The following is a 54668-nucleotide window of genomic DNA, read 5'->3' as shown; positions in this document are numbered from 1 at the left end:
CGATCTCGTCGGCGAGTGCGGCGGGGATGACGATGACGCCGTCGCAATCGCCGACCAGCACGTCGCCCGGGAAGACCGGCGCGTCGCCGCAGGCGATCGGCTCGTTGATGCCGATCGCCTGGTTCAGCGTCAGGTTGGTGGGCGCCGAGGGGCGCGTGTGGAAGGCGGGGATGCCGAGGGCGGCGATCTCCGCGCTGTCGCGGAAGCCGCCATCGGTCACCACGCCGGCGACGCCGCGCATCTTGAGGCGCCCGACAAGGATCGCGCCGGCGGACGCCGCGCGGGCGTCCTTGCGGCTGTCGAAGACCAGCACGGCGCCGGCCGGGCATTCCTCGACCGCCACGCGCTGCGGATGCGCGGGGTCACGGAAGACGGCGAGGGTGTTCAGGTCCTCCCGCGCCGGGATGTAGCGGACCGTGTAGGCCTCGCCGACCATGCTCTCGGTCGGCCTGTGCAGGGGCAGGGCGCCCTGGATCATCTGGCCGCGCAGGCCGCGCTTGTAGAGCGCGGTGGCAAGGGTGGCGGTGCTGACCCGGATCAGCTTGGCGCGGGTTTCGGCGGAAAGGGTCATGTCAGTAGATCACCGGCTCGGGGACGGGCGCGCCGAAATCGGTGCGCAGGAAGTCGAAGTCGCAGCCCTGGTCGGCCTGCTCAATATGCTTGGTGAAGGCCCAGCCATAGCCGCGCTCGAAGCGCGGCGGCGGCGGCACCCATTCGGCGCGACGGCGGGCCAGCTCCTCGTCCTGGACCTCCATGCGGATCGAGCGCGCATCGACATCGAGGGTGACGATGTCGCCGGTCCGCAGCAGGGCCAGCGGCCCGCCGATGTAGCTCTCGGGCGCCACGTGCAGCACGCAGGCGCCGTAGGAGGTGCCGGACATCCGCGCATCCGAGAGCCGCAGCATGTCGCGCAGGCCCATCTTCAGCAGCTTCTTCGGCATTGGCAGCATGCCCCATTCCGGCATGCCCGGGCCGCCCTGCGGCCCCGCGTTGCGCAGCACCAGCACGCTGTCCGGGGTGAAGTCGTAGCTCTCGTCGTCCACCGCCTTCTTCATCGAGGGATAGTCATCGAAGACCACGGCCGGGCCGCTGTGCTTCAGGAATTTCTGGTCCATCGCCGCCGGCTTGATGACGCAGCCACCGGGCGCCAGGTTGCCCTTCAGCACCGCCAGCGACCCCTCGCCGTAGATCGGGTTCGCCGTGCTGCGGATGACGTCGTCGTTGTAGACGCGGGCGCCCTCGATGTTCTCGCCGAGCGTCTTGCCGGTGACGGTGACGCAATCGAGATGCAGGTGCTCGGTGATGTTGCCCATCAGTGCGCGGATGCCGCCGGCGTAGAAGAAGTCCTCCATCAGGTACTTGTCGCCCGACGGGCGGACGTTGCCGATGACGGGGACGCGGCGGCTGTAGCGCTCGAAATCCTCGAGCCCGATATCCTGCCCGGCGCGGCGCGCCATGGCGATCAGGTGGATGATGGCGTTGGTCGAGCAGCCCATCGCCATGGCGACGGCGATGGCATTCTCGAAGGCCGGGCGGGTCTGGATCCGCTGCGGCGTCAGGTCCTCCCACACCATCTCGACGATCCGGCGGCCGCTTTCCGAGCAGAGCCGGATATGCCCGGCATCGGCGGCGGGGACCGAGGAGCCGCCGGGCAGCACCATGCCCACGGCCTCGGCGATCGCCGTCATCGTGCTGGCGGTGCCCATGGTCATGCAGGTGCCGTGGCTGCGGGCGATGCCGGCTTCCACACCCAGCCAGTCCTGCTGCGTGATCTTGCCCGCGCGCAGCTCGTCCCAGTACTTCCAGCTATCCGAGCCGGAGCCCAGCGTCTTGCCGCCCCAATTGCCGCGCAGCATCGGCCCGGCGGGCACGAAGATCGCCGGGATGTTCATGCTGGTCGCGCCGAGCAGCAGGCCCGGCGTCGTCTTGTCGCAGCCGCCCATCAGCACCGCGCCGTCGACGGGGTGGGAGCGCAGCAGCTCCTCCGTCTCCATCGCCAGCATGTTGCGGTACATCATCGTGGTCGGCTTGACGAAGCTCTCGCTGACCGAGATCGCCGGCAGCTCGACCGGGAAGCCGCCGGCCATCAGGATGCCGCGCTTCACATCCTCGGCCCGCTGGCGCAGGTGGGTGTGGCAGGGGTTCAGGTCGGACCAGGTATTGACGATGGCGATGACCGGCTTGCCGGTCCATTCCTCCGGCGAATAGCCCATCTGCATGGCGCGGCTGCGATGGCCGAAGCTGCGCAGGTCGGCCGGGCCGAACCAGCGGGCGGAGCGCAGGTCCGCGGCCTGCTTGCGGGGCGGCATCTGGGTCATGGACGATCCCTCTTGTGATTACAGCGTGACGGGGGTGAGCGCCGGCCTTCCGGCCAGCACCGCGGCGATGTTGTCAAGGGCCAGCATGCCCATCGCGTTCCGCGTCTCGACGGTGGCGCTGGCGACATGCGGGGTGAGGAAGACGTTGGGCAGCGCCGCCAGACGCGGGTCGCCGCCGGGCTCCTTCCGGTAGACGTCGAGGCCGGCGGCGAAGAGGTGCCCGGATTGAAGCGCCTCGACCAGCGCATCCTCCTCCACCAGGCTGCCGCGGGCGGTGTTGACGAAGATGGCTCCCGGCTTCATGCGGGCAAAAGCGGCGCGGTCCATCATGCCCTCGGCGCCGGCGGCGCCGGGCAGGTGCAGCGAGACGATGTCGCAGCGCGGCAGCAGCGCCCCGAGGCTGCCGGCATATTCCGCTCCCGCTTCCAGCGCCGGCGGCAGCCGCGTGCGGTTGTGGTAGAGCACGCGCATGTCGAAGCCGCGGGCACGCTGCGCCACGGCGCGGCCGATCCGGCCCATGCCGACGATCCCGAGCGTCCGTCCGCTCGGGCGCAGGCCCAGCAGGTCCGGCATGCCGTAGCGCTCGGTCCAGCCCGCCCGCATGATCCGGTCGTATTCGGAGGCGCGGCGGCAGGCGCCGAGGATCAGCAGCATCGCCAGGTCGGCCGTGCAGTCGGTCAGCACGTCGGGCGTATTGGTCACCACCAGCCCATGCGCCACCGCCGCGGCGACATCCATGTGGTCGGTGCCGGCGGAAGGATTGGCGATGATCCGCAGTCCCGGCGGCAGCCCCGGCAGCTCGGCGGCGCCGAGCCTGACCTTCGGCCCGGTCAGGATGCCCTGCGCGCCATGCTCCCGCGCCGCGGCGACCGCTTCGGCGGTGTTCATGTCATGCCCGGCCAGCAACGTGTCGAAGTCGCGGGCGGCGCGGGCGGCGACGGCATCCGGCACGCGGCGCGCCACCAGGATGCGGGGCTTCGCGGCCATGGGCTCAGTCCAGGCGGATATGGGCGCGGCGGGCGACCTCGCCCCAGCGGGCGCTCTCGGCCGCGACGAAGGCGCCGAACTCCGCCTGGGTATTGCCCACGGGGGTGATGCCGAGCTCCTGGAAGCGCTGCGCCACCATCGGCGACTTCAGCGCCGCCACGGCTTCGTCGTGCAGCCGGGCGACGATCGCCGGCGGCACCTTGGCCGGGGCGAAGAAGCCGTGCCAGGACAGGCTCTCGAAGCCCGGGACGCTGTCCGCCACGGCCGGGATCTCGGGCGCCGCCGGGCTGCGCTGCAGGCTGCCGACGCCGAGGATGCGCAGCTTGCCGTCGCGGGCGAAGGGCAGGACCGAGGACAGGTTGTCGAAGGTCATCGGCAGCTCGCCGGTCAGCATCGCCGTGGTGATCTGGCCGCTGCCGCGATAGGGCACGTGCTCGATCACCGTGCCGGTCAGCTGCATGAAGAGTGTGCCCGCCAGGTGGGTGGAGGTGCCGACGCCCGAGGTGCCGAAGGGCGTGTCGCCCGGCTTCTTCTTGAGGAAGGCCACCAGGCCGGGGATGTCCTTCGCCGGGAAGTCGTTCGACACCGCCAGCGCATTCGGCTGCGAGGCCAGTTGCGTCACCGGGGCGAAGTCGCGCGCCACGTCGTAGGGCATCTTCGGGTAGATCGCCGGGTTGATGGCGTGGCTGCTGATCGTGCCGAGGCAGAAGGTGTGGCCGTCCGGCGTCGCCCGCGCGCAGGCCTCCGAGCCGATATTGCCGCCGGCGCCGGCGCGGTTCTCGACCACGATCGGCTGGCCGATCGACTTGCTCATCTCCGTGCTGACGAGCCGGGCGATGGTGTCGGAGACGCCGGCCGAGAAGGGGACGATCAGCCGGATCGGCTGGTTCGGCCAGGGCGCCTGGGCCATGGCGGGCAGCGCGGCGAGGGACAGCAGGGCGGCAGCGGCGAAGCGACGCGTCACGCGGGACATTCCTGGTTTCCTCCTGCCGCCGGCGGGCGGCGCTGTTTGGTTCTGCGATCCCATATATCAGATGCGGGAGGCTTGCCAAGATATTGGCTTAGCCCCACCCCGCCTGTTACCGATGGGGCCCATGCCGCCGCCCGATTCCGTTCTCGACCCTGCCGATCCTGCCGGCCTCGCCGCCCTGGCGCCGCTCGGGCCGCGCCGGTCGGCCGCCGAGATCGCCTATGGCCAGCTGCGGCAGGCGGTCATCACCCTGGCCTTGCCGCCCGGCACCATCCTGTCCCGCGCCGAGCTCGCGGCCCGGCTCGGAGTCAGCCAGACCCCGGTGCGGGAAGCGCTGATCCGGCTGCAGGAGGAAGGACTGATCGACGTCGTCCCGCATTCGGCGACGCGGGTGGCGCGGATCGACCTGGCCAGCGCGCGGGAGGCGAGCTTCCTCCGCCTCTCAATCGAGGTGGAGATCGTCCGCCGCCTGGCGGCGGCCCCGACCCCGGCCCTGGCGGCGGGGCTGCGCGGCGAGATCGCCCGCATGGCCGAGCTGCATGCCCAGGGCGACCAGGAGGGGCTGGCGACGGCGGACGAGGCCTTCCACAGCCTGCTCCACGCGGCGGCCGGCGTGCCCGGCCTGCGCGAGCTGATCCGCAGCCGCAGCGGCCATCTCGACCGGCTCCGGCGGATGCACCTGCCGGCCCCTGGCAAGGCCGAGCGGATCATCGCCGAGCACGGGGCGGTGGCCGAGGCGATCATCGCCCGCGCGCCGGAGGCGGCGGAGCGGGAGCTGCGGCTGCACCTCTCGCATACCTTCGCCGAGCTCGACCGCATCCGCGCGGTGCATCCTTCGTTCTTCTGACCTCACGCTTCCGGCATCACCGCCGCGTCATTGCCGGCCCGCGCCGCCTTGCCCCGCTTCCGGCCCGGCCGCTAGAACCTTGCATGATGCCGACACGTCCTGTCCGAGTCGCCCCGTCGCTGCTCGCCGCCGATTTCTCCCGGCTGGGTGAGGAGACACGCGCCGTCGCCGCCGCCGGCGCCGATTGGCTGCATCTCGACATCATGGACGGGCATTTCGTGCCGAACATCAGCTTCGGCCCGGTGATCGTGAAGGCGCTGCGCAGGCACGCCACGATCCCCTTCGACGTCCACCTGATGATCGCCCCGGCCGACCCCTACCTGCAGGCCTTCGCCGAGGCCGGCGCCGACCTGATCAGCGTGCATCCCGAAGCCGGGCCGCACCTGCACCGCACGCTGCAGACCATCCGGTCCCTGGGAAAGAAGTCCGGCGTGGTGCTGAACCCGGCGACGCCGGTGGCCTCGATCGAGAACGTGCTCGAGCTCTGCGACCTGATCCTGGTCATGTCGGTCAATCCGGGCTTCGGTGGGCAGTCCTTCCTCGAAGGCCAGCTCGGCAAGATCGCCGTCCTGCGGCGGATGATCGACGCGCATGCCGCCCAGGGCGGGCAGGAGATCGCGCTGCAGGTCGATGGGGGCGTGACCGCCAGGACCGCGCCGCGCTGCATCGAGGCCGGAGCCGACGTGCTGGTCGCCGGCACCGCGGTCTTCGGCGCGCCGGATTACGCGCAGGCGATTGCCGCCATCAAGGGAACGGCCTGATGCGGCCGGCGGGTCTGGCCGATGCGTGAGCTGATCCGCGGCACCCGCCGCTTCATCGCCGGCCTCAAGCCGGTGAAGGTGCCGGATGCGCCGGCCCGCTCCTTCCGCGACCTCTGGCCCGGCGATGCCGGCCGCGGCGCCCGCCTGCTGCGCGCCGAGTTCGAGGTGCTGGGCACCACCCGCCGGCTGGAGCCGGGCGGCGAGGGCTGGGAGGAGACCGCCGGCCCGGTTACCTGGCGCGCTGCGGCGCATGGCTTCGCCTGGCTGCGCGACCTCCGCGCGCTGGGCACCGACACCGCCCGCATGCGCGCCCGCGACCTGGCCGAGGACTGGTTGGCGCGCGGCGCCGCCGAGACCCTGGCCCAGGCGCCCGAGGTCGCCGCCGCGCGCGTTTCCGCCTGGCTCGGCCACTGGGACTTCCTGGCGGCCACCGCCGAGGACGGGTTCCGCAAGAAGCTGCTGGTCCGGCTCGCCCAGGATGCCCGCGGCGTGGTCGGCACCCTGCCGGCCGAAGCCATGCACCGCGGCGCGCTGGTGACGCTGAAGGGTGCCATCGCCGCCGCCGTGGCGCTGGAGGAGGAGGCCTGGATGACCCGGGCGCTCCGCTTCCTGCCGGGCGAACTCGAGCGCCAGTTCCACCCCGATGGCGGACATGTCGAACGCTCCCCTCAGCAGCTCCTGCTGGCGCTGCAGGACCTGATCGAGATCCGCAACCTGCTGCACGGCGCCGGGCTGAACCCGCCGCCGCTGCTGGCCACCGTGATGGAGCGCGCCGGCCAGGCGCTGCGGCTGTTCCGCCACGGCGATGGCGGCCTCGCCCAGTTCAACGGGACGCGGGAGGACGGGGCGGGCCTCGTCGACCTGGTGCTGACCCAAAGCCAGGCGCGCGGCCGCGCCCCGCTGCTGCTGGAAGAGAGCGGGTTCCACCGCCTGCAGGCCGGCCGCACGCTTATCATCGCCGATGCCGGCGCGCCGCCGCCGCTGCGGGCGCGGGACAGCACCACGGGCCTGCCGCGCGGCGCCGACCGCTTCGCCCATGCCGGGACGCTGAGCTTCGAGATGTCGGTCGGGCGCGACCGGCTGATCGTGAACTGCGGCGCGGCGCCGGCGGCCGAGGCCGACTGGCGCGACGCGCTGCGCGCCACCGCGGCGCATTCGACCCTGGTGCTGGCCGATACCAACAGCTCCGAGCTGAAGGAGGAGGGCCTCGGCCGCCGCCCCGAGCGGGTCGAGGGCGACCGGCAGGAGGCCGACGGGGCGCAATGGCTGGATGCGGTGCATGACGGCTGGCGCAAGCCCTTCGGCGCGCAGCACCGCCGGCGGCTCTACATCGACCGCAACGGCGACGACCTGCGCGGCGAGGACCTCATCGAGATGGCCGAGACCGGCGCCCCGGTGCCGGGCTTCCTGTTGCGCTTCCACCTGCACCCCGCGGTGCTGGCGACGCCGCAGATCGACGAGCAGGCGGTGCTGCTGAAGCTGCCATCCAACCAGTTCTGGCGGCTGCGCGCGAAGGGCGCCAAGGTCGCGGTTGAGGAGAGCCTCTACCTCGGCGGCGGCGAGCCGCGCCGGACCAGCCAGATCGTGCTGATCGCCGAGCCGGGCGCCAACACCGTGCAATGGGCGATCGGCCGGGTGCAGGCGGGCGGCGAGGTGGCGGAGGGATGATCCGATCCGATGGCCGGAGCGCCGCCAGGCGCGCAGGGCTGAAGCGGATCGGCCTTTCGGGTCCGATGACCGGAGCGCCGCCAGGCGCACGGGGCTGAAGCGGATCGGCTTCCCGGGTCCGATGGCCGGAGCGGTGCCGGCCCGGCCGCTTCGCCTCGCTACAAGCCCAGCAGGTCCAGCGTCCGGCCCACCACCTTCTGCTCGGTGTAGTGCTCCAGCGCCCGCTGCCGGCCGGCTTCGCCCATCCGGGCGCGGCGGCCCGGGTCGCCGGCCAGGTCCTGCAGTGCCGCGGCCAGCGGGTCCACCGTCGCGGGCGGCACCAGCAGGCCGGTCTCGCCGTCCAGCACCATCTCGCGCGGGCCGCGGATATCGGTCGCCACCACCGGCAGGCCGCAGAGCATGGCCTCGATCACCGACATCGGCAGGCCCTCGAAATGCGAGGGCAGGGCGAAGACATCCGCCGCCGCCAGCAGCCGCGGCACGTCGGTGCGGTAGCCGAGGCGGCGCAACCGGGGACCGAGCGCGGCGGCCGCGGCGGCAAACAGCGGCTCCATGTCCTCGCCGTGGTCGCTCGGCAGCCGGTCGCCGACGACCCAGAGCACGCAAGGCGGCGGCAGCGCCCGCACCGCCGCCAGCAATTCCGGATAGCCCTTGTGCCGCACCAGGCGGGAGACGGCGATGATGACGCAGTCGCCCTGGCGGGCGCCGAGCTCGGCCCGCACCGCCGCGCGGGCGGCCGGGTCGGGGTGGAAGATCGCGGGGTCGCGGCCATTGCCGACCGCCACCGGCCGGGGATGGATGCCGAGGCGCCGGGCATCCCCGGCTTCCTCCGCGCTGACGGTCAGGTAGGTGTCGGTGATCCGCCCGGCGCCGAATTCCAGGCCGAAGGACAGCGCGCGGCGCCACCAGGGACCCGGCTGGTTGAACAGGAAGCCGTGGCAGGTATAGGCGATGCGCGGCCGGCCGCGCTGGCGCGCCACCCGGGCCGCCAGCCGCGCCAGCACGCCGCTGATCGGCATGTGGCCCTGCACCAGGTCGAAGTCTTCGGCGCGGAAGATGCGGAGCAGGGCGCGGAAGGCGCGGTACTGCGCGACCGGGTTGAGCGACCGCGCCATCGGCACCGGGATGATGCGGAAGCCCTCGGCGCGCGGCAGGTCGAGCAGCGGGCCCTCGGCGCAGAGCCCCACGACCTCATGCCCACGCTCCCGCGCGCCGCGCATCAGCGGCAGCAGGAAGTGGCGCAGGGCGAAATCGACGTTGATGACCTGGGCGACCTTCACCCACCCTGGATAGGGTGCGACCCTTGCCGTTTCGCTTCACCACTCGTTCAGATGCGAGCAGTATTGTCACATACTCGTGATTTCGGGGAAGGCAGCCAACCGCGCAACATCCCCAGCCCGAGCTGCGCGGTGATGCCGCCGTCGAGCACCAGGCGCAGCGCCCGCGGCATGCCGGGAAAGTTCTGCCGGAAGTAGCGCCGGAAGCCGCGCGCTTTGTGCCGTTCCACCACCGACCTCGACGACCCGCTGGTGCCGCCGAGATGCCGCACCACCTCCTTCGGGTCGAACAGGATCTCCCCGCCGCCGCGCCGGAAGCGCAGGCGGAAGTCGAGATCCTCGACGTGCAGGAAATAGCCCTCGTCGAAGCCGCCGGCGCGCCAGTATTCCTCCCGCCGCAGGAACATGCAGGCGCCGCTGATGGCGGGGACCGGGCCGATCCCCGCCGGCAGCGGGTTCGGTGCAGGTTCAGCCGCAGCCCGGGGAGGAGCCGGTGCAGCCGCAGCCCCTCGACCAGCGCGGAGACCGGGGTCAGCAGCCGGCGCCGGCTGCCGGCCTGGTCCTGGCCCTCGCCGTCCAGGATGCGCGGGCCGATCATCCAGCGCGGCGGCAGCCCCGCGGCGTGCCGCAGCAGGGCCGGGACCGCGTCCGGCGGCAGCGCCCCGTCCGGGTTCAGCAGCAGCAGGGTGTCCCCCCGCGCCGCCCAGGCGGCGAGCAGCGAGAGCGTCCCGGGCGGGTTGCCGTTGTCGATCAGCAGCAGCTCCACCGGCCGGTCCTGTGCCAGGACGGAGCCGATCGCGGCGGGCAGCGAGGGGCCGGTGTGGAAGCTGACGATGACCACGGAGGTCAGCGCGGCGGCCGTGCGGGTGGGCGGCGATGCGGCCAGGAACTCGGCCTGGGCGGGCGGGGTCATGGCGCGCCCCCGGTCCCGCCGGGCGACAGCGGGGCGAGGGCGAGCCAGAGCGCCATGGCCAGGTCCTGCGCCCGGCTCTGCCGGTGGAGCCCGGCCTGGCGGGCGAGCAGCATCCGGCCGAGCGGGCCGCGCCCCCGCATGCCGCGCAGCAGGGCGAGCACCCGCCGCGCCTCCGCCGTCAGCCGCGGCTCGACCGCCGCCAGGCAATCGAGATGCGCCGCGACCATCGCGGTGAACCCGCGCGGCCCGCGGCGGAGCGCGCGACGCAGCCGGTCCGGCAGCGGCGGGTCGGCGCCGATCGTGCTGCCGCCGTGCTGGCGGTAGAGCAGGGCGGGCTCGGGGTCGAACAGCACCCGGCCGTTGCGCAGCATGGCGGGGGGGGGGGGCGAGGCGTGGCGCCACCGCCCGGCCCGCCGCCGGGAGCGGCGGCGGAGGCGATCCTCCCCGGCGTCGCGGCGCGGCAGCAGGCGCTCGAGGCGGCAGGCTGGATGGTGCGCGGCCAGTCCACCTTCGTGCAGCAATTCCACCCGGCCTTCCGGGCACCCTATCGCGGCGACAACAGCCTCGGCGCCGGCGACCAGGGGCGGAACACCCTTTCGCTCGACGTCATCCTCGGCCGCCGGCTCTGGGAGGGGGCGGAGGCGATCATCGACCCGCAGGTCTCCGGCTGGCCGGCAATATCGGCGGCCTGTCGCCAAGCCATCGCCGCTTTCTCGAGGCCGGCGGCATCGGCTTCATCACCGGCGACGGGCGGCTGCGCTACCGGGCCGAGCTGGCGGCGGAGGCCTATTACCGCTGGCGTGCGGCGCCGGGGACCGATGTGACGGCCGACCTGCAGGTCTTCGGCAACCCGGCCTACAACGCCGATCGCGGCCCGGTCGCGGTGCTCGGGCTGCGGCTGCGGACCGCCTTCTGAACCGCCGCCGGCCGCCCGGCGTTGCGGCGCCAACCACCGAGGCTGTCCCGATGCCCGACACCGCCCATTTCGCCCCGCCGGGCCCGCTCGGCTTCGGCGGCGCGCCGCTCGGCAACATGTTCACCGCGATCGACGAGCCGACCGCGGAGGCCGCCCTGCAGGCCGCCTGGGACAGCGGCATCCGCTACTACGACACCGCGCCGCATTACGGCGCCGGCCTGTCGGAGCACCGCTTCGGCCATGCGCTGCGCCGGCGGCCGCGCGACGAGTTCGTGCTCTCGACCAAGGTCGGCCGGCTGCAGGTCCCCGACCGGAATGCCCCGCGCACGGTGCAGGTCTTCGTCGACGCGCTGCCCTTCCGCCCGGTCTACGACTACTCCGCCGACGGCACCCGGCGCTCGATCGAGGACAGCCTGCAGCGGCTCGGCCTTTCGCACATCGACATCGCCTATATCCATGACATCGCCGAGGACACCCACGGCCCGGCCTGGGAAGGCCTGTTCGACCAGGCGATGGACGGCGCCGCGCAGGCGCTGACCCGGCTGCGGGAGGAGGGGGTGATCAAGGCCTGGGGCCTCGGCGTCAACCTCACCGAGCCCTGCCTGCGGGCGCTGGACCGGGCCGACCCGGACGTCTTCCTGCTGGCCGGCCGCTACAGCCTGATCGACCATGCGGCGCTGGAGGCGCTGTTCCCGGCCTGCGCCGCGCGGGGCGTGCATGTGGTGGTGGGCGGGCCCTTCAATTCCGGCCTGCTCGCCGGTGGCAAGACCTTCAACTACGCCGTGGCGGCGCCGGCCGAGGTCATGGCGCGCGACCGGGTGGCGGCGGTCTGCGGCCGGCACGGGGTCGATATCCGCGCCGCGGCGCTGCAATTCTGCGCCGCGCACCCGGTGGTGGCCTCGGTCATTCCCGGCGCCAAGGGCGCGGCACGGGTGCGGCAGAATGCCGAACTGATGCGGGCGCCGATCCCGGCCGACTTCTGGCAGGCGCTGAAGGCGGAGGGCCTGCTGCCGGAGGATGCCCCCACCCCCTGACGCGGCCAGGCGGAGGTTGCCCCCAGGGTCGGGCGGGGGGTATGCCGCGCCCCAATCCGGAGTCTTCCCCCATGTCTGATCCCGTCCCTGTCCGCCGCGCCCTGCTCTCCGTCTCCGACAAGACCGGCCTGGTGGAATTCGCCCGCTTCCTGGCGGGGCAGGGCGCGGAGATCCTTTCGACCGGCGGCACCGCGAAGACGCTGCGCGAGGCCGGCATCGCGGTGAAGGATGTCTCCGAGCACACCGGCTTCCCGGAGATCCTCGACGGGCGGGTGAAGACCCTGGTGCCGCAGGTGCATGGCGGGCTGCTGGGCCGGCGCGACCTGGCCGACCACCGGGCGCAGATGGCCGAGCACGGCATCGCCCCGATCGACCTTGTGGCGGTCAACCTTTATCCCTTCGAGGCAACGGTGGCGCAGGGCGCCGCCTTTGACGACTGCATCGAGAACATCGACATCGGCGGCCCGGCGATGATCCGCAGCGCCGCCAAGAACCACGCCCATGTGGCGGTGCTGACCGAACCCGCGCAATTCGCCCTGGTGCAGGCGGAGATCGCCGCCGAGGGCGGCACCACGCTGGCGACGCGGAAGGCGCTGGCCGCCGCGGCCTATGCCCGCACCGCGGCCTACGACGCCGCCATCGGCGGCTGGTTCGCGCAGCAGCTCGGCGAGGCCTTTCCGCCGCGCCTGGCCTTTGCCGGCATCCTGAAGCAGACGCTGCGCTACGGCGAGAACCCGCACCAGCAGGCCGGCTTCTACCTGGACGGCACGAACCGCGCCGGCATCGCCACCGCGACCCAGGTGCAGGGCAAGGAGCTATCCTACAACAACCTGAACGACACCGACGCGGCCTATGAATGCGTGGCCGAATTCGACCGGCCGGCCATCGTCATCGTCAAGCACGCCAATCCCTGCGGCGTCGCGGTGGACGAGAGCCTGGCCGCGGCCTGGGACCGCGCGCTGCTCTGCGACCCGGTCTCGGCCTTCGGCGGCATCGTCGCCGCCAACCGGACCCTTGACGCCGCCGCGGCGGAGAGGATCGCCGCGATCTTCACCGAGGTGGTGGTGGCGCCCGACGCGGACGAGGGCGCCCGCGCGGTCTTCGCCCGCAAGAAGAACCTCCGCCTGCTGCTGACCGGCGCCGTGCCGGACCCGGCGGCGCCGGGCCTGACCTTCAAGTCGGTCGCCGGCGGCTTCCTGGCGCAGTCGCGCGATGCCGGCCGGGTCACGGCGGAGGGGCTGAAAGTGGTGACGCAGCGCGCGCCGACGGCGCAGGAGCTGGAGGACCTGCTCTTCGCCTTCCGCGTCTGCAAGCACGTCAAGTCGAACGCCATCATCTATGCCAAGGGGCTGGCCACCGTCGGCATCGGCGCGGGGCAGATGAACCGCGTCGAATCCTCCCGCATCGCCGCCTGGAAGTCGGAGGCCGCGGCCAAGGCGGCCGGCCTGGCCGAGCCGCTGGCCCGCGGCAGCGTCGTCGCCTCCGACGCCTTCTTCCCCTTCGCCGACGGGCTGGAGACGGCGGCCGCCGCCGGCGTCACCGCGGTGATCCAGCCCGGCGGGTCGATCCGCGATGCCGAGGTGATCGCCGCGGCCGATGCGGCCGGCCTTGCCATGGTCTTTACCGGCATGCGGCATTTCCGGCATTGAGCCGGGCCGCCGTGGCGTCGCGCTTGCATGCCTGCCGGGCAGGAGGGCTCCCCGCATGGAACGCCTGATCGACGGCTACCGCCGTTTCCGTACCGACACCTGGCCGCGCGAGAAGGCGCGGTTCGAGGCCCTGGCGGCCCAGGGCCAGAGCCCGCGGACCATGGTCATCGCCTGCTCCGACAGCCGCGTCGATCCGCAGATGATCTTCTCGGCCGGGCCAGGCGAGCTCTTCGTCGTCCGCAACGTCGCCAACCTGGTGCCGCCCTACATGCCGGATGCCGCCTTTCACGGCACCAGCGCGGCGGTGGAGTTCGGCGTGAAGGCACTGGGGGTCCGGAACCTGGTGGTGATGGGCCATGCGCTCTGCGGCGGCGTGCAGGCGGTGCTGCGCGGCGCCCCGGCGGCGGTCGGGGATTTCGTCCCGGGCTGGATCAGCATCGCCGCCCGGGCGCGCGAGGTCGCGCTGCGCTGCGACACCCCCGAGGCGCAGCAGGAAGCCGCCGAGCACGAAGCGGTGCGAATCTCGCTGGCCAACCTGATGACCTTTCCCTTCGTCGCCGAGGCGGTCGCGGCGGGGAGGCTGGCGCTGCGCGGCGCGCATTTCGGGGTGGCGACCGGGCGGCTGGTGCTGCTGCAGGCGGATGGAAGCTTCGCGCCGGCCTGAGGCGCCGAGGAGGATCGGAAGGGAAAAGCATTCCCTCCCCAAACTCCTCCCTTCCTTTTTGTGGGTCGGGTGCCGCCGCGTGGCGCGTGCCGACTTCCAGGAATGGATGAGGGGGTCCGGGGGAGAATACCGTCTCCCCCGGCCTTCGGCCGAACACTCAGGCCAGCGCAATGCACTCGATCTCGATGTCGAATTCCAGCGGCCAGGACCCGACCGCGACGAAGGTCCGCGCCGGCGGCGCCTTACCGCCGAAGTACCGGGCATAGATCGCGTTGATCTTGGCGAACCAGGCGCTGTTGCTGGCGTAGATCGTCACCTTCACCGCCTTCTCCAGCGACGACCCCGCCGCCTCCAGCGCGTGCTTCACCGCGGCGAGCGAGGCCTCGGTCTGCGCCTCGATCCCGCCCTGGACGATCCTGCCCGTTGCCAGGTCGATGCCCGGCAGCCCGGAGACGAAGACGAAGCCGTTCGCCCGCACCACCGGCGAGAGCGGCACGCCGGTCCTGCGGATGGTCTCCGAGATGACCGGGACCTCGATGATCTCCTTCATGGCGCCCTCCCTTGGCTGGCCCGGGCAGCCTCCCATGCCCGCTTCGGCCCGGTCCAGCGCTACAAGGCTGGCCCGCGGCCCTCGCGCGATGCGAGAGTGAAGGGGCCGCGACTCGGGGGAACGGCGCCTTGCCTGACTGGCTTCTGCCGCTGCTGGTGCCGCTGGCCGCCGCCCTCGCCGGCGCGCTGCTGGTAGGCGCCATCCTGCTCGCCCTCCGCCCGCGCGGCGGCGACAGCGAGGGCGTGCTGATCCTCGCCGACCGGATGGAGGCGCTGTCCGACCGGCTCGATGCCGCGGTCGCGGCGCAGAACGAGCGGCTCGGCCGGGCGCTCGCCGAGAGCGCCGACCGCACCCAGGACAGCGCCCGGCGCATCCATGAACGCCTGGCCGTCATCGACGCGGCGCGGGCCAATATCGAGGCGCTGGGCGGGCAGGTGCACAGCCTCGCCTCGATCCTCGGCAACAAGCAGGCGCGCGGCGCTTTCGGCGAGGTGCAATTGCGCGACATGCTGGCCGACAGGCTGCCGGCGGATGGCTGGGCCTGGCAGTTCAGCCTGACGAACGGCACCCGCTGCGATGCATTGATCCGGCTGCCCTTTCCGCCCGGCCCGATCGCCATCGACAGCAAGTTTCCGCTCGAGGCCTGGCAGGCGCTCCGCCGCGCTCCGGACGAGGCGGCCCGCGCCGCCGCCGAACGCCGCATGGCCGCCGACATCCGCAAGCATGTCGACGACGTCGCCCGGAAATACATCTGCCCCGGCGAGACCGCCGAGGGCGCGCTGATCTTCCTGCCCTCGGAGGCGCTGCATGCCGACCTGCACGCCCTGTTCGGCACGCTGGTCGCCGAGGCCGGGCGGCGCGGTGTCTACCTGGTCTCCCCCGGCACGCTCTGGGCGGTGCTCGGCGCCATGCGGGCGCTGATGCGGGACGTGCGGCTCAGGGCCGAGGCCCAGCAATTGCGCCGGGAGGTGGCGAAGCTGGCCGAGGAGACCGAGCGGCTCGACCGCCGGGTCGCCAGCCTGAAGCGGCATTTCGCCGACATGCAGGCGGACGTGCAGCAGATCGAGACCACGGCGCAGAAGATCACCGCCGCAGGTGCCCGGATCGAGGCGGTGGAGATGGACCCGCCCGCCGCGGCCGCCGCGCGCGCCGCCGAATGAGCTGGCTGCAGCTCCAGGCGGCGCTCGGCCTGCCCCTGCTCTGCCTGCTGGCCTGGGCCTGCGGCGGCTGCCGCCGCGGGGTGCGGCCGCGGGTGGTGGCGGCGGGCCTGCTGAGCCAGCTGGCGATCGCCGGCGCGCTGCTGCACATCCCGCCGCTGCGCGCCGGCTTCGCCGCCTTGGGCGACGCGGTGGACGCGCTGGCGCGGGCAACGCGGGCGGGGACCACGCTGGTCTTCGGCTATCTCGGCGGCGGCCCGCTGCCCTTCGCCGAGGTCGCCCCGGGCGGCAGCTTCATCCTGTTCTTCCAGGCGCTGCCGCTGGTGCTGCTGGTCGGCGCGCTGTCCGCCGTGCTGTACCACTGGCGCATCCTGCCGCTGGTGGTGGATGTCCTGGCCGGCGGCCTGAAGCGGCTCTTCGGCCTGTCCGGCGCCTGCAACCTTTCGGTCGCCGCCAATGTCTTCGTCGGCATGGTTGAGGCGCCGCTGCTGATCCGCCCATGGCTCGCGACCCTGACCCGGGCGGAGCTCTTCGTCTCGATGGTCGCCGGCCTCGCCACGATCAGCGGCAACATGCTGGTGGTCTATGCGACCATGATCGCGCCGGTGGTGCCCGATGCCGCGGGGCAGTTGCTGACCGCCAGCCTGATCGCCGCGCCCGCCTCGATCCTCGCCGCGCTGCTGATGCTGCCGGAGAGCGAGCCCGCCGCGGTCGGGGCGGAGGGGCCGATGCCGCGGCTCTACGACAGCACCATGGATGCGCTGGTGCGCGGCACCGCGGATGGGCTGACGCTGCTGCTCGGCATCATGGCCTCGCTGATCGTCTTCGTCGCGCTGGTGGCGCTGCTGAACATGGTGTTGGAGCCGCTGACCGGAGTGACCCTGCAGCGCCTGGCCGGCCTCGCCTTCTGGCCGCTCGCCTGGGCCATGGGCATCCCGGCGGCGGAATGCGCGACCGTCGCCGGAAGCCTCGGCATCAAGGTCGTGGTGAACGAGTTCGTCAGCTACCTGCAGCTCGCCGCCAGCGGCGGGGCGGGACTGGCGGAACGGTCGCGGGTCATTCTCACCTATGCGCTCTGCGGCTTCACCAACTTCGCCTCGGTCGGGATCATGGTGACGGGGATGGCGGCGCTCTGTCCCGAGCGGCGCGGGGAGATCGCCGCGCTCGGGCTCAAGAGCCTGGTCGCGGCCAGCATCGCCTGCTGCATGGCCGGGGCGACGGTCGGGGTGCTGACGGCGCCCTAGCCCGCGGTTGTCCAGGGTGGAACCACGCGGGGCAGCGATGGCCGGCGCGACCAAGGCCGCATCACCGTCGGCCCCACCCCGGTGAGGCCGACGGTGTCCGGCCGCTGGGAACGCCGGCGGTGGCCACCATGTTCAAGGGCCATGCCGCAGGACGTCGCCTATCCCCCGCTCGATACCCCGAAGCCCGTCGCCGAGGGCGTATGGGTGGTGGACAGCGGCCCGCTGCGGGTGCTCGGCCTGCCCGTCCCGCTGCGGATGACCGTGCTGCGGCTGGCCGATGGCGGGCTCTGGCTGCATTCGCCGACGCGCTTCTCCGCGTCCCTGGTTGCGGCGCTGACGGCACTTGGCCCGATCCGCCACCTGGTCTCCCCCGGCACGGCGCATTGGACGCATCTGCAGGCCTGGCAGGCGGCCTTCCCCGAGGCACGGCTCTGGGCGCCGCACGGGGTGGTGGAACGGGCGCGCGACCAGGGCACCGCGCTGCGCGCCCATGGCGTGCTGGGGCCGGAGCCGCCCGCCGACTGGGCCGGCCAGATCGCGCAGGAGACGCTGGCCGGCGCCGGCTTCGTCGAGATCGCCTTCCACCACGCCGCCAGCCGCACGCTGGTGCTCTGCGACACCGTCCAGGCGATGGGGCCGGCCAGGCTGCCGCTGCCCATGGCGCTGCTGGTCCGGGTGCTGGGCGCCGCCGGTCCCGCGGGCGGCACGCCGCGGCATGTCCGCCTGGTCCTGGCCCGCCACCTCGACCACAACCGGGCCGCGGTGCGACGCCTGCTGGCGCTCGACCCGGCGCGGGTGGTCTTCGCGCACGGCGCCTGGTTCGAAGCGGATGGCGCTGCCCGGCTGCGCCGTGCCTTTGCCTGGCTGAGGCCATAGGCGCACCGGATCACGGCTGCGGCAGCGCCGCCGCGGTATCGTTGCGGTGGCTGCTCGCCGCGTCGCATCCTGCGGGATGCTCACGCTGTTCTCCTGGCCGGAGATGTTCGGCCTCGCCGACAACAACCCTTATGGGCTGAAGGTCCATGCCTTCCTGACGCTCTGCCGGCTGCCCTTCCGGCAGGAGCACCTGATGGATGCCAGCCGGGCGCCACATGGCCAGTTGCCCTACATCGACGACGGCGGCCGCGTCATCGGCGACAGCGACGCCATCATCGCCCATCTGATCGCCCGGCACGGCCTCGCCATCGACGCCGGGCTGACGCCGGCGCAGCGTGACACCGGCCACCTGCTGCGGCGGATGCTGGATGACCTCTACTGGGTCATGTCCTATTCGCGCTGGCAGGACGACCGCTTCTGGCCCGCCTTCCGCGATGCATTCCTGCGCTTCCACCCTGCCGTCGCGCCCGAGGTGCTGGAGGCCGCGCGGGCCTACAACTTCACCCGCTACCGTGCCCAGGGCATCGGACGGCTGACGCCGGAGGAGGCCTTCGCCCGCGGCATCGCCGACCTCGAGGTCCTGTCGCACCTGGTGCCAGCGGAAGGCTTCCTGTTCGGCCCGCAGCCCTGCAGCACCGATGCGGGGCTCTATGGCTTCCTCGCCAATATCCTGTTCTTCGAGATCGACACCCCGCTGAGGCGCTGCCTCGAATCCCGGCCCAACCTCGTGGCGCATTGCCGGGCGATGCACGCCCTGGTCACGGGTGGATAGGGTCGAGGAAGGGCATCCCCGGCTCCGACACATAGACGATGATGACCCGCAGCGGACCCTCGGCGCGGTTGTAGCCGGTCATCCGCACGCCGGGCGGCTCGACCAGCGCCTCCCCGGCGCGGACCAGGGCGGGGGCGCGGCCCTCCATCTCCAGCGTGAAGGCGCCTTCCAGCACATAGACGGTCACGGGGTGGCGATGGGTGTGGAAGACGGTGCGGTCGCCCGGACGGAAGCTGGCGGTCAGCACCTGCACCTCCTGCCGCTCGCCGCGCGGCATGCCCGTCACGACCTCCCGCAGCAGCAGGTTCGGCCGGGCGAGGGAGGGCTCCTGCGCGGCCAGGGGCGTTGCGGCCAGCGAGAAGAGAAGGGCGAGCAGCTGGCGCATGGCGAGGTCTCCCGGCGGGGCAGGGGGTGAATGCCCGGCCCCCGTCGCCGGGTCCCTTGCCGCGCAAGCAGAAACACATGTTGCGTCGCGTCGGCTTGCATGAAACATTTGTTCCATGCTCGCCGACCGGCTCCGCACCGCGCTGCCCCACCTGCCGCCCCAGCTCGCGGCGGCCGGGCGGCACGTCGCCGAGCGGCCCTTCGAGGCGGCTACGCGCTCCATGCGCGCCCTCGCCGCCGAGGCCGGCGCTTCTCCCGCCACCTTCACCCGGCTGGCCCAGGCGCTGGGCTTTCCGGGCTGGGACGCGCTCCGCGACGCCGCGATCGAGGAGCAGCGCCGCCCCGCGCCCTATTCCAGTCGCGCCCCTGCCGCGGGTGGGCTGGCCGCCATCCGCGCCGCCGAGGCGCTGAACGTCGAGGCGCTGGCCGGCATCCCCGACGCGGCGCTGGATGCCGCCGCCGCCGCGCTGCATGCCGCGCCGCGCATCCATGTCGCCGGCTTCCGCTCCTGCCGCGCGGTGGCGCTGCTGCTGCACTACCAGCTCCGGCTGTTCCGCCCGGAAACCGCGCTGGTCGAGGGCGCGCCGCTCGACCTCGAGCTCGGCGCCATGCGGGCGGGGGAGGCCTTCCTGCTGACCGGCTTCGCCCCCTATTCGCGCGAGAGCCTGATCGCCGTATCCGCCGCACGCGAGGCCGGGCTTGTCACCGTGGTGCTGGCCGACAGCGCCGCCGCGCCGATCGCCGCCGGCGCCGGCCACCTGCTGCGCTTCGCCACCGCGACACCGGCCTTCTTCCCGAGCCTCGCCGCCGCCATTGCCCTGGCGCAGGGGCTCGCCGCCGCCGTCTTCACCCTGGGCGGCGCCGCGGCGCGCGCCCGGCTGGAGGCGAGCGAGGCCCGCCTCGCATCGCTTGCCGCCTATCTGCCCGACCCGGAGGAAGCATGAGCCACCTCGTCCACCGCAGCCTGCGGCAGGACCCGCCGATCGCCGTTCGCGGCGAGGGGATCTGGCTGTACGACCGCGACGGCCACGCCGTCATCGACGGCTCGGGCGGCGCCGCGGTCGCCTGCCTCGGCCATGGCAATGCAAGAGTGATCGAGGCGATCAAGGCGCAGCTCGACCAGCTCAGCTACGCGCATACCGCGCTGTTTTCCTGCGAGAGCGCCGAGCGGCTGGCCGACATCATGGTCGGCCATGCGCCGGGCGGGCTGACGCATGCCTATTTCTGCTCCTCCGGCTCCGAGGCCAACGAGGCCGCCATCAAGCTGGCGCGGCAGTATTTCCTGGAAGTCGAACAGCCGCAGCGCACCCGCTTCATCGCCCGGCGGCAGAGCTACCACGGCAACACCCTCGGCGCGCTGTCGGCCAGCGGCAATGCGATGCGCCGGGCGCCCTATGCGCCGCTGCTCTCGCCCGCCTTCAGCCATGTCTCGCCCTGCTATGCCTATCGCGACCGCGGCGGCGACGAGACGGACGCGCAATACGTCGCGCGGCTGATGGCCGAGCTGGAGGCGGAGTTCCAGCGGCTTGGCCCCGACACCGTCATCGGCTTCATCGCCGAGCCGGTGGTCGGCGCGACCCTCGGCTGCGCCACGGCGTTGCCCGGCTATTTCGAAGGGGTGCGGGCGGTCTGCGACCGGCACGGCGCGCTGCTGATCCTGGACGAGGTGATGAGCGGCATGGGCCGCACCGGCACCCTGCATGCCTGGGAGCAGGAGGCCGTCACGCCCGACATCCAGATCGTCGCCAAGGGGCTCGGCGCCGGCTACCAGCCGATCGGCGGCATCCTGGTGCATGGGCGGGTGATCGAGGGGCTCGCCGCCGGCAGCGGCGCCTTCATGCATGGCCATACCTACCAGGCGCATCCCGTCGCCTGCGCCGCCGCCGTCGCGGTGCAGCAGGTGATCGCCGAGGACCGGCTGCTGGACAACGTGCGCGCCATGGGCGCGCTGCTGGAACAGCGCCTGGTCGAGCGCTTCGGCAACCATCGCCATGTCGGCGACATCCGCGGCCGCGGCCTGTTCTGGGCGATCGAGCTCGTCACCGACCGCGCGACGAAGCAGGTCTTCGACCCCGCGCTGAAGTTGAACGAGCGGGTGAAGCGGGAGGCCTTCGGCCGCGGCCTCGCCTGCTATCCGATGGGCGGGACGATCGACGGGAGGCTCGGCGACCACGCCATCCTGGCGCCGCCCTATATCGTCACGGCGGAGCAGGTGGACCTGATCGTCGACCGCTTCGGCGCGGCGATCGATGCCGCGCTGGCAAGCTGCGGCTGAGGAGGAGAACGATGAAGGCATGGATCATGGCGGCGGCACTCGCCGTCGCCGCCATCGGCAGCGCCGGCGCGCAGACCCTGGCCGCGGTGAAGCAGCGCGGCACGCTGAACTGCGGCGTCTCCCAGGGCTTTGCCGGCTTCTCCGCCCCCGACAGCCGCGGCGAGTTCCGCGGGCTCGACGCCGACTACTGCCGGGCGCTGGCCGCGGCGGTGCTGGGCGACGCGACCAAGGTGCGCTTCTCCCCGCTCACGGCCCAGGCGCGCTTCACCGCGCTGCAGACCGGCGAGATCGACGTGCTCTACCGCAACAGCACGCAGACCTTCCTGCGCGACGCCTCGCTCGGGCTGAACCAGGGGCCGGTGAATTTCTACGACGGCCAGGGCTTCGCCGTCCGCCGCGACGCCGGCGTCGACAAGGTGCAGCAGCTGGACGGCGCCACGATCTGCGTGGCGCAGGGCACCACGCACGAGCTCAACCTCGGCGACGTCTTCCGCGCGCGCGGCATCAAGTTCAGCCCGGTGGTCTTCGAGCGCGTGGACACGATGTACGACGCCTTCTTCGCCGGCCGCTGCGACGCGATGACGCAGGACGCCTCGGCGCTGGCCGGCGCGCTGACGGTGGCGCGCGACCCGGCGGCCTACCGGGTGCTGGAGGAGACGATCAGCAAGGAGCCGCTCGGCCCCTTCACCCGCAACGGCGACGACCAGTGGTCCAACATCGTCGCCTGGCTGCACATGGGACTGCTGGAAGCCGAGGAGGCCGGCGTCACCCGGGCCAATGCCGAGGCGCGGTCGAAGGAGCCGAACGCCACCGTGCAGCGGCTGACCGGCGCCAGCGGCGAATTCGGCAGCCGGCTCGGCCTCGACAACGGCTGGATGCTGGCGGCGCTGAAGGCGGTCGGCAATTACGGCGAGATGTTCGAGCGCAATGTCGGCCAGGCCAGCCCGCTGAAGCTGAAGCGCGGCCTCAATGGGCAATGGACCCAGGGTGGCCTGATGTACGCGATCCCGTTCCGTTAAGGTTGGTTACGCAACCTTTCCCGGAGGACCCGCGTTTCGCTGCCGGAAACCATCGCAGGACCGCGATGGCCAACGGAGGACAGGCCATGGACAAGGATCGCATCGAAGGCGCCGCGAAGCAGGTCAAGGGCGCCGTGAAGGATGTGGCCGGCAAGGTCACCGGCGACACCAAGCTGCAGGCCGAGGGCAAGGCCGACAAGGCCGCCGGTAAGGTGCAGAACGCGGCCGGCGGTGCCAAGGACGCGGCGCGCGACGCGGTCGATCCCGACCGCACCTGAACCAGGCAGCACCAATCAGGCTCCCGCTCCCGCCCGGGGGCGGGAGTTTTTTTGGGCCCTTGCCGCCGGGACGGTGACGCGCCGAACAGGGGACTTGTCCCTGGCCGCCAGGTTCGCGGCGGCACGGCGCGGCGCGGCCGCAATGCAACAGCTGACGGTTCGAAGGCGGCCGGCGGTCTCGTTGCCGTGCCGCGCTCGCCGCCGCGTTCCCGCAGAATGGGCGTCGGTGAAGTCGCGGTCCTTCACCTGGGCCGGGCGATGCGCAGGCCTGCCTCATCCCTGCGCCGCCGCTCCTCGGATCGAGCGGCAGTCGCCGGCCGGCAGGGTGCCGCCGGGCCCAACGGGCCCGGCCATGGCGCTGCGATCGAAGGGTGGTTCGTCCGCGCGCGGGCCGGTACCATCGAGGTAACACGTATCGGTTGATCCTGACCGCTGCCCTTTCCTATGATGGACTGGAGTTCGGGCGAGACGGTGATGGAACACAGGATGTTTGGTGGCATCGCCCAGGCTGCGGGGCCTCTGAACATGGGCCATCCCCTGATGGACGACGAACTCGAACTCGCCGGGGGGGCGGTCCCGCTGTCCTGGGTGCGGTCTTCCGCGGCAACCCCCTTCGGCAATTTCGGCGATGCGGCCAGCGCCGTGGTCGTCGCGGCCATGTCCGGCCGGCCGGTGACGCATCGGGCCTTCAACTCGAAACAGCGGCGCGTCGTGGCGATCGGCACCATCGGCCAGGGCCAATCCGCCGGGGCGGTCCATGTCTGGGGCAGCGGGTTCGATCCCAAGCGGGCGCCGGTCGAGCCGCGCGATGCCGGCTTCTTCGCGGCCCCCGGAGTCGAGTACACCATCCATGCGACGCGCGGGCCCTACAGCCGCGCCGTGCTGTTGCGGGCAGGCATCCCGGCGCCCGCCGTCTACGGCGATCCGGCCTGGTTCCTGCCCCGCATCCTGCAGCCCAGGCCCCAGCAACGCCATGAACTCGGCGTCATCCTGCACATCTCCGAACTGCTGGCGCCGGGCAGCGAGGCCCGGCCATTGCCGCACCTCGTGCGCTACCGGGACGGCGAGGCCGAGGGGGTGCACTTCATCTCGACCTACCACCCGCCGACCTGGCAGGGCTTCCAGGACAAGCTGACGGAGCTGCTGTCCTGCAAGCGCATCATCTCGCGCAGCCTGCATGGCATGCTGCTGGCGGATGCCTACGGGATCCCCTGCGTCTACATGGCGGATGGCGACCGAGGCATGCAGCGGCTCGACATCGAGGCCGGCTACGGCACCGTCGACCATCGCTTCGCCGACGCCTATCGCGGCTTCGGGCGCAGCCGCCTCGCGGCCTTTGGTTTGCCCAAGGACCAGTCCTCGCCCTGGGACGAGGTGATCGCCGCAGTCGACCGGATGTGGGAGCCGATTTCCTTCTCGGGCGAGGCGCTGTTCGGGGCCTTCCCGGTCCGACCGGCGGTCTCCTTCCAGGATGCGGAATGGCCGCTGCCGGCGGAGACCGCCGAAGCGCTGCCGTGGTAGCCGACCAGGGCCGGGAATCCTCCCGCGGCGCTGCGGCCGGCTTTCCCCGGATGCGGTGCCTGATGCAGCGACGACCATGATCGAACACCTGCAGAAACTGTGCGACGCCTACGACTGGGCCGATCCGCATATCGACGAGATCCTGCGGCGGTATCTCCGCATCACGCCGAGCTTCCAGCGCAAGCAATGGGAGTTCGCGATGATCTATCGCGCGCTGGACAGCAGCGGCCTGCTCAACCCGGATGCGCGCGGCATCGCCTTCGGCGCGGGCCGCGAGCGGCTGCTCTACGCCTTGTCGAATCGCGTGCGGCACGTGCTTGCCACCGACCTCTATGGCCAGCATTCCGCATGGGTGGGGGCCCGGACCGCGGCCCCCAAGCAGTTCCTGCTGGAGGCCGCGCCCTTCGAGGTGGATCCGGCGCGGCTCGATGCGGCCTATATGGACATGCGCCATGTCGAGCACGGCGGCGAGCCGGTCGACTTCTGCTACTCCTCCTGCGCCTTCGAGCATATCGGCACCGAGGACGCGCATTTCCTCGAGCACCTGCGGGGCGTCAGCCGGATCCTCAGGCCGGGCGGGGTCTATGCGCTGACCACGGAACTTCGCTACGGCCCGACGCTGCCGGTGCCGCACAACTTCTTCTTCTCGCTCGATCACCTGATCGACCTGGCCATGCGCTCCGGCCTTGCGATGCATCCGGTCTTCGACGCCCGCCTTGCCCGGAACACGCTGAACGCGCCCAACATCGACGGGCTCGAATTCGGCATCGCCGCGGCCAGGCTCTGGCAGCCCTCGATCACGCCGTGGCGGCAGGGCATCGTCTTCACCTCGGCCCTGCTGATCCTGCGGAAGCAGGCTCCGGCGCTGCGCCCCCAAGTCCTCGGCTACGCCGAAACCGAGGGCTGGGTGCATGCGCAGCTGCGGAGGCTGAACACCGAACTCTGGAAATCCTGGCAGTCGATCGCACCCGACGCCCTGGTCCGCGCCCCGGCCATCGGGCACGAGGATTTCGCGCAGCCGGGCAAGCCCGCCGGCCCCTTCCTGCATACCGCCTGGACCAGCTTCGGCGAAGGCAGGGTCGCGGTCAGGATCACGCCGCCGGATGACGGCACGGCCAGGCCCGGGCAGCCCGTCGCACTCCGGGTCTCGTCGCGGCCCGTCGGCGGAAAGGTGGACCCCCAGCCGGTGCTCGTCCTGACGACGGAAGGCGGCGACGCCGGCGGCGAGTTCCTGGCCGAGCCGGGGAAGGTCTATGCCGTGGTGGGCACCGGGCCGTGGCAGCCGGCCCGCACCTGGGGAATCCTCGCGCGCCGCGTCTGACGCCGCGGCGACGGGTGAGCGGCTTCTCGAACTGCGCGGTCATGGCGGATTGCGTCGGAAGGTGAACGCGGCACCGCTGCAGGACCTCGTTCCAAGAGCAGATTCAGGCGTGCGGGCGTTCACGCCCTCCCGTCAGCTGCGCTAGACCGCCCGCCGCGCCTTCAGGGCGGCCGCCAGGGTGCCCTCGTCCAGCACGTCGAGCGCGCCGCCGATCGGCACGCCCTGGGCCAGCCGGGTCACCGCCACCCCGGCCGGGCGAAGGCGGTCGGTCAGGTAATGCGCCGTGGTGGCGCCGTCGACCGTCGCCGGCAGCGCCAGGATCACCTCCCGCACCGGCTCGGCCGCGCCCTCGATCCGGGCGAGCAGCGGCTGCACCGCCAGGTCCTCCGGCCCGATGCCGCCGAGCGCCGAGAGCGTGCCGCCCAGCACGTGGTAAAGGCCGCGATGCGCATGCGCGCGCTCCAGCGCCCAGAGCTCGGAGACGCCCTCGACCACGCAGATCAGGCCTTGGTCGCGCTGCGGGTCGCGGCAGATCCCGCAGGGGTTGGCGGCGTCCAGGTTGCCGCAGGTGCGGCAGGGCTGCACCGCGGCCGCGGCGGCCTGCAGCGCGGCGGCGAGCGGCAGCATGGCCTGGTCCGGCTGCATCAGCATCTTCAGCGCGGCCCGCCGGGCGCTGCGCCGGCCGAAGCCGGGCAGCTTCGCCAGCAGGCCGATCAGGTGGTCGATGGGGTTCTGGTCGTGCATCGGCTCACGCCCGCGCGGCACCATCGGGCATCGCGGGGGGTACGGGGGTCAGAACGGCAGCTTCAGGCCACCGGGCAGGCCGCCCGGCAGGTTCAGCCCGGCCGTCGCCTTCTGCATCTCGTCGGCCATCTGCGCCTCGACCTTCTGCTTGGCGTCCGCATGGGCGGCGACCAGCAGGTCTTCCAGCACCTCGCGGTCGTCCATCAGGCTCGGGTCGATGGAGACGCGCTTGAGGTCGCCCTTGCCGGTCAGCGAGACCTTGACCATGCCGCCGCCCGCCTGGCCGTCGACCACGGTGGCCTCGAGCTTGGCCTGCATCTCGGCCATGCGCGTCTGCATCTGCTGCGCCTGCTTCAGCATGTTGCCCAGGTTCTTCATGGCATCGCCCTACCGTTCGTCATCAGGGGGTGGAACATCGTCGAAGTCGGCGGGTTCTTCCGGCTCGGCCCCGAGCTCGACGGAAGGGATGTCCCCCGGCTCCGCCTCGGGCTGGTCCTCGGACACCGCGCCGAGCTGGGCCGGCAGCGCCATGGCGCCGCCGAGCCCGTAGGAATCCGCGCCGGCATCGCGCACCGCCTCGATGCTGGCGCCGGGGAAGGCGGCCAGCACGGCCTGCACCAGCGGGTGGCTCTGCGCCACGGCGCGGCGGCCGGCCTCGGCGGCGCGGCCCTGGTCGGCCAGCGTCGGCTCGCCCTCGGCATTGCTGAGCGCGATCGTCCAGCGGGCGCCGGTCGCCTCCGTCAGCAGCTCGCCGAGCTGGGCCGCCAGGTCGCGCGGGGCGGCGGGCAGGACGCGGAGCTCGACCCGCCCCGCGGCGACCCGCACCGGGTGGACGCTGTGCACCAGGTGCGCGTGCAGCATCGGCTTCCGGCCGGAGGCGAGCGCCACCACCTCCCGCCAGGAGCCCGGATTGGCATTGGCGGCGGTGGCCACCGCATCGGCCAGGACGGCACCGCCGCCACCCATCGCCCGCAGCCCGCCGCCGCCATTCGGCGCGGGGCGGGGGGCACCCGCGGCGGTGCTGCCCGCGCCGTCGGTCAGCCGCCGCACCAGGTCGCCCGGTGTCGGCAGCTCGGCCACATGCGCCAGGCGGATCAGCACCATCTCGCAGGCGGCGCGGCGGTCCGGCGCCTCGTTCACCTCGCCGAGGCCCTTCAGCAGCATCTGCCAGGCGCGGCCGAGCACCGGGACCGAGAGCTTCCCGGCCAGGGCGGTGCCGCGGGTGCGCTCGCCCTCGGTCAGGCTGGGGTCGTCCTTCAGGGCCGGGACGCTGCGCAGCCGGGTCAGCGTATGGGTCAGTTCCAGCAGGTCCTGCAGCACCACGGCCGGGTCTGCGCCGCGCTCATGCGCCCGGTCCATCAGCGCCAGCGTCGCCGGCGTGTCGCCGGCCATCACCGCCTCCATCAGGTCGAGCACCAGGGCGCGGTCCGCGAGGCCCAGCATGTCCCGCACGGCCTCGGCGGTGACGCTGCCCTCCGGCCCGCCGAGGGCGATCGCCTGATCGAGCAGCGAGAGCCCGTCGCGCACCGAGCCATCGGCGGCGCGGGCGAGCATGGCCAGTGCCTCGTCCTCCACCGTGACGTGTTCCAGCCCGGCGATGCGGGAGAAATGCGCGCGGAGCTCGGCCTGCGGCACGCGCTTCAGGTGAAAGGTCTGGCAGCGCGAGAGGATGGTGGCCGGGACCTTCCGCAGCTCGGTGGTCGCCAGCATGAACTTAACCTGGGCCGGCGGCTCCTCCAGCGTCTTCAGCAGCGCGTTGAACGCTGGCGTCGACAGCATGTGGACCTCGTCCAGGATGATGACCTTGTAGCGCCCCTGGGCCGGGCGGTAGCGCAGCCGCTCGCGCAGCTCCCGCACGTCGTCGATGCCGTTGTTGGAGGCGGCGTCGAGCTCCTGCACGTCCGGGTGGCGGTCGGCCAGGATCGCCTTGCACTCCGGGCAGACGCCGCAGGGCTCGGGCGTCGGGCCGCCGGTGCCGTCCGGCCCGATGCAGTTCAGCGCGCGGGCGATGATGCGGGCGGTGGTGGTCTTGCCGACGCCGCGCACGCCGGTGAGCATGAAGGCATGCGCCACGCGGTTCTGCGCGAAGGCGTTGCGGAGGGTGCGGACCAGCGCGTCCTGGCCGATCAGCTCCTCGAATGTGCTCGGGCGGTACTTGCGGGCGAGGACGCGGTAGGGCGTGCCGCCGCCCTCGGCCGCCGGCGCCGCGGCGGGCGGGTCGGGCGGCGGGGCTGGCTCGGCGGCCGGTGGGGCGAAGGCATCGCCGAAAAGGCCGGGTCCTTCGGGCGCCGGCGGCTCCGGCAGCGCTTGCTCGGGCGGGGCCGCATCCGGCGTCTCGGCGGGACCGAACAGGGTGGAGGACATCCGTGCGGCGGGATCCTGTGAGGCGGTGGCCCGCCGGGCCGGGGGTGACCCCCTGAAGGTGGAAGGCCGACAAACGACCCGAGCGAGAACCCGTTACGGCTGCTTCCTTCCGGACCTGACCGGGTTGGCGAGGAGCCCGTCCGCGCCGACCTTCCGAAGGCACCATATCATGCCAGGGGGGGGCCTGCACAATGGCAGGGAGCGGAACGACCGCCCGGCAACGAGTCACCGAGGCGCCAGGCGGGCGATCAGCGCCTCGGCACCGCGCGACTCGTCGAGCAGCTCGGCCGGGGTGCGGTCGGTGGTCGCGGGCAGGGGGCGCGGCGGGCGGCGCATGTCGAGGTCGAGGACCAGCCGGCGGGCCGCGGCATCGATATCCTGCACGTCGAGCTGCTGCGCCATGCTTGGGCCTAAGCGCCGCCTGGCGCCGACCAGGCGGGCCGAGATCCCGTTGCGCCACTTCCGGGCCGCGACCTGGTCCGGCGAGGCGGCGATCTCCGGTGCATGGACCAGCGCCTGGACCATCAAGGAATCGACCGCCTGGGCTTCGCTCCGCCCTACCGACTCGACGTCCTCGGCCACCTTGGCCCGGTCGAGGTGGTTACCCCGCTCCCCCGCTCCCCCGCGGCGACGCGGCGCAGCCGCTCCGCCTGGGCGATCGACCAGATGAGGGTTTCGCGGTGGTAGAGATCGTCCGGCATGGCACCTTCCGTCCGCAACGATAGCGCCGTGCCGCCGCGGATTCCCCGATCCCGGCCAGTTGCCGCCCCGCGCCCCGCATGGCAGGGTCGCCGCCCCATGCTCTCAATCCCCGCCAGCCGGCCCAACGCCTATACCGGCAGCCCCCTCGACCGCGCCGCGCTGCGCCGGGAGGATGCCGACTGGATCGCCGCCGCCCTGGCCGATCCGGACACCCTCTTCACCCCGGTCTGGCGCAGCCGCAGCCTGATGAAGGGCGTGCAGGAAGGCACCCCGGAGGCGGTTCTGCTGACCGGCGCCGCCGCCGAGACGGTGCGCATGGCCGGCGGCCCCTGGGCCTTCCTCGGCCTCTGGGACGAGCGCCCGGTCTTCGCCGTCGATTGCTCGGAAGCCGACGACCCGCTGCCGCTGCTGCCGGAAGGGATGGGCGGCTTTACCGACCTGCGCGCCGTCGCCGGCCTGCTGCCGTCCGGCGAGGCGAGCGTCCTCGCGCATGCCCGCGGCCTGATGCACTGGCGCACCAAGCACCGCTTCTGCGGCGTCTGCGGCCATGCCTGCGCGCCGCGCTCGGCCGGGCACGTGATGGTGTGCACGAACTGCAAGGCGCAGCACTTCCCGCGCACCGACCCGGCCGTGATCATGCTGGTGGTGCGCGGCGACGAATGCCTGCTCGGCCATTCGACGCGCTTCCCCAATACCACGATGTACTCGACCCTCGCGGGCTTCGTGGAGCCGGGCGAGAGCCTCGAGGAAGCAGTGCGGCGCGAGGTGCTGGAGGAGGCGGGGATCGAGGTCGGCGCGGTACGCTACCATTCCTCCCAGCCCTGGCCCTTCCCCTCCTCGATCATGCTCGGCTTCCATGCCGAGGGGCTGTCCGAGGCGATCACCATCGACCCCGAAGAGCTGCGCGACGCCCGCTGGTTCAGCCGCGCGCAGTGCCTGGACCCGGCCGCGCATGGCTTCGCCCTGCCGCGGGCGGATTCGATCGCCCGGCGGCTGATCGAGGACTGGCTGGCCCATCTATGAGCCGCCGGCTTTCCCTCGCGGCCCTGCTGCTGCTCGGCGGCTGCAGCCTGTTCGGCCCGACGGGGCCGAAGCTGCCGCCGCCGGACGATTCGCCCGACGCCCGCGCCTGCCGCGCCGAGGCGCGCAACAGCCCGGAGGTCCAGGCGCTCGGCCGGCAGTTCTATGCCTCGAGCCAGGAGAACATGGACCGCATGCAGGGCGAGGTCGGCCGGGCACAGAGCCGCGCCTATCGCGATTGCATGCGGGCTCGCGGCCACGGCCCCCAGGGCGGGGTGGAGCCGCAGGTCCCCCGCTGAGCAAAGGCGGGGTTGGAGGAAGGGCATTCTCCCCGTCCCTTTCCCTGGCCGGCGCTCGTCGCGCGGCGGCTGCCAGGCCCACGGAAAGCGATCGTGGGGCCCGGGGGAAACGCTGTGTCCGCCCCGACCCTGTCAGTGCGCCTCGGCCCAGCTCCGCCCGGTGCCGACCTCGACCGCCAGCGGCACGCGCAGCGTGACGACGCCCTCCATCACCGAGCGGACCAGGGACGAGGTCTGATCGACCTCCGCCTCCGGGACCTCGAAGACCAGCTCGTCGTGCACCTGCAGCAGCATCCGCGCCGCGAGGCCGGCCTGCCGCAGCGCGCCAGGCACCCGGACCATCGCGCGCTTGATGACCTCCGCCGCGCCGCCCTGGAAGGGGGCGTTGATCGCGGCGCGCTCGGCGCCGGCGCGGCGGACCATGTCCTTCGCGCCGATATCGGGGATCCAGAGCTTGCGGCCGAAGGAGGTCGAGACGTAGCCCTGCAGCCGGGCTTCCTCCTTCAGCCGTTCCATCGCGTCGCGGATGCCGGGATACTGGGCGAAATAGGCGTCGATGATGCCCTTCGCCTCGCCCGGCCCGATGCCGAGCCGGCCCGCCAGCCCGAAGGCCGACATGCCGTAGATGATGCCGAAATTGATGGTCTTGGCGCGGCGCCGGGCTTCCTTGTCCACCGCGTCGGGGGGCAGATGGAAGATGTCGGCGGCGGTCCGGCTGTGGATGTCCTGGCCGGTGGCGAAGGCCTCGCGCAGGGCCGGAACGTCGGCCAGGTGTGCCAGCAGCCGCAGCTCGATCTGGCTGTAGTCGGCCGACATCAGCACATGGCCCGGCTCGGCGACGAAGGCCTGGCGGATGCGCTGGCCCTCGGCGCTGCGGACCGGGATGTTCTGCAGGTTCGGCTCGGTGGAGGCGAGGCGGCCGGTGCTGGTATTGGCCATGGAGAAGTCGGTGTGGACGCGGCCGTCGCGCGGGTCGATCGCCGCGGCGAGGCCATCGACATAGGTCGATTTCAGCTTCGAGAGCTGCCGCCAGTCGAGCACGGTGCGGGCCAGCACGGCGCCGATGTTGCTGCCCTGGGTGGCGACCTCCTCGAGCACGGCGGCGTCGGTCCCCCAGGCGCCGGTCGCCTTGCTGCGCCGGCCCCCCGGCAGCTTCATCTCGTCGAACAGGATCTCGCCGAGCTGCTTCGGCGAGCCGATGTTGAACGGCCTGCCGGCGAGTTCGTGGATCTGCTTCTCCAGCTGCGCCATGCGCTGGACGAAATCCTCGCCGATGCGGGCCAGCTCGGTGCCGTCCACCTTGATGCCGGCGATCTCCATGTCGCGCAGCACCGGGACCATGCGGCGCTCGACCTGCTCGTAGAGCGCGAGCGAGCCGTCCTCCCGCAGCCGCGGCTTCAGCAGGTGCCAGAGCCGCAGGGTGACGTCGGCATCCTCGGCGGCATAGGCGGTCGCCTTGTCCAGCGCGACCTGGGCGAAGCTGATCCGGGCGCGGCCGGTGCCGGTCACCTCGTCGAAGGAGATCGGCTTGTGGCCGAGGTGCAGGACGGAAAGCTCGTCCATCCCGTGCCCGTGCTTGCCGGCCTCCATCGCGTAGGAGATCAGCATGGTGTCGTCGACCGGCGCGACCGCGATGCCGCCATTCTCGGCGCGGCAGAGCACCTCGAGATCGTACTTGGCGTGCTGCAGCACCTTCAGCACGCTGCGGTCGGTCAGCAGCGGGCGCAGCGCGGCCATGGCCTCGTCGAAGGGGATCTGCGGCGGCGCGGCCTCGGGCACGGCCAGCATGTCGCCCTGGGTGCCGCCGGAGGCCACGTGCCGCAGCGGGATGTAGCAGGCGCGGCCGGGCGCGGTGGCGAGACACACGCCGACGAGGTTGGCCCGCAGCGCGTTCAGGCTGTCGGTCTCGGTATCCAGCGCGACCACGCCGGCCCTGGTGGCCTCGGCGATCCAGCCCCGCAGCGCCTCGATCGTGGTGACACAGTCGTAATTCCCATAGGGCGTCGTGCCGGGATCGGCCGCCGGCGCCGCCGCCTGGGCGGCGGCATGCGCGGCGACGGCGCTGTTGCGCGCCCGCGTCCCCGCATCGCCGGCCGCCTCGCCCAATCCCATCCGGGCGACGACGCTGCGGAAGCCCTGCGCCTGCAGGAACTTGGTCAGTGCCGCGGGCTCCGGCGGGCGGACCTCCAGCGCCTCGATCGCCAGGGTCAGCGGGGCGTTCTCGTCGAGCGTCACCAGGCGCTTCGAGATGCGCGCCTTCTCGGCATTCTGCTCCAGCGCCTCGCGCCGCTTCGGCTGCTTGATCTTCGCCGTATTGGCCAGCAGGCCCTCGAGGTCGCCGTACTCGCCGATGAGCTGCGCCGCGGTCTTGATGCCGATGCCCGGCACGCCGGGGACGTTGTCGGTCGGGTCGCCGGCCAGGGCCTGGACGTCCACCACCTTGTCCGGGGCGACGCCGAATTTCTCGAAGACCTCGGGCTCGCGGATCGGCTTCTGCTTGATCGGGTCGAGCATCTGCACGCCGGGGCGCACGAGCTGCATCAGGTCCTTGTCGGAGGAGACGATGGTGACCTCGCCGCCCTGCGCCGCGAAGTGCTTCGCATAGGCGGCGATCATGTCGTCCGCCTCGAAGCCCGGCAGTTCCACCTGGGCGACGCCGAAGGCCTCGGTCGCCTCGCGGATCAGGGCGAATTGCGGGACCAGCTCGGGCGGCGGGTCGGGCCGGTGCGCCTTGTAGGCGGGGTAGAACTCGTTGCGGAAGGTCACCCGGCTGGCGTCGAAGACCACCGCCAGGTGGCTGCCGCGATGGTCGGTCAGGAAGCGGCTCAGCATCTGGGTGAAGCCGAAGACGGCATTCACCGGCGTGCCGTCCGGCCGCGTCATCGGCGGCAGGGCATGGAAGGCGCGGAAGATGTAGCCGGAGCCGTCGATGAGGACGAGGTGCTTCGCCCCGGGCGGGGTGACGGGCACGGCTTCCGCCGCGGCGGCCGCCCCGGCCATCGCGTTCCCGCGCGGCCGGCCGGCCTCCGGGGCCGCCTCCTCAGTGATGGCCGTCATCCCCCGTGCCGGGCTTCAGCACGTAGGTGATGGAGCAGTAAGGACAGGTCACCTGGTTCTCGCCGGTCGCCATCGGCAGCCAGACCCGCGGATGGCCGAGGCCGCCGACCCCGACCTCGCCGTCGCAGGGCACGCTGCGCGAGGTGACCTCGATCCGCTGGTCGGGCGTGACGCCCGGGGTGGGCTTAGGCGCATAGCCGGTCTGGTTGCCGTCGCGCATCGGGCATTCCTTTTGTGGTCAAGCCGGGGTCGGCGCCAACATAGTCGGCGGCACCGGGATCGGCCAGAGAGCGCAGCGGCGGCGCCCTCTCGACACCGTCCCGGCCACGGGCCATCTGGCGGGGATGGACCTGACAACGACCCTCGGCCTGCTCGGCTTTCTCGGCGCCTGCTTCCTGGCGGCCTCGACCGGCGCCTTCTTCAAGCCGGGCCCCTGGTACGAGTCCCTGGCCAAGCCGTCCTGGCGGCCGCCGAACTGGCTGTTCCCGCCGGCCTGGGCGGTGCTCTACATCCTGATGGCCGTGGCCGCCTGGCTGGTCTGGCGGGAGGCCGGCTTCTCCGGCGCGCCGCTGGCGCTGACGCTGTGGTTCGCGCAGCTGGTGCTGAACGCCGCCTGGTCCTGGATCTTCTTCGGCCTCAAGCGGATGGACCTGGCCTTTGTCGAGCTTTCGGCGCTCTGGCTGGCGATCCTGGCGACGATCCTGGCCTTCACCCTGCACAGCAGCACTGCGGCCTGGCTGATGGCGCCCTACCTCGCCTGGGTCAGCTTCGCCGGCGTCCTGAACCTGGCGATGTGGCGGCTGAACCGGGGGCAGGTCGCGGCCTGAGCCCTTTGGGAAACGAGGTTGGGGAGGGAAAGGCAATCCCTCCCCAGGCCCCGGCCTTCCTTTCCGCGGGTTCGGCGCTCGCCGCGCGGCGAGTGCCGACCCGGAAGAACGGATGAGGGGGCCGGGGAGAATGCCGTCCCCCCGGCCTCAATCCGCCCGCGGATGCGCCTTCTTCCAGGTCGCCAGCAACCCCGCCGCATCCACCGCGGTGTAGCGTTGGGTAGTGGACAGGCTGGCATGGCCCAGCAATTCCTGGATCGCCCGCAGGTCCGCCCCGCCGCCCAGCAGGTGGGTGGCGAAGGAGTGCCGCAGGGCATGCGGCGTCGCATGCTCCGGCAGGCCGGCCAGGCGGCGGTAGTCGCGCAGCGACTTCTGCGCCACCGCCGGGTCCAGCCGGGCACCGCGGGCGCCGAGGAACAGCGGCTCGCCCGGTACCGCGCCGGGCCGCAGGGCGAGGTAGTCGGCGATCGCCTGCCGCACCGCCGGCAGCACCGGCACCAGCCGCTGCTTGGCCCCCTTGCCGGTGACCCGCAGGCCGGAGCCGCCGCCGGGCAGGGGCGCGTCGCGGACATCCAGCGACAGCGCCTCGGCGATCCGCAGGCCGCAGCCATAGAGCAGGGTGAAGAGCGCGATGTCGCGGGCGGCCTGCTCGGCCGGCCGCTCGGCGCGAGCGGGGTCGTGCACCTCGCCGACCTTGGCCGCGGCCTCCAGCGCCTGGCCGGCGGTCAGGGCGCGCGGCACCGGCGGCTTCAGCCGCGGGCCGCGGATATTGGCGAGCGCGATCGGCTCGATGCCCGAGTTTTTCGCCAGGAAGCGCAGGAAGCCGCGGATGGCGGCGAGCTGCCGGGCCCGGGTGGCGGCGCCGGCCCCGGACGCCGCCCGGGCGGCGAGGAAGGCCCGCAGGTCGGCCGCGCGCAGCCCGGCCAGGGCTTCGAGCCCCGGCTCCTCGCCGAGGTGGCCGGCGAGGAAGCCGAGGAAGTCGCCGAGGTCGCGGCCATAGGCCTCGACCGTATTGGCCGCGGCGCGCCGCTCGCGCGCCAGCCAGTCGAGGTAGCGGGCGCGCGCCTCGGCGCCGGTCATGCCGCGCCTGGTGTCAGCGCGCCAGTGCCGCCGCCACCGCGCGGCCGAGGAAGGCGAGCGTGGCGGTCGCCTGCCGGGCCGGCAGGGCATGCGGGTCGCGCGCCCCGAGGGTCAGGATGGTCGGCGTCCCGGTCCAGACCGGCACCCGCACCAGGGCATCGCGGGCGACGAGCGAGGCGGCCTCCTCGTGCAGGGTCTCGCATTCCGTCGGCGTGGCGCGGACCACCGCGTCGCGGCCCGGCCCCATCAGCCGGGCGACCGTGCCGCGGGGCAGGTAGACCATGCCGCGGCGGTCGGGCTTCTCGCTCAGCAGGTTGCAGGTCTCGATCCCCAGCAGGGCGGGCAGTTCCTGCGTCACCGTCTCGATCACGTCGGTGCTGCGCATCAGGGCGAGCACCGCGAGCCGGACGCGGATGGTCAGGCCATAGCCGGCGCGGCCGGCGGTGACGGCGGCATCCACCTCCGCCTCGAGGCTGCGGACCCGGCGGCGCTCGGCCGTCAGCATCGCCGCCATGTGGTCGGCGATGCGCTCGCCATGCACCCGGCGCGGCGGCGACAGCGTGCGGTAGAGTTCCGGCCGTTCCGCCAGGAATTCCGGGTGCGCCTGCAGGAAGGCAGCCACCGCATCCGCCGAGGGCAGGTCCGTCGCGGCCACCGTCTCGGCGCTGGCGCCGGGCAGGGTCGCGGTCACAGGATGCTCTGGCCCGTCTTGCGCCAATCGGCGAGGAAGGCGGCGAGGCCACTGTCGGTCAGCGGGTGCTTGAGCAACTGACGGATGACGGCGGGCGGCAGCGTCGCCACCTCGGCGCCGAGCTTGGCAGCCTCGACCAGGTGAACCGGGTGGCGGATGGACGCCACAAGGACTTCTGTCTTAATGTGCGGGTAGTTGCGGTATATTTTCAGGATGTCGGCGATCAACTGCATTCCATCGTAGGCGATGTCGTCGAGGCGGCCGACGAAGGGCGAGATGAAGGTGGCGCCGGACTTGGCGGCCAGCAGCGCCTGGGCAGGGGAGAAGCAGAGCGTGACGTTGACCAGGGTGCCATCGGCGGAAAGGGCGCGGCAGGTCCGCAGGCCGGCCTCGGTCAGCGGCACCTTGACGCAGACGTTGGGGGCGATCTCGCGCAGGTACCGGCCCTCGGCCAGCATGCTGTCGTATTCGGTCGCGGTGACCTCGGCGGAAACCGGGCCCGGGGTGAGGGCGCAGATCTCGGCGATCACCTCGGCCATCCTGCGGCCGGACTTGGCGATCAGGCTCGGGTTGGTGGTGACGCCGTCGACCAGGCCTGCTTCGGCAAGCGACCGGATCTCCGACACCTCGGCGGTGTCCACGAAGAATTTCATGGCCGGGATAACCTTATAATGTCGGGCGTAACGGTGAAGGCCACCGCGGGGGGACACGCCCTTTTTCTGAACCAGGATAGCCGATGCTCACCCATCCGGGAAAGCACCGCGGTATGAAAGACACGCCCACCGTGTCTGGCAGGCCACGCGTACCCGTTATGCTGCCCCTGCCGCTGGCCGGGGCTTACGACTATGCAGTGCCTGCTCCCATGGCACTCCGTCCAGGGGAATTCGTGTCCGTTCCGCTCAACCAAAGAGAAGTATTGGGGGTGGTCTGGGACGCGCCGGAGGTGCCGGAAGCCAATCCGGTCCCCGACCGCCGGTTGAAGCCGGTCGCCAGCGTGCTGCCGGCGCCGCCGATGACCGCCAGCCTGCGACGCTTCATCGACTGGGTCGCGGCCTATACGCTCAGCCCGCCCGGCGCCGTGCTGCGGATGGCGATGAGCGTGCCGGCGGCGCTGGAAGCCCCGGCGCCGCAGGCCGGCTGGACCCTGGCGCCGCCCGGCAACAGCCGGCCGCGGATCACCCCGGAACGCCAGCGGGTGCTGGACGTGCTGCGAGCCGGAGAGGTCCATGCCGGCGCCCTGCTGGCCCAGGCCGCCGGGGTCTCGCTCGGCGTGCTGCGCGGCATGGCGGAGAACGGGCTGCTGCGCCCGGCCCTGCTGCCGCGCAACCGCCGCTTCGCCAGGCCGGACCCGAGCCATCCCGGCCCGGCGCTGGGACCCGCCCAGGCCGCCGCCGGCGCCGCGCTGCGGAACCGCGTGGCGGCGCAGCGCTTCGGGGTGACCCTGCTGACCGGCGTCACCGGCTCCGGCAAGACCGAGGTCTATCTCGACGCGGTCGCCGAATGCCTGGCCCGCGGCCGCCAGGCGCTGGTGCTGCTGCCGGAGATCGCGCTGTCCACCCAATGGCTGGAACGCTTCGAGGCCCGCTTCGGCGTGGCGCCGGCCTTGTGGCATTCGGAGATCACCTCCCGCACCCGGCGCGACACCTGGCGGGCGGTGGCGGAAGGCGAGGCGCCGGTCGTCGTCGGCGCCCGCAGCGCGCTCTTCCTGCCCTTCCCCGATCTCGGCCTGATCGTGGTCGACGAGGAGCACGAGACCGCCTTCAAGCAGGAGGAAGGCGTGGTCTACCACGCCCGCGACATGGCGGTGGTCCGCGCCCGGCTCTCCCAGGCCGCCTGCGTGCTGGTTTCCGCCACGCCGAGCCTCGAGAGCCTGACCAATGTCGAGGCCGGACGCTACACGGCGCTCGACCTGCCGGAACGCCATGGCGGCGCCAGCCTGCCGGTGGTCGAGGTCGTCGACCTGCGCCGCACCCCGCCGGAGCGCGGCCGCTTCCTGGCGCCGCCGCTGGTGGAGGCGGTGACGGCGACGATCGAGCGGGGGGAGCAGGCCATGCTCTTCCTCAATCGCCGGGGCTATGCGCCGCTGACGCTCTGCCGGCATTGCGGCCACCGGATGCGCTGCCCGAATTGCACGGCCTGGCTGGTGGAGCACCGCGCCAAGCGCCTGCTGCAGTGCCACCATTGCGGCCATGCCGAACCACCTCCCGCCGAATGCCCGGAATGCGGGACCGCCAACAGCCTGACGGCGGTCGGTCCCGGGGTGGAGCGTGTCATGGAGGAAGCCAACGCGCTTTGGCCTGACGCAAGGCGGCTGGTCATGGCCTCCGATACCCTGCCGGGCCCCGCGGCGGCGGCCGAGGCGGCGCGGGCCATCCAGGACCGCGAGGTGGACCTGATCATCGGCACGCAGATCGTCGCAAAGGGCTGGCATTTTCCGCACCTCACGCTGGTCGGCGTGGTCGATGCCGATCTCGGCCTTGCCGGTGGCGATTTGAGGGCAGCGGAGCGCACGGTCCAGTTACTGCACCAGGTCGCCGGCCGCGCCGGCCGGGCCGAGGCGCCGGGCCGGGTGCTGCTGCAGAGCTTCTCGCCCGAGCACCCGGTGATGCAGGCGCTGATCTCCGGCGACCTGGCCGCCTTCATGCAGGAGGAGGCGGCGATGCGCCGGCCCGGGCACTGGCCGCCCTTTGGCCGGCTGGCGGCGCTGATCGTCTCGGCCGAGGAGGAGCGGGAGGCCGACCGCACGGCGCGCGACCTCGGCCTGGCGGCGCCGGGCGGGGAGGGGGTGCAGGTGCTGGGCCCGGCGCCCGCGCCGCTCGCCCTGCTGCGCGGCCGGCATCGCCGCCGGCTGCTGCTGAAGACCCGGCGCGACATCGCGGTGCAGCCGATCCTCAGGGAATGGCTGGCGCGGGTGCCGGTGCCGAACCATGTCCGGGTGCAGGTGGACGTGGACCCGGTGGGGTTCCTGTGAACCGCGTTCAGTTGGCGCGCCGCCGGCCCGTCACCAGCACCCAGGCCGCCACCATTTGCAGCCCCGCCGCCAGGGCCGGCGGCGCCGCGGCGCCCCAGCCCTGCAGCGCCGCGCCGAAGATCGCCGGGCCGAAGGCGTAGAAGGCCTGGTTCACCGCGGTCAGCAGCGCGAGCACGGCGGCCACCTGCTCGGCCGGCCATTCCGCCTGGGCGATCAGCGGCGGCAGCGACAGCAGGTTGCCGATGCCGAGGCCGAAGATCAGCACCCCCGCGACCAGCACCGCCGCGGCGTCCCCGGCCAGGACCAGCACCAGGCAGCCCGCCGCCTGCAGCAGGAAATTGGCGCTGCCGGCGAGCCGCCGGTCGAGCCCCGGCGGCAGGGCGACGCCCACCACGGTCCGCCCGACCACCGCGCAGGCGGTCGCCAGGCTCATCGCCAGCCCCGCCCCGGCCTCCCCCAGCGCCGGGGCCAGGATGGAGAACAGCGTGGTCAGCAGCCCCATCTGCGCGACGAGGCCGAGCGCGAAGGCCAGCGACAGGCTGCGGAACGGCCCCTGCCGCCACAGGGGCCCGGCCGGGGCGGCCAGCGGCCGCGGCGCCGGCGGCCCCGCCGCACCGTCCGGGTGCAGCCCGAGCGCCTGCGGCGTGGCCCCGAGCCAGCGGCCGGCCAGGACCCAGCCAGCGGCCGCCACCAGCAGCGCCACCCAGGCCGAGGCGCCGGCGAATCCGCAGGCGGCGATCAGTGCCGCCCAGAAGGGGGTGAACAGCACCCCGCCGAAGCTGGCGCCGTTGAAGGCCATGGAGAGCGCGGCGCCGCGGCGGCGGTCGAACCAGGGCGCCACCATGGCATTGATCGCGACCCCGCTGGTCAGCGCCCAGCCGAGCGCGGTGAGCAGCGCCGCCGGCACCATCTGCCAGGGCGAGGTCGCATGGCCCCAGGCCAGGGCGCCCGCGGCGCAGGCCAGCAGCCCGGCGCGGGTGACCGCCACCAGCCCGAAGCGCCGGTGCAGCCCCGGCAGCCCGGTGACGATCGCGCCGCTGGCCAGGAAATGCAGGGTGATCGCCGCCGAGATCAGGGACAGCGGCCAGCCCTCCCGCGCATGCAGGGCATGCAGGTAGACCGAGGGGCCGTAGAAATTGATGCCCCAGCTGAACACCGCCACGACGAAGGCGGCCGCGACGACCTGCCAGCCGAAGAAGATCCCCGTCCGCCGCGCCATCTTTCGTCGATCCCTTCACCCGTTGCGGCCACGATTCGCGGCGAAGCCTGACACGGCCGGGGCTTTCCCCGCTTCGGCGGGGATCGAATTGACCGGCCCGGGCCAGATTGCGGGGGCGTGAACCCCATGGTAAAGCGCTCGCGCCGCGCCGGACGGAAGCCTGGTGGCGGACCCGCGCACGCGCACCTTCAGGAACAGGACCGGGAAAGCCCGTGGCCTCCGCCGAGACCATTTCCGCCTCTGCGTCCAACCCTTCCGGCCTGGCCGGGCGCTATGCGCTCGCCTTGCTGGGCCTCGCGGATGACCGTCGCCAGACGGATCCGGGGACCATGGACCGCATCGCCGCCGACCTCGACCGCCTCTTCGCGCTGTGGCGCGACGACGAGGGCTTCCGCGCCTTCGTCGCCGACCCACGGCTCGACAGCGTGTCGCAGAAGAAGGGCGCCTTCGCCATCCTCGACCGTGCCGGCATCGGCGGCGAGGTCCGCAACCTGGTGGGCGTGCTGATCGCCAACCGCCGGCTCGGGCAGCTGCCCGAGGTCGCGGAGGCCTTCGGCTCGCTGCTCGCGGCGCGCCGCGGCCAGCAGCTCGCGCAAGTCACCAGCGCGCATCCGCTGAACGACACGCAGCGCGCGCAGATCAGCGCGCGGCTGACCGAGGCCGGGTTCTCCGGCGTCAAACTCTCCGAGCAGGTGGATCCTTCGATCCTCGGCGGGCTGATCCTGCGGATCGGCTCCCGGCTCTATGACAACAGCATCAAATCCAAGCTGCAGCGCCTGCAGTACGCTATGAAGGGGGCCGCCTGACCATGGACATTCGTCCCGCCGAGATCTCGGAAATCCTGAAGCAGCAGATCGCTGGCTTCGACACCGAGGCGAATGTGGCCGAAGTCGGCACCGTGCTGACGGTCGGCGACGGCATCGCCCGCGTGTACGGCCTGCAGAACGTGATGGCCGGCGAGCTGGTGCTCTTTCCCAGCGCCGGCATCAAGGGCATGGCGCTGAACCTCGAGCACGACAACGTCGGCATCGTGATCTTCGGCGACGACCGCGGCGTCAAGGAAGGCGACACCGTCCAGCGCACCGGCGACATCGTCGACGTGCCTGCCGGCCGCGGCCTGCTGGGACGCGTTGTCGACGGCCTCGGCAACCCGATCGACGGCAAGGGCCCGCTCACCGACGTGACGCGCATGCGCGTCGAGGTGAAGGCCCCCGGCATCATCCCGCGCAAGTCGGTGCACGAGCCGATGCAGACCGGCATCAAGGCGATCGATGCCCTGATCCCGATCGGCCGCGGCCAGCGCGAGCTGGTGATCGGCGATCGCCAGACCGGCAAGACCGCCGTCATCATCGACACCATCATCAACCAGAAGCCGATCAACGCCGGGACCGACGAGAGCAAGAAGCTCTATACGATCTACGTCGCGGTCGGCCAGAAGCGCTCCACCGTCGCCCAGCTGGTCCGCACGCTGGAGGAGAACGGCGCGCTCGAGTACTCGATCATCGTCGCCGCCACCGCCTCCGACCCGGCGCCGATGCAGTTCCTGGCGCCGTACACCGGCTGCACCATGGGCGAGTATTTCCGCGACAACGGCATGCACGCGGTCATCTTCTACGACGACCTGTCGAAGCAGGCCGTCGCCTACCGCCAGATGTCGCTGCTGCTGCGCCGCCCGCCGGGCCGCGAGGCCTATCCGGGCGACGTCTTCTACCTGCACTCGCGCCTGCTCGAGCGCGCGGCGAAGATGAACGACGATTTCGGCAATGGCTCGCTGACCGCGCTGCCGGTGATCGAGACCCAGGCGGGCGACGTCTCGGCCTATATCCCGACCAACGTCATCAGCATCACCGACGGCCAGATCTTCCTTGAGACCGAGCTGTTCTTCAAAGGCATCCGCCCGGCGGTGAACGTCGGCCTCTCGGTCTCGCGCGTCGGCTCCTCGGCGCAGATCAAGGCGATGAAGCAGGTCGCCGGCAAGATCAAGCTGGAGCTCGCGCAGTACCGCGAGATGGCCGCCTTCGCGCAGTTCTCCTCGGACCTCGACGCCTCGACCCAGGCGCTGCTGGCCCGCGGCGCGCGGCTGACCGAGCTGCTGAAGCAGCCGCAGTTCAAGCCGGTGCCGGTCGAGGAGCAGGTGGTGTCGATCTTCGCCGGCACCCGCGGCTACCTCGACCGCATCCCGGTGAACTCGGTCGGCGCCTTCGAGAGCCGGATGCTGGGCGAGCTGAAGTCGGCGGCGCCCGAGATCCTGGACGCGATCCGCAGCGACCGCGAGATCAAGAAGCCGACCGAGGACAAGCTGGTCGCCTTCCTCGACGGCTTCGCCAAGTCCTTCGCGGCCTGAAGGCCGTCAGCGGAAGGGACTAGCCGATGGCGAGCCTCAAGGATCTGCGCATGCGGATCAACAGCGTGAAGAACACGCGGAAGATCACGCAGGCGATGAAGATGGTGGCGGCGGCGAAGCTCCGCCGCGCGCAGGCGCAGGCCGAGGCGGCACGCCCCTATGCCGAGCGGATGGAGGCGATCCTCGCCTCCCTCGGCGCGGCGGTGGCGGCGACCCCGGGCGCGCCGCAGATGCTGGTCGGCACCGGCGCCGACCGGGTCCACCTGCTGGTGGTCGTCACCGCCGACCGCGGCCTTGCCGGCGGCTTCAACACCAATGTCGGGCGCCTCGCCCGCGCCCGGATCCGGGCGCTCGAGGCCGAGGGCAAGGTGGTGAAGATCCTGACGGTGGGCCGCAAGGGTGCCTCCTACCTGAAGCGCGAATTCGCCAGCCGCTTCGCCGGCGAGATCAGCTTCATGGGCAAGAAGCGGATCGAGTTCTCCGATGCCGAGAGCGTCGCGGTCCGGGTGACCGAGATGCTGGAGGCCGGCGAGTTCGACGTCTGCTCGCTGGTCTACAACCGCTTCCAGAACGTGATCAGCCAGATCCCGACGGAACAGCGGCTGATCCCGGCGCCGCTGCCGGAAGGCCAGGCGGCGGCCGCGACCGGCCCGCAGGCGCTCTATGACTACGAGCCGGACGAGGAAGCCATCCTTGCCTCGCTGTTGCCGCGGAACCTGGCCATCCAGATCTATCGCGCCGTGCTGGAAAGCACCGCGGGGTTCTATGGCAGCCAGATGACCGCGATGGACAATGCGACGCGCAACGCCGGCGACATGATCAACCGGCTGACGCTCAACTACAACCGTACGCGCCAGGCCAATATCACGCGTGAGCTGATCGAGATCATCTCCGGGGCCGAGGCTCTCTAGAGGGAATCGCACGATGAAGAACAATGTCGGGCAGATCGCCCAGGTTCTCGGCGCCGTGGTGGACGTGCAGTTCCCCGGCGAGCTGCCGGCCATCCTGAACGCGCTGACCACGAAGAACGGCGACAACACGCTGGTCCTCGAGGTCGCGCAGCACCTGGGTGAGCGCACGGTCCGCTGCATCGCCATGGACATGACCGACGGCCTTGTCCGCGGCCAGGAAGTGGTCGACAGCGGCGCCGGCATCTCCGTCCCGGTCGGCAACGGCACGCTCGGCCGCATCATGAACGTCATCGGCCAGCCGATCGACGAGCGCGGTCCGGTCCCGGCCGAGAAGACCTATACTATCCACCGGGAGGCCCCGGCCTTCGAGGAACAGGCCACCGCGGCCGAGATCCTCGTCACCGGCATCAAGGTCATCGACCTGCTGGCACCCTACATCAAGGGCGGCAAGATCGGCCTGTTCGGCGGCGCCGGCGTCGGCAAGACCGTGACCATCCAGGAGCTGATCAACAACATCGCCAAGGGCCATGGCGGCGTCTCGGTCTTCGCCGGCGTGGGCGAGCGCACCCGCGAGGGCAACGACCTCTACCACGAGATGGTCGATGCCGGCGTCATCAAGCTCGGCGAGGGCAATACCGAAGGCTCCAAGGTGGCGCTGGTCTACGGCCAGATGAACGAGCCGCCGGGCGCCCGCGCCCGCGTCGCGCTCTCCGGCCTTTCCGTCGCGGAGTACTTCCGTGACGAGCAGGGCCAGGACGTGCTCTTCTTCATCGACAACATCTTCCGCTTCACCCAGGCGGGCGCCGAAGTTTCGGCGCTGCTCGGCCGCATCCCCTCGGCGGTGGGCTATCAGCCGACGCTCGCCACCGACATGGGCGCGCTGCAGGAGCGCATCACGTCGACGAAGAAGGGCTCGATCACCTCGGTGCAGGCGATCTACGTGCCGGCCGACGACCTGACCGACCCGGCGCCCGCGACCTCCTTCGCCCACCTCGACGCGACCACCACGCTGAACCGCTCGATCGCCGAGCTCGGCATCTTCCCGGCCGTCGACCCGCTGGACAGCACCTCCCGCGCGCTCGACCCGCGGATCGTGGGCGAGGAGCACTACCGCGTCGCCCGCGAGGTGCAGCGCATCCTGCAGACCTACAAGTCGCTGCAGGACATCATCGCCATCCTCGGGATGGACGAGCTGTCCGAGGAGGACAAGCTGGTCGTCGCGCGCGCCCGCAAGATCCAGCGCTTCCTCAGCCAGCCCTTCCACGTGGCTGAGGTCTTCACCGGCACCCCGGGCGTCTTCGTGAAGTTGGAGGACACCATCCGCAGCTTCGCCGCGATCACCTCCGGCGAATACGACCACCTGCCGGAAGCCGCCTTCTACATGGTCGGCACGATCGAGGAAGCGGTGAAGAAGGGCGAGACGCTCAAGGCCGCCGCGTAAGCGGCAGCCTTGACCTTTCTGGTGCCCTCAAGCGCCGGGCGGCCGCATCCGCGGCCTTGGCTCGCGCCGGATTTCCGGCGGGCCGCAGAAGCGGCCTCGGCGCGGGCCGAAGCCCGCGTCGCCGGCGGATCTGGCTGTAAGGACCCCTAGGACATGGCCACCTTCCTGCTCGAACTCGTCTCGCCGGAGAAGCTGCTGCTCTCCCGCCAGGTCGAGATGGCGACCATCCCCGCCGCCGAAGGCGAGATGGGCGTGCTGCCCGGCCATTCGCCGATGATCGTGACGCTGCGCGGCGGCGTGATCCGCGTCCGGGAGAATGGCGCGGAGACCGAGAGGCTCTTCGTCGGCGGCGGCTTCGCCGAGGTCTCGCCGGAGCGCGTCACCGTGCTGGCGGACGAGGCGACGCCGCTGGCCAACCTGTCCCGCGCCGATGCGGAACGCCGCATCGCCGAGGCCGAGGCGGCGCTGAAGGAGGTCTCGCCGACGGATGCCGAGGCGAGGCGCGACGCGGCGCTCGAGCGCGTCCTGGCGGCCCGCGCCATGCTGGATGCCGCCCAGGCGGCCTGAGCCGCTCCGTATCCTTGAACGGACCGGGCCGGGGCGGCAGCGCCCCGGCCCTTTTCGTATCAAAGGCATAGCGATTCCGCCACAGTGAGGCTTTTTTGCTGGCAACGCTGTGTCCGGGGCGCCACGTGGGTTGAAACCGCTGCCGGCTTGGCGAACATGGGGGGCACCGCGACGTTGCCGTGGCGCCGCGCGGCGGGCCGTGACGCTGCGCGGCAGGATGCCGTCGCGGGACAACGGGGGTTGGCCGGCCCGCATCGGGCCGTGGGGACAGCATGAAGCACTGGCGTGTCGAGCAGGTGAGCTGGGATCGCTTCGATCCGTCGAAGCTGGACCCGGAGATCGTGCCCCTGGTCAAGGCGGCGGCGATGGTCGAGCGCAACGGCGACGATTATGCCTTGTACCTCAAGGGCGTCTTCTGCGACGACCCGGACTTCCACCGGGCCGCCGAGAACTGGGCGGTGGAGGAGATCCAGCACGGCGACGCGCTGGGACGCTGGGGAGAGCTGGCCGATCCGGGCTGGAACTATGCCGAGGCCTTTGGCCGCTATCGCGCCGGCTACAAGATCGACATCAACGCCGATGCCTCCATCCGCGGGTCCCGCACCGGGGAGCTGATCGCCCGCTGCATGGTCGAGACCGGGACCAGCAGCTACTACACGGCGCTCGCTGAGGCGACCGAGGAGCCTGTGCTGAAGGAGGTCTGCCGGCTGATCGCCGCCGACGAGTACCGCCACTTCAAGCTCTTCTACGACCACATGAAACGCTACCTGGCGCGGGAGGACCTGTCCTTCCTGCAGCGGCTGAAGGTGGCCGCCGGGCGGATCGGCGAGTCGGAGGACGACGAACTCGCCTTCGCCTTCCACTGCTCGAACGAGGATCCCGCCACCCCCTACAGCCATGACCGCTGCATTGCCGGCTACATGGGCCGCGCGATGAATTTCTACCGCTTCCGGCATATCGAACGCGGCATGGGCATGGTGTTCAAGTCGATCGGGCTGGAGCCGCGCGGCCGGCTCTCGGTGCTCGCGGCGCGCGGCGCCTGGCGGCTGCTGTGCTGGCGGCGCGACCGCTTCCGCGCTTCGCTGCGGCAGGTGACCGCCCCCGCCCCCGCCCTGGCCCGGGCCGCCTGACGCTGCGCCCGCGCCGCCGCTCCCTCCTCGCCGGCGCAGGGGCCGCCGTGCTGGCCCGCGGTGCCGCGGCCCAGTCTTCCCTTGGCCTCGGCGCCCGGGCCCGGGCGCATGGCATCCTGTTCGGCGCGGCCTTCAACACCGGCCGGATGGCCGACGCGGCCTATGCCCGCCAGATGGCGAGCGAGCCGCGGCTCCTGGTCCCGGAATGGGAAGGCAAGTGGGCGGCGCTGCAGCCGGAGGAAGGGCGGTTCGACTTCGCCCCGCTCGGCGCCGTGCTGGATTTCGCCGCCCGCAACGCCCAGCAGGTGCGCGGCCATGCCCTGGTCTGGCACCAGGCGATGCCGGACTGGCTGGCCGCGGCGCTGGCGGAAGGGCCGGCCCGTGCCCGCGCGCTGCTCGCTGCGCATGTCGACGCCGTGCTGTCCCGCACCGCCCGGGTGATCCGCGACTGGGACGTGGTGAACGAGGCGGTGGCGAATGCCGGCGGCCCCTTCGCCGAGCCGACGCCGGCGGTCGGCGACCTGCGCGACACGCCCTGGCTGCGCGCACTCGGCCCCGGCTATGTCGACCTTGCCTTCCAGCTGGCACGCGAGCGCGACCGCACCCTGCGGCTGACCTACAACGACTATGGGATCGAGGGCGACACGCCCTTCGCCGAGGAGAAGCGCCAGCGCGTGCTGCGGCTGCTGCGGCGGATGGTGGCGGCGCGGGTGCCGGTGGATGCGCTGGGCATCCAGGCGCACCTGATCATGGACGAGCCCTTCCGGCCGGAGCCCTTCGCCGCCTTCCTGCGGGAGGTGCGGGGGCTCGGCCTGGCGATCCTGCTGACCGAGCTCGACGTGCGGGAGGCGGCGGCGGTGCCGCCCGACCTCGCGGCGCGGGATGCGCTGGTGGCGGCGCGGGTCGAAGCGGTGGTCGGCACTGCGCTGGCGGAAGGCTGCCGCACCGTGCTGACCTGGGGCCTGTCCGACAAGGACAGCTGGCTGGCGACGGACAAGGATGTCGCCCGCAAGGATGGAGGCATGCATCGTGGCCTGCCGCTGGACGCCGAGGGCCGGCGCAAGCCGATGTGGCAGGCGCTGGACCGGGCCTTCGCGGCGCGGGCTACCGCGCCGCCGCGGTGAAGGCGAAGTTGTCGTAGGCGTTGTCGGCGATGCGGGCCCACTGGAATTGGTCGTCGCGGTAGGGCTTGTAGCTCTCCCAGATCCGCTTGAACCGCGCGTCCTTGGCGGCCATTTCCTCGATCATCTCATGCGTGGCCTTCCACGAGGCCTGCAGCACGTCGCGCGGCCAGGCCCGCAGCTGGGCGCCTGCGGCGACCAGTCGGCGCAGCGCCAGCGGGTTCTGGTGGTCGTAGCGGGCGACCATCTCCAGCTCGGTCTCGATGCAGGCGACCTGGATGGCCGACTTGTAGGCGTCCGGCAGCGGGTCCCAGGCCTTCTGGCCGATCACCAGGTGGCCGCGGGCGCAGGGCTCCCAGAAGCCCGGCCCGTAGTAGTATTTCGCCACGCGCTGGAAGCCGAGCTTCTCGTCGTCGTAGGGCCCGACGAACTCCGCCGCGTCGATCGTGCCGCGCTCGAGCGCGGGGTAGATGTCGGAGGCCGGGACCAGGGTCGGCACCGCGCCGATCCGCTGGAAGACCCGCCCGCCGAGGCCGGCGATGCGGAACTTCAGCCCCTGCATGTCGGCCAGCGACTTCACTTCGTTCCTGAACCAGCCACCCATCTGCGTGCCGGTATCGCCGCAGAGGAAGCCGATGCAGTTGAACTCCCGCAGCATCTCGGCGCAGAGCTCGTTGCCGCCGCCGCGCTTCATCCAGGCGCCCTGCTGGCGGTAATTCCCGCCGAAGGGCATCGAGGTGAAGAAGCTCAGCGCCGGGTCCTTGCCGATGTAGTAGTACAGCGCGGTCTGGCCGCATTCGATGGTGCCGTTCTGCACCGCGTCCAGCACCTGCAGCGGCGGCGCGATCTCGCCGGCGGAGAAGGCGCGGATCTGGAAGCGGTTGTCGGTCAGCTCCGCCACGCGCTTGCTGATCGTCTCGGCGCCGAAGAACAGGATGTCGAGGTTCTTCGGGAAGCTCGACTGCAGCCGCCAGCGGATCTCGGGGTTCTGGGTCTGGGCGATTGCGGGGGCGGCGAGCACCGGGGCGGCGGCGGCCGCGCCGAGGATGGACCGGCGGTTCATGCGGACATGGCTCCCTCACGATTCTTGTGTATGGAGTGTAATGTATTGGCCTCGCGGCGCAACGCGCCGCCATCGCCGATACCTGACGCACGACGTTCCGGCCCGCAGGGCCGAGGCGCCGAATGGCGCCCGCCGCCAATAGGGCGAAGCCAAGCCGTGCGGAGGCACCGCGCCCGGCGCCCGGGGGGCACGGCGGTATGACCTTCGTGCGCCCGGCATCAGTCCCGGCCGCGCAGCGGGATCTCCCGCAGCCGCAGCGCCGCCACCAGGCAGAGCGCGGCGAAGCCGGCGGCGGCCAGGAAGACCAGGGAGAAGGCCCGCGCCGCCGCGGCCGGGTCGGCCGCCGCGCCGTGTTCGGGCAGCCGCCCGAGCAGCAGGGCCGAGAGGATCGCCACCCCGAAGGCGCCGCCCATCAGCCGGAAGAACATCATGCAGGCCACCGCGATGCCGCCGTCGCGCGGATCCACCGCATTCTGGATGGTGACGGTGATGGGCGAGAACTGGCAGCCGAAGGCCAGCCCGAGCAGCAGCGTCGCGCCGGTGTCGAGCGCCAGCGAATGGCCGAGCCCGGCCCAGGCGATCGCCAGGCACATGACGGTGGCGGTGGAGGAGCCGATCAGCGTCAGGTAGCGGTAGCGCCCGGTCCTCGTCACCGCCTGCCCCGCCAGGAAGCTCCCGGTGACGCTGCCGAGCGTCATGGCGATCATGCGCAGGCCGGCATCCTTGGCCGAGAGCCCGCCGACCATCTGGTAGTGCAGCGGCACCAGCACGGTCAGCGACATCATCACCATGGACGCCAGGCCGGTCACCGCGATGGCCATGCGGAAGATGCCGTTGCCGAACAGGTGCAGCGGCAGCATCGGCTGCGGCGCCACCCTTTCCTGCGCGATCAGCCAGACGAGGAAGACGGCGCCCAGCGCGAAGCAGCCCCAGGCCTCCGGTGCCGCCCAATGCCCGGCGCGCTGCACCAGGGTGATGCCGATCAGCACCGGGGTGCAGGAGAGCAGGATCAGCAGCGCCCCCAGCCAGTCGATCCGCGGCCGCTTGTTCGGCCGCGGCAGCCGGCGCAGCTGGAAGTAGGTCGCGGCGAAGGCGGCGGCGCCGAGCGGCAGGTTGATCCAGAAGATCCATTGCCAGGACAGGTATTCGACGAAGAGTCCGCCCAGCACCGGACCGCCGATATTCGCCGTGGCGAAGGTGGCGGAGAGATACCCCTGCACCCGGCCGCGCTCCCGCGGCGGCAGGATGTCGCCGACCACGGCGAGCGATATGGCGCGCAGCCCGCCGCCGCCGAGGCCCTGCAGCGCCCGCGCGGCGACCAGCGCGCCCATGCTGGGTGCGAGGGCCGAGCACACCGCGCCGAGCGCGAAGAGCGAGATCGAGGCCAGCAGCACCGGCCGCCTGCCATAAAGGTCGGACAGCCGGCCATAGATCGGCGTGGTGACGGTGGAGGCGATGAGATAGGCGCTGACCACCCAGGGCATCAGCGACCAGCCGCCGAGATCGCCGGCGATGGTCGAGAGCGCGGTGGCGACGATGGTCTGGTCGAGGCTGGAAAGGAACAGCGCCAGCATCAGCCCCATGACGATCAGCCGCACCTCGCCTTCGCTGAAGGTGACGGGCGGGGCTGGCGGGAGCGGGGCAGGGGTGTCGCGCACGATGCCGGCAGGCTAGCCCGCCGATGCCCCGGGCGATACCGCCCGGGGCGGCGCGGCTCAGGACCGCGCGGCTTCGGCGAAGGCGAAGGTCTCGTAGGGGTTCTCCGCAACGCGGAACCACTGGTACTGCTCGTTCCTGAAGGCCCGGTAATTTTCCCACACCTTCTTGAAGTTCGGGTTCTTGGCCGAAAGGTCCTCGTACAGCCCGTGCGACTCGCGCCAAGCGGCCTGCAGGATCTCGCGCGGCCAGGCGCGGAGCTGGGCGCCGCCGGCGATCAGCCGGCGCAGCGCCGGCGGGTTCCAGGCGTCGAACCGTGCATTCTGGTCGGTGTCGATCTCGGCAAGCGCCACCTCGACCGCGGCGCGGTACTGCGCCGGCAGCGCCGCCCAGGCCTGCTTGTTGGCGATAAAGCCGCCCATCGAGCAGGGCTCCCAGAAGCCCGGCGCATAGTAGAAGCGGGCGATGCGGTTCAGCCCCAGCTTCTCGTCGTCGTAGGGGCCGATGAACTCGGCGGCGTCGATGACGCCGCGTTCCAGCGCCGGGTAGATGTCGCCCGGTGCGATCTGGGTCGGCACCGCGCCAAGCCGTTCGAAGAGCAGGCCGCCGAGGCCGGAGATGCGGAACTTGAGCCCCTTGACATCCTCGAGCGTCTTCATCTCCCGCCGGAACCAGCCGCCCATCTGGGTTCCGGTGTCGCCGAAGTTCATGAAGATGCAATTGAAGTTGGCGAACATCTCCTCCGCCAGCTTCTGCCCGTCGCCGTAGCGCATCCAGGCGGCCATCTGCCGGCGGTTCATGCCGAAGGGCACGCAGGTAAAGAAGGCCAGCGCGGTCTCCTTGCCGTAGTAGAACAGCGCCGGGGTATGGCCGCATTCGACCGAGCCCTGCTGCACCGAATCCAGCACCTGCAAGGCCGGCACGATCTCGCCGGCCGGGAAGGGGGTGATGCGGAACCTGCCGTCGGTCAGCTGCGCGACGCGCTGGCTCAGCTTCTCGCAGCTGCCGTAGAGCACATCGAGGTTGCGGGGGAAGGAACTGGGCATGCGCCAGCGGATTTCAGGATTCTGGGTCTGCGCGATGGCGGGCGCGGCCAGCGCGGCGGCGGCACCGGCGGCGCCAAGCAATACTCTACGGTCCATTCGAAACGCTCCCTGTCGCCGTCGTTGCGGCTTCCGCTACAATGTCGGAAGCGACAGGGTCGGTGCCAGCAATTTCGTATCCCGTCCCGCGGCCGGGCCTGCCCTTCACCCGGACGCGGTGCCGGTGCAGTCTGCGCGCCCCGTCCAGGAGCCCAGTCCGATGCCCGCAGCCCCCGCCAAGCCCGTCCTCCTCACCGGCGCCTCCGGCAATCTCGGCCGCGTCCTGGCGCGGGAGCTCACGGCCCTGGGCTGGACCCTGCGGCTGACCGACATCGCGCCCTTCCCGGACCCGGTCCCTGAGCGCGCCAGCTTCACCCGCATGGACCTGGCCGACGGCGTCGGCCTGCTGCGGCTGGCGGAAGGCTGCGGCGCCATCCTGCATTTCGGCGGCATCAGCGTGGAGCAGCCCTTCGGCACCGTGCTGGGCCCGAACATCCAGGGCCTCTACCACGTCTACGAGGCAGCCCGGCGGGAACGGGCGCGGGTGATCTTCGCCAGCTCGAACCACGCGATCGGCTTCCATGAGCGCCCGCAGGGCAACGCGGCGAAGCTCGACGTCGACTGCGCCTTCCGGCCCGACGGCTTCTACGGGCTGTCGAAGGCCTATGGCGAGCTCATGGGCCGCACCTACTGGGACAAGCACGGCGTGGAGAACGTCAACTTCCGCATCGGCTCCTGCTTCCCGGAACCGGCCGAGGCGCGGATGCTGGCGACCTGGCTCTCCTTCGCCGACCTGGTCCGGCTCTGCGAGGCCGCGGTCACCGCGCCGCGCTCCGGCCATTGCGTGATCTGGGCCTGCTCGAACAACCCGGCCAGCTTCTGGGGCCGTGACCACCGCGACCGCATCGGCTGGCAGCCGCGGGACACGGCCGAGGGCTTCCGCGACAAGGTCGGCCACATCACCTCGGGCAACCCGGTGATCGAGCGCTACCAGGGCGGCGGCTATACCGCGATCGACTATTCCCGCGGCAAGCCCTCGGCGCCCGACGCCTTCGACCTCGACTGAGATGGACGGCGCGCGCATCGCCGGCGGGCTGGTACTCGCCGCGGCAGGGTGGGAGGCGATGCTGCTGCCCGGGCAGGGCGCCGCCTTCGCCAGGCTGGCCTTCCGCGGCATCGAGGTGCTGACGCCCCTGCCGCTCGGCGCCGACCCGAATGCCAGCTTCGCCGGCGCCTTCCTGATGGCGCCCTGGACCAACCGGCTGGATGAGGGCCGGCTGCCGGTCGGCGGCACGACCTGGCACCTGCCGGTCAACCGCCCGGCCGATGCCACCGCCATCCACGGCCTGGTGCGCGACGCCGCCTGGACGGTGGCGGAATCGGGTGCCGCGCATGCGGTGCTACAGCAGCAGGGCGATGCCGAGGCCGCCGGCGTACCCTGGCACTGGCAGGCGCGGCTGGAGGTGGCGCTGGAGGCGGCGGGACTTCGCCTCGCCGTCAGCCTGACCAATGCCGGCGCGCAGCCCTTCCCCTTCGGCTGCGGCTGGCATCCCTTCTTCGCCAGGCCCCCGGGCACGCGGCTGCGCTTCGCCGCGACGACGCTCTTCGCCCGCGATGCCCGCTGCCTGCCGATCGCCGCGCAGCCGAGCCCCGGCGTCGATGGCGCCGAGCCCGCCTACGAAGCGCTCGACACGCATTTCGCCGGCTGGGACGGCGTGGCGGAGATCGTCCGTCCCGACCTGGCGCTGCAGCTGCGGGCCAGCGGCGCCTGGGCCGGCAACCTGCAGGTCTTCGCGCCGGCCGGCAGCCATATCCTCTGCGTCGAGCCGGTCAGCCATGTGCCGGATGCGCCGAACCGGCCGGACTTCGCGCGCTTCGGTCCCCTGTCCCTGCTGGCGCCCGGCGAGTCGCTGCAAGCCGCGCTGCGCATCGCCGCCAGCGCCTGACTCCGACTTGCGCGCGTCGCCATGCGGCGCGTGGGAACGCTTGCCGTGTCGTGACGTTGCCAGCCGCAACCGCCACACACGGGAAACAGCATGGCCGGCGTCGCGCGCAAATCCGATCCCGCGCTCTGGGACAGCGTGAAGTCCGAAGTCACGGCGGGCGACAAGGGCGGCGAGCCCGGCCAGTGGTCGGCGCGCAAGGCGCAGCTTGCCACCGCCGAGTACAAGCGCCGCGGCGGCGGCTATCTCGGGAAGAAGGCGGCCGACAACCACCTGGCGGAGTGGACGCGGGAAGACTGGGGCACGCGCTCCGGCCACGAGTCGCTCGAGACCGGCGAGCGCTACCTGCCGAAGGCGGCGCGCGAGGCGCTCTCCCCCGCCGAGTACGACCGCAGCACCGCCGCCAAGCGCCGCGACCTGGCGGCGGGCCGGCAGTTCTCGGCGCAGCCCCGGGATGTCGCGGCCAAGGCCGCCGCGGCGCGGCACCAGCATCAAGGGAAAGGACACGGCATGGCGGAATCCGAGGAGGACGCGACGCGGGCCTTCCGCGACCTGGTGAACATGAATGCCGCGGCGCTGCGCCGCTGGCTGGACACCGAGGAAAGCCGCAGCGTCGGCATGACGCACGAAGGCGAACACGAGGCGGTCGGCCACCAGTCGGGCCGGCGGATCCTGGCGATCCTCGAAGGCGAGGAGGCGGAGGAGGCCTTCCTGCACAAGGTGGTCGGCTACGTCCGCCGCCACCTGGCGCAGCGACCGGACGGCGAGATCGAGCACACGCGTTGGCGGTATTCACTGATGAACTGGGGACATGATCCGATGCAGGACAGCGACACGCAGAGCGAAGCCCACGCCGCGCAGGATGCGGCGGAGCAGGGCGACGAGACGGCGATGCAGGACACGCAGCAGGACGACGGGGCGACGCGGGAGGAGCCCGCGCCGCGCCGCCGCGCCACGCGCACCCGCCGCGCAGCGCCCGAGGCCGACGGCGCCGAGGCGGCCCCGCGCAAGCCTCGCGCCCGCCGGGCTGCCGCG

General features: G+C 72.1%; 53 protein-coding genes and 1 other RNA gene (1 of these 54 running past the window's edge). 31 read left to right on the top strand and 23 right to left on the bottom strand.

Going from position 1 to position 54668, the window contains the following annotated elements:
* The 4 genes in view from E2C06_RS14865 to E2C06_RS14850 are tightly spaced (at most 18 nt apart) and all read right to left on the bottom strand, a layout consistent with a single transcriptional unit that may run on beyond the window.
* A protein-coding gene (locus E2C06_RS14865; RefSeq protein ID WP_133289394.1) for a ribonuclease activity regulator RraA crosses the window boundary here: on the bottom strand, nucleotides 1-571 show its 5' portion. It extends 146 nt beyond the left edge of the window; the window shows 571 of its 717 coding nt (coding positions 1-571); its start codon is at nucleotides 569-571; its stop codon lies beyond the left edge, outside the window.
* Nucleotide 572: 1 nt separating this feature from the next.
* A complete protein-coding gene (gene araD, locus E2C06_RS14860) occupies nucleotides 573-2318 on the bottom strand; it encodes an L-arabinonate dehydratase (protein WP_206664547.1) in 1746 nt (581 codons plus the stop codon).
* Nucleotides 2319-2336: 18 nt separating this feature from the next.
* On the bottom strand, nucleotides 2337-3305 hold the full coding sequence (locus E2C06_RS14855; protein WP_133289393.1) for a 2-hydroxyacid dehydrogenase: 969 nt from the start codon (nucleotides 3303-3305) through the stop codon (nucleotides 2337-2339).
* Nucleotides 3306-3309: 4 nt separating this feature from the next.
* On the bottom strand, nucleotides 3310-4278 hold the full coding sequence (locus E2C06_RS14850) for a Bug family tripartite tricarboxylate transporter substrate binding protein (RefSeq protein WP_133289392.1): 969 nt from the start codon (nucleotides 4276-4278) through the stop codon (nucleotides 3310-3312).
* Nucleotides 4279-4399: 121 nt separating this feature from the next.
* On the opposite strand from E2C06_RS14850, the gene E2C06_RS14845 reads away from it, so the two are divergent.
* The 3 genes from E2C06_RS14845 to E2C06_RS14835 all read left to right on the top strand — a co-directional run bounded on the left by E2C06_RS14845 (nucleotide 4400) and on the right by E2C06_RS14835 (nucleotide 7551).
* Nucleotides 4400-5122, top strand: a complete 723-nt coding sequence (locus E2C06_RS14845) for a GntR family transcriptional regulator (protein ID WP_133289391.1) — start codon at nucleotides 4400-4402, stop codon at nucleotides 5120-5122.
* Between the two features lie 83 nt (nucleotides 5123-5205).
* Nucleotides 5206-5883 carry a ribulose-phosphate 3-epimerase gene (gene rpe / locus E2C06_RS14840; protein WP_456305182.1) on the top strand — a complete coding sequence of 226 codons (678 nt, stop codon included), beginning with the start codon at nucleotides 5206-5208 and terminating at the stop codon, nucleotides 5881-5883.
* 21 nt (nucleotides 5884-5904) lie between these two features.
* Complete coding sequence (locus E2C06_RS14835; protein WP_193560461.1) at nucleotides 5905-7551, top strand: heparinase II/III family protein; 1647 nt, start codon at nucleotides 5905-5907, stop codon at nucleotides 7549-7551.
* A gap of 158 nt (nucleotides 7552-7709) precedes the next feature.
* Here E2C06_RS14835 and E2C06_RS14830 read toward each other — a convergent pair whose 3' ends face one another.
* From E2C06_RS14830 to E2C06_RS14820, 3 genes are all read right to left on the bottom strand, one after another.
* Complete coding sequence (locus tag E2C06_RS14830) at nucleotides 7710-8831, bottom strand: glycosyltransferase family 4 protein (protein WP_133289390.1); 1122 nt, start codon at nucleotides 8829-8831, stop codon at nucleotides 7710-7712.
* A gap of 47 nt (nucleotides 8832-8878) precedes the next feature.
* Complete coding sequence (locus tag E2C06_RS14825) at nucleotides 8879-9235, bottom strand: glycosyltransferase family 2 protein (protein WP_133289389.1); 357 nt, start codon at nucleotides 9233-9235, stop codon at nucleotides 8879-8881.
* 502 nt (nucleotides 9236-9737) lie between these two features.
* A complete protein-coding gene (locus E2C06_RS14820) occupies nucleotides 9738-10112 on the bottom strand; it encodes a hypothetical protein (RefSeq protein ID WP_133289388.1) in 375 nt (124 codons plus the stop codon).
* Between the two features lie 113 nt (nucleotides 10113-10225).
* On the opposite strand from E2C06_RS14820, the gene E2C06_RS40600 reads away from it, so the two are divergent.
* The 4 genes from E2C06_RS40600 to E2C06_RS14800 all read left to right on the top strand — a co-directional run bounded on the left by E2C06_RS40600 (nucleotide 10226) and on the right by E2C06_RS14800 (nucleotide 14004).
* The gene (locus tag E2C06_RS40600; RefSeq protein ID WP_133289387.1) at nucleotides 10226-10657 is read left to right on the top strand and encodes a carbohydrate porin; all 432 of its coding nucleotides are present in this window, start codon (nucleotides 10226-10228) and stop codon (nucleotides 10655-10657) included.
* A gap of 50 nt (nucleotides 10658-10707) precedes the next feature.
* On the top strand, nucleotides 10708-11691 hold the full coding sequence (locus E2C06_RS14810) for an aldo/keto reductase (protein WP_133289386.1): 984 nt from the start codon (nucleotides 10708-10710) through the stop codon (nucleotides 11689-11691).
* A 71-nt stretch (nucleotides 11692-11762) separates the two neighbouring features.
* Complete coding sequence (purH, locus tag E2C06_RS14805) at nucleotides 11763-13340, top strand: bifunctional phosphoribosylaminoimidazolecarboxamide formyltransferase/IMP cyclohydrolase (protein ID WP_133289385.1); 1578 nt, start codon at nucleotides 11763-11765, stop codon at nucleotides 13338-13340.
* 55 nt (nucleotides 13341-13395) lie between these two features.
* Nucleotides 13396-14004 (top strand): carbonic anhydrase, encoded by a 609-nt coding sequence (locus tag E2C06_RS14800; protein WP_133289384.1) that lies wholly within the window; start codon nucleotides 13396-13398, stop codon nucleotides 14002-14004.
* 157 nt (nucleotides 14005-14161) lie between these two features.
* Here the strand turns inward: E2C06_RS14800 and E2C06_RS14795 are convergent, their stop codons facing one another.
* Nucleotides 14162-14554: a RidA family protein gene (locus tag E2C06_RS14795; protein WP_133289383.1), complete on the bottom strand. Its 393-nt coding sequence runs from the start codon at nucleotides 14552-14554 to the stop codon at nucleotides 14162-14164.
* Nucleotides 14555-14682: 128 nt separating this feature from the next.
* On the opposite strand from E2C06_RS14795, the gene E2C06_RS14790 reads away from it, so the two are divergent.
* The 4 genes from E2C06_RS14790 to E2C06_RS14775 all read left to right on the top strand — a co-directional run bounded on the left by E2C06_RS14790 (nucleotide 14683) and on the right by E2C06_RS14775 (nucleotide 18603).
* Entirely contained in the window at nucleotides 14683-15714 is a 1032-nt protein-coding gene (locus tag E2C06_RS14790) for a DNA recombination protein RmuC (RefSeq protein WP_133289382.1), read from the top strand.
* The gene (locus E2C06_RS14785; protein ID WP_133289381.1) at nucleotides 15711-16955 is read left to right on the top strand and encodes a NupC/NupG family nucleoside CNT transporter; all 1245 of its coding nucleotides are present in this window, start codon (nucleotides 15711-15713) and stop codon (nucleotides 16953-16955) included. Before E2C06_RS14790 ends, E2C06_RS14785 begins: the two co-directional genes overlap by 4 nt.
* A 141-nt stretch (nucleotides 16956-17096) precedes the next feature.
* Nucleotides 17097-17831 carry a DUF4336 domain-containing protein gene (locus tag E2C06_RS14780; RefSeq protein ID WP_133289380.1) on the top strand — a complete coding sequence of 245 codons (735 nt, stop codon included), beginning with the start codon at nucleotides 17097-17099 and terminating at the stop codon, nucleotides 17829-17831.
* Nucleotides 17832-17907: 76 nt separating this feature from the next.
* The gene (locus E2C06_RS14775) at nucleotides 17908-18603 is read left to right on the top strand and encodes a glutathione S-transferase family protein (protein WP_133289379.1); all 696 of its coding nucleotides are present in this window, start codon (nucleotides 17908-17910) and stop codon (nucleotides 18601-18603) included.
* Here E2C06_RS14775 and E2C06_RS37580 read toward each other — a convergent pair.
* Entirely contained in the window at nucleotides 18590-18988 is a 399-nt protein-coding gene (locus E2C06_RS37580) for a cupin domain-containing protein (protein ID WP_165982402.1), read from the bottom strand. The two genes, E2C06_RS14775 and E2C06_RS37580, sit on opposite strands and share 14 nt — an antisense overlap.
* Nucleotides 18989-19103: 115 nt before the next feature.
* Between E2C06_RS37580 and E2C06_RS14765 the strand changes: the two genes are divergently transcribed.
* The 6 genes from E2C06_RS14765 (at nucleotide 19104) to E2C06_RS14740 (ending at nucleotide 25401) form a co-directional block, all read left to right on the top strand.
* Nucleotides 19104-19931: a MurR/RpiR family transcriptional regulator gene (locus E2C06_RS14765; RefSeq protein WP_133289377.1), complete on the top strand. Its 828-nt coding sequence runs from the start codon at nucleotides 19104-19106 to the stop codon at nucleotides 19929-19931.
* Nucleotides 19928-21262: an aspartate aminotransferase family protein gene (locus E2C06_RS14760; RefSeq protein ID WP_133289376.1), complete on the top strand. Its 1335-nt coding sequence runs from the start codon at nucleotides 19928-19930 to the stop codon at nucleotides 21260-21262. Before E2C06_RS14765 ends, E2C06_RS14760 begins: the two co-directional genes overlap by 4 nt.
* A gap of 11 nt (nucleotides 21263-21273) precedes the next feature.
* Nucleotides 21274-22281 carry an amino acid ABC transporter substrate-binding protein gene (locus E2C06_RS14755; RefSeq protein ID WP_133289375.1) on the top strand — a complete coding sequence of 336 codons (1008 nt, stop codon included), beginning with the start codon at nucleotides 21274-21276 and terminating at the stop codon, nucleotides 22279-22281.
* 86 nt (nucleotides 22282-22367) lie between these two features.
* Nucleotides 22368-22559, top strand: coding sequence for a CsbD family protein (locus E2C06_RS14750; protein ID WP_133289374.1), 192 nt, complete (start codon nucleotides 22368-22370; stop codon nucleotides 22557-22559).
* A gap of 540 nt (nucleotides 22560-23099) precedes the next feature.
* Nucleotides 23100-24080: a polysaccharide pyruvyl transferase family protein gene (locus tag E2C06_RS14745; RefSeq protein WP_165982401.1), complete on the top strand. Its 981-nt coding sequence runs from the start codon at nucleotides 23100-23102 to the stop codon at nucleotides 24078-24080.
* Nucleotides 24081-24156: 76 nt separating this feature from the next.
* Nucleotides 24157-25401: a class I SAM-dependent methyltransferase gene (locus E2C06_RS14740; protein ID WP_165982400.1), complete on the top strand. Its 1245-nt coding sequence runs from the start codon at nucleotides 24157-24159 to the stop codon at nucleotides 25399-25401.
* Nucleotides 25402-25542: 141 nt separating this feature from the next.
* On the opposite strand, the gene recR is transcribed toward E2C06_RS14740, so the two are convergent.
* The 5 genes from recR to E2C06_RS37575 all read right to left on the bottom strand — a co-directional run bounded on the left by recR (nucleotide 25543) and on the right by E2C06_RS37575 (nucleotide 29175).
* Nucleotides 25543-26145: a recombination mediator RecR gene (gene recR / locus E2C06_RS14735; protein ID WP_133289371.1), complete on the bottom strand. Its 603-nt coding sequence runs from the start codon at nucleotides 26143-26145 to the stop codon at nucleotides 25543-25545.
* Nucleotides 26146-26193: 48 nt separating this feature from the next.
* The gene (locus tag E2C06_RS14730) at nucleotides 26194-26523 is read right to left on the bottom strand and encodes a YbaB/EbfC family nucleoid-associated protein (RefSeq protein ID WP_133289370.1); all 330 of its coding nucleotides are present in this window, start codon (nucleotides 26521-26523) and stop codon (nucleotides 26194-26196) included.
* A gap of 9 nt (nucleotides 26524-26532) precedes the next feature.
* Nucleotides 26533-28509 (bottom strand): DNA polymerase III subunit gamma/tau, encoded by a 1977-nt coding sequence (locus E2C06_RS14725; RefSeq protein WP_133289369.1) that lies wholly within the window; start codon nucleotides 28507-28509, stop codon nucleotides 26533-26535.
* A gap of 57 nt (nucleotides 28510-28566) precedes the next feature.
* Nucleotides 28567-28664, bottom strand: an RNA gene (gene ffs, locus E2C06_RS14720) — signal recognition particle sRNA small type.
* Nucleotides 28665-28734: 70 nt separating this feature from the next.
* Entirely contained in the window at nucleotides 28735-29175 is a 441-nt protein-coding gene (locus tag E2C06_RS37575; RefSeq protein ID WP_277751830.1) for a DUF29 family protein, read from the bottom strand.
* Between the two features lie 132 nt (nucleotides 29176-29307).
* Here E2C06_RS37575 and nudC point away from each other — a divergent pair, with 132 nt between their 5' ends.
* Together nudC and E2C06_RS14705 are read left to right on the top strand one after the other, a co-directional pair.
* The gene (gene nudC / locus E2C06_RS14710; RefSeq protein WP_133289367.1) at nucleotides 29308-30234 is read left to right on the top strand and encodes an NAD(+) diphosphatase; all 927 of its coding nucleotides are present in this window, start codon (nucleotides 29308-29310) and stop codon (nucleotides 30232-30234) included.
* Complete coding sequence (locus tag E2C06_RS14705) at nucleotides 30231-30530, top strand: phosphoribosylamine--glycine ligase (RefSeq protein WP_133289366.1); 300 nt, start codon at nucleotides 30231-30233, stop codon at nucleotides 30528-30530. The genes nudC and E2C06_RS14705 overlap by 4 nt, the downstream gene beginning before the upstream one ends.
* A gap of 132 nt (nucleotides 30531-30662) precedes the next feature.
* Here E2C06_RS14705 and polA read toward each other — a convergent pair whose 3' ends face one another.
* Together polA and E2C06_RS14695 are read right to left on the bottom strand one after the other, a co-directional pair.
* Nucleotides 30663-33530, bottom strand: coding sequence for a DNA polymerase I (gene polA / locus E2C06_RS14700; protein WP_133289439.1), 2868 nt, complete (start codon nucleotides 33528-33530; stop codon nucleotides 30663-30665).
* A 40-nt stretch (nucleotides 33531-33570) separates the two neighbouring features.
* Nucleotides 33571-33807 carry a zinc-finger domain-containing protein gene (locus E2C06_RS14695; protein ID WP_133289365.1) on the bottom strand — a complete coding sequence of 79 codons (237 nt, stop codon included), beginning with the start codon at nucleotides 33805-33807 and terminating at the stop codon, nucleotides 33571-33573.
* A gap of 124 nt (nucleotides 33808-33931) precedes the next feature.
* On the opposite strand from E2C06_RS14695, the gene E2C06_RS14690 reads away from it, so the two are divergent.
* On the top strand, nucleotides 33932-34414 hold the full coding sequence (locus E2C06_RS14690) for a TspO/MBR family protein (protein ID WP_133289364.1): 483 nt from the start codon (nucleotides 33932-33934) through the stop codon (nucleotides 34412-34414).
* 147 nt (nucleotides 34415-34561) lie between these two features.
* Here E2C06_RS14690 and E2C06_RS14685 read toward each other — a convergent pair whose 3' ends face one another.
* The 3 genes from E2C06_RS14685 to fsa are packed head-to-tail and all read right to left on the bottom strand — an operon-like array spanning nucleotide 34562 to nucleotide 36838.
* The gene (locus E2C06_RS14685; protein ID WP_133289363.1) at nucleotides 34562-35494 is read right to left on the bottom strand and encodes a tyrosine recombinase XerC; all 933 of its coding nucleotides are present in this window, start codon (nucleotides 35492-35494) and stop codon (nucleotides 34562-34564) included.
* A 13-nt stretch (nucleotides 35495-35507) separates the two neighbouring features.
* Nucleotides 35508-36185: a DUF484 family protein gene (locus E2C06_RS14680; RefSeq protein WP_165982398.1), complete on the bottom strand. Its 678-nt coding sequence runs from the start codon at nucleotides 36183-36185 to the stop codon at nucleotides 35508-35510.
* On the bottom strand, nucleotides 36182-36838 hold the full coding sequence (gene fsa / locus E2C06_RS14675) for a fructose-6-phosphate aldolase (RefSeq protein WP_133289361.1): 657 nt from the start codon (nucleotides 36836-36838) through the stop codon (nucleotides 36182-36184). The genes E2C06_RS14680 and fsa overlap by 4 nt, the downstream gene beginning before the upstream one ends.
* Before the next feature lie 83 nt (nucleotides 36839-36921).
* On the opposite strand from fsa, the gene E2C06_RS14670 reads away from it, so the two are divergent.
* On the top strand, nucleotides 36922-39156 hold the full coding sequence (locus E2C06_RS14670; RefSeq protein ID WP_456305181.1) for a primosomal protein N': 2235 nt from the start codon (nucleotides 36922-36924) through the stop codon (nucleotides 39154-39156).
* A gap of 7 nt (nucleotides 39157-39163) precedes the next feature.
* Here the strand turns inward: E2C06_RS14670 and E2C06_RS14665 are convergent, their stop codons facing one another.
* Complete coding sequence (locus tag E2C06_RS14665; RefSeq protein ID WP_133289359.1) at nucleotides 39164-40375, bottom strand: MFS transporter; 1212 nt, start codon at nucleotides 40373-40375, stop codon at nucleotides 39164-39166.
* A gap of 212 nt (nucleotides 40376-40587) precedes the next feature.
* Between E2C06_RS14665 and atpH the strand changes: the two genes are divergently transcribed.
* From atpH to E2C06_RS14630, 7 genes are all read left to right on the top strand, one after another.
* On the top strand, nucleotides 40588-41181 hold the full coding sequence (atpH, locus tag E2C06_RS14660) for an ATP synthase F1 subunit delta (protein ID WP_133289358.1): 594 nt from the start codon (nucleotides 40588-40590) through the stop codon (nucleotides 41179-41181).
* Nucleotides 41182-41183: 2 nt separating this feature from the next.
* Complete coding sequence (gene atpA / locus E2C06_RS14655; RefSeq protein WP_133289357.1) at nucleotides 41184-42719, top strand: F0F1 ATP synthase subunit alpha; 1536 nt, start codon at nucleotides 41184-41186, stop codon at nucleotides 42717-42719.
* A gap of 26 nt (nucleotides 42720-42745) precedes the next feature.
* Nucleotides 42746-43630, top strand: coding sequence for a F0F1 ATP synthase subunit gamma (locus tag E2C06_RS14650; RefSeq protein WP_133289356.1), 885 nt, complete (start codon nucleotides 42746-42748; stop codon nucleotides 43628-43630).
* A gap of 13 nt (nucleotides 43631-43643) precedes the next feature.
* Nucleotides 43644-45071 (top strand): F0F1 ATP synthase subunit beta, encoded by a 1428-nt coding sequence (gene atpD, locus E2C06_RS14645; protein WP_133289355.1) that lies wholly within the window; start codon nucleotides 43644-43646, stop codon nucleotides 45069-45071.
* Between the two features lie 153 nt (nucleotides 45072-45224).
* Nucleotides 45225-45638 (top strand): ATP synthase F1 subunit epsilon, encoded by a 414-nt coding sequence (gene atpC, locus E2C06_RS14640; protein WP_133289354.1) that lies wholly within the window; start codon nucleotides 45225-45227, stop codon nucleotides 45636-45638.
* A 272-nt stretch (nucleotides 45639-45910) separates the two neighbouring features.
* Nucleotides 45911-46768, top strand: a complete 858-nt coding sequence (locus E2C06_RS14635; protein ID WP_133289353.1) for a ferritin family protein — start codon at nucleotides 45911-45913, stop codon at nucleotides 46766-46768.
* A gap of 47 nt (nucleotides 46769-46815) precedes the next feature.
* Nucleotides 46816-47892 (top strand): endo-1,4-beta-xylanase, encoded by a 1077-nt coding sequence (locus E2C06_RS14630; RefSeq protein WP_241671288.1) that lies wholly within the window; start codon nucleotides 46816-46818, stop codon nucleotides 47890-47892.
* On the opposite strand, the gene E2C06_RS14625 is transcribed toward E2C06_RS14630, so the two are convergent.
* The 3 genes from E2C06_RS14625 to E2C06_RS14615 all read right to left on the bottom strand — a co-directional run bounded on the left by E2C06_RS14625 (nucleotide 47873) and on the right by E2C06_RS14615 (nucleotide 51750).
* On the bottom strand, nucleotides 47873-48952 hold the full coding sequence (locus E2C06_RS14625; protein WP_133289352.1) for a TRAP transporter substrate-binding protein: 1080 nt from the start codon (nucleotides 48950-48952) through the stop codon (nucleotides 47873-47875). The genes E2C06_RS14630 and E2C06_RS14625 overlap by 20 nt on opposite strands.
* 218 nt (nucleotides 48953-49170) lie before the next feature.
* Nucleotides 49171-50610 carry an MDR family MFS transporter gene (locus E2C06_RS14620; protein ID WP_133289351.1) on the bottom strand — a complete coding sequence of 480 codons (1440 nt, stop codon included), beginning with the start codon at nucleotides 50608-50610 and terminating at the stop codon, nucleotides 49171-49173.
* Nucleotides 50611-50667: 57 nt separating this feature from the next.
* Nucleotides 50668-51750 (bottom strand): TRAP transporter substrate-binding protein, encoded by a 1083-nt coding sequence (locus tag E2C06_RS14615; RefSeq protein ID WP_133289350.1) that lies wholly within the window; start codon nucleotides 51748-51750, stop codon nucleotides 50668-50670.
* A 160-nt stretch (nucleotides 51751-51910) separates the two neighbouring features.
* Between E2C06_RS14615 and E2C06_RS14610 the strand changes: the two genes are divergently transcribed.
* From E2C06_RS14610 to E2C06_RS39385, 3 genes are all read left to right on the top strand, one after another.
* Nucleotides 51911-52756, top strand: a complete 846-nt coding sequence (locus tag E2C06_RS14610) for an NAD-dependent epimerase/dehydratase family protein (RefSeq protein WP_133289349.1) — start codon at nucleotides 51911-51913, stop codon at nucleotides 52754-52756.
* A gap of 1 nt (nucleotide 52757) precedes the next feature.
* Nucleotides 52758-53636 (top strand): aldose epimerase family protein, encoded by an 879-nt coding sequence (locus tag E2C06_RS14605; RefSeq protein ID WP_133289348.1) that lies wholly within the window; start codon nucleotides 52758-52760, stop codon nucleotides 53634-53636.
* Nucleotides 53637-53726: 90 nt separating this feature from the next.
* A partial coding sequence (locus tag E2C06_RS39385) for a DUF3140 domain-containing protein (protein WP_241671287.1) occupies nucleotides 53727-54668 on the top strand: 942 nt, incomplete at its 3' end.

Source organism: Dankookia rubra (genome assembly GCF_004355005.1).
GTDB classification, from domain to species: domain Bacteria; phylum Pseudomonadota; class Alphaproteobacteria; order Acetobacterales; family Acetobacteraceae; genus Paracraurococcus; species Paracraurococcus ruber_A.
The sequence above is the reverse complement of the archived record's forward strand: the minus strand, read 5'-3'. Positions and strand labels throughout refer to the sequence as shown.

Bases quoted from the DNA above. Each gene is read 5' to 3' on its own strand.
- araD (WP_206664547.1), bottom strand. From the start codon at position 2,318: ATGACCCAGATGCCGCCCCGCAAGCAGGCCGCGGACCTGCGCTCCGCC.
- E2C06_RS14855 (WP_133289393.1), bottom strand. From the start codon at position 3,305: ATGGCCGCGAAGCCCCGCATCCTGGTGGCGCGCCGCGTGCCGGATGCC.
- E2C06_RS14850 (WP_133289392.1), bottom strand. From the start codon at position 4,278: ATGTCCCGCGTGACGCGTCGCTTCGCCGCTGCCGCCCTGCTGTCCCTC.
- E2C06_RS14845 (WP_133289391.1), top strand. From the start codon at position 4,400: ATGCCGCCGCCCGATTCCGTTCTCGACCCTGCCGATCCTGCCGGCCTC.
- rpe (WP_456305182.1), top strand. From the start codon at position 5,206: ATGATGCCGACACGTCCTGTCCGAGTCGCCCCGTCGCTGCTCGCCGCC.
- E2C06_RS14835 (WP_193560461.1), top strand. From the start codon at position 5,905: ATGCGTGAGCTGATCCGCGGCACCCGCCGCTTCATCGCCGGCCTCAAG.
- E2C06_RS14825 (WP_133289389.1), bottom strand. From the start codon at position 9,235: ATGTTCCTGCGGCGGGAGGAATACTGGCGCGCCGGCGGCTTCGACGAG.
- E2C06_RS14820 (WP_133289388.1), bottom strand. From the start codon at position 10,112: ATGCTGCGCAACGGCCGGGTGCTGTTCGACCCCGAGCCCGCCCTGCTC.
- E2C06_RS14810 (WP_133289386.1), top strand. From the start codon at position 10,708: ATGCCCGACACCGCCCATTTCGCCCCGCCGGGCCCGCTCGGCTTCGGC.
- purH (WP_133289385.1), top strand. From the start codon at position 11,763: ATGTCTGATCCCGTCCCTGTCCGCCGCGCCCTGCTCTCCGTCTCCGAC.
- E2C06_RS14800 (WP_133289384.1), top strand. From the start codon at position 13,396: ATGGAACGCCTGATCGACGGCTACCGCCGTTTCCGTACCGACACCTGG.
- E2C06_RS14795 (WP_133289383.1), bottom strand. From the start codon at position 14,554: ATGAAGGAGATCATCGAGGTCCCGGTCATCTCGGAGACCATCCGCAGG.
- E2C06_RS14785 (WP_133289381.1), top strand. From the start codon at position 15,711: ATGAGCTGGCTGCAGCTCCAGGCGGCGCTCGGCCTGCCCCTGCTCTGC.
- E2C06_RS14780 (WP_133289380.1), top strand. From the start codon at position 17,097: ATGCCGCAGGACGTCGCCTATCCCCCGCTCGATACCCCGAAGCCCGTC.
- E2C06_RS14775 (WP_133289379.1), top strand. From the start codon at position 17,908: ATGCTCACGCTGTTCTCCTGGCCGGAGATGTTCGGCCTCGCCGACAAC.
- E2C06_RS37580 (WP_165982402.1), bottom strand. From the start codon at position 18,988: ATGCGCCAGCTGCTCGCCCTTCTCTTCTCGCTGGCCGCAACGCCCCTG.
- E2C06_RS14765 (WP_133289377.1), top strand. From the start codon at position 19,104: ATGCTCGCCGACCGGCTCCGCACCGCGCTGCCCCACCTGCCGCCCCAG.
- E2C06_RS14760 (WP_133289376.1), top strand. From the start codon at position 19,928: ATGAGCCACCTCGTCCACCGCAGCCTGCGGCAGGACCCGCCGATCGCC.
- E2C06_RS14755 (WP_133289375.1), top strand. From the start codon at position 21,274: ATGAAGGCATGGATCATGGCGGCGGCACTCGCCGTCGCCGCCATCGGC.
- E2C06_RS14750 (WP_133289374.1), top strand. From the start codon at position 22,368: ATGGACAAGGATCGCATCGAAGGCGCCGCGAAGCAGGTCAAGGGCGCC.
- E2C06_RS14745 (WP_165982401.1), top strand. From the start codon at position 23,100: ATGGACGACGAACTCGAACTCGCCGGGGGGGCGGTCCCGCTGTCCTGG.
- E2C06_RS14740 (WP_165982400.1), top strand. From the start codon at position 24,157: ATGATCGAACACCTGCAGAAACTGTGCGACGCCTACGACTGGGCCGAT.
- recR (WP_133289371.1), bottom strand. From the start codon at position 26,145: ATGCACGACCAGAACCCCATCGACCACCTGATCGGCCTGCTGGCGAAG.
- E2C06_RS14730 (WP_133289370.1), bottom strand. From the start codon at position 26,523: ATGAAGAACCTGGGCAACATGCTGAAGCAGGCGCAGCAGATGCAGACG.
- E2C06_RS14725 (WP_133289369.1), bottom strand. From the start codon at position 28,509: ATGTCCTCCACCCTGTTCGGTCCCGCCGAGACGCCGGATGCGGCCCCG.
- nudC (WP_133289367.1), top strand. From the start codon at position 29,308: ATGCTCTCAATCCCCGCCAGCCGGCCCAACGCCTATACCGGCAGCCCC.
- E2C06_RS14705 (WP_133289366.1), top strand. From the start codon at position 30,231: ATGAGCCGCCGGCTTTCCCTCGCGGCCCTGCTGCTGCTCGGCGGCTGC.
- polA (WP_133289439.1), bottom strand. From the start codon at position 33,530: ATGGCCGGGGCGGCCGCCGCGGCGGAAGCCGTGCCCGTCACCCCGCCC.
- E2C06_RS14695 (WP_133289365.1), bottom strand. From the start codon at position 33,807: ATGCGCGACGGCAACCAGACCGGCTATGCGCCTAAGCCCACCCCGGGC.
- E2C06_RS14690 (WP_133289364.1), top strand. From the start codon at position 33,932: ATGGACCTGACAACGACCCTCGGCCTGCTCGGCTTTCTCGGCGCCTGC.
- E2C06_RS14685 (WP_133289363.1), bottom strand. From the start codon at position 35,494: ATGACCGGCGCCGAGGCGCGCGCCCGCTACCTCGACTGGCTGGCGCGC.
- fsa (WP_133289361.1), bottom strand. From the start codon at position 36,838: ATGAAATTCTTCGTGGACACCGCCGAGGTGTCGGAGATCCGGTCGCTT.
- E2C06_RS14670 (WP_456305181.1), top strand. From the start codon at position 36,922: ATGCTCACCCATCCGGGAAAGCACCGCGGTATGAAAGACACGCCCACC.
- E2C06_RS14665 (WP_133289359.1), bottom strand. From the start codon at position 40,375: ATGGCGCGGCGGACGGGGATCTTCTTCGGCTGGCAGGTCGTCGCGGCC.
- atpA (WP_133289357.1), top strand. From the start codon at position 41,184: ATGGACATTCGTCCCGCCGAGATCTCGGAAATCCTGAAGCAGCAGATC.
- E2C06_RS14650 (WP_133289356.1), top strand. From the start codon at position 42,746: ATGGCGAGCCTCAAGGATCTGCGCATGCGGATCAACAGCGTGAAGAAC.
- atpD (WP_133289355.1), top strand. From the start codon at position 43,644: ATGAAGAACAATGTCGGGCAGATCGCCCAGGTTCTCGGCGCCGTGGTG.
- atpC (WP_133289354.1), top strand. From the start codon at position 45,225: ATGGCCACCTTCCTGCTCGAACTCGTCTCGCCGGAGAAGCTGCTGCTC.
- E2C06_RS14635 (WP_133289353.1), top strand. From the start codon at position 45,911: ATGAAGCACTGGCGTGTCGAGCAGGTGAGCTGGGATCGCTTCGATCCG.
- E2C06_RS14625 (WP_133289352.1), bottom strand. From the start codon at position 48,952: ATGAACCGCCGGTCCATCCTCGGCGCGGCCGCCGCCGCCCCGGTGCTC.
- E2C06_RS14615 (WP_133289350.1), bottom strand. From the start codon at position 51,750: ATGGACCGTAGAGTATTGCTTGGCGCCGCCGGTGCCGCCGCCGCGCTG.
- E2C06_RS14610 (WP_133289349.1), top strand. From the start codon at position 51,911: ATGCCCGCAGCCCCCGCCAAGCCCGTCCTCCTCACCGGCGCCTCCGGC.
- E2C06_RS14605 (WP_133289348.1), top strand. From the start codon at position 52,758: ATGGACGGCGCGCGCATCGCCGGCGGGCTGGTACTCGCCGCGGCAGGG.